At 71.2% G+C, this 54,975-nt stretch carries 58 protein-coding genes and 1 pseudogene (1 of these 59 cut by a window edge); 21 read left to right on the plus strand and 38 right to left on the minus strand.

What is annotated here, in order from left to right; translation table 11 throughout:
* A pseudogene (locus ACZ5XS_RS23400) lies at positions 1–722 on the minus strand (hypothetical protein); the annotation flags it as partial.
* Positions 723–731: 9 nt separating this feature from the next.
* Positions 732–1,274, minus strand: coding sequence for a hypothetical protein (locus tag ACZ5XS_RS23405; protein ID WP_468654225.1), 543 nt, complete (start codon positions 1,272–1,274; stop codon positions 732–734).
* 235 nt (positions 1,275–1,509) lie between these two features.
* Between ACZ5XS_RS23405 and ACZ5XS_RS23410 the strand changes: the two genes are divergently transcribed.
* Positions 1,510–1,716: a hypothetical protein gene (locus ACZ5XS_RS23410; RefSeq protein ID WP_468654226.1), complete on the plus strand. Its 207-nt coding sequence runs from the start codon at positions 1,510–1,512 to the stop codon at positions 1,714–1,716.
* 6 nt (positions 1,717–1,722) lie between these two features.
* Here the strand turns inward: ACZ5XS_RS23410 and ACZ5XS_RS23415 are convergent, their stop codons facing one another.
* The 3 genes from ACZ5XS_RS23415 to ACZ5XS_RS23425 form a co-directional block, all read right to left on the minus strand.
* Complete coding sequence (locus tag ACZ5XS_RS23415) at positions 1,723–2,154, minus strand: VOC family protein (protein WP_468654228.1); 432 nt, start codon at positions 2,152–2,154, stop codon at positions 1,723–1,725.
* A 68-nt stretch (positions 2,155–2,222) separates the two neighbouring features.
* Positions 2,223–2,813 (minus strand): TetR/AcrR family transcriptional regulator, encoded by a 591-nt coding sequence (locus tag ACZ5XS_RS23420; RefSeq protein WP_468654230.1) that lies wholly within the window; start codon positions 2,811–2,813, stop codon positions 2,223–2,225.
* 25 nt (positions 2,814–2,838) lie between these two features.
* Complete coding sequence (locus ACZ5XS_RS23425) at positions 2,839–3,855, minus strand: aldo/keto reductase (protein ID WP_468654232.1); 1,017 nt, start codon at positions 3,853–3,855, stop codon at positions 2,839–2,841.
* Positions 3,856–4,024: 169 nt separating this feature from the next.
* Between ACZ5XS_RS23425 and ACZ5XS_RS23430 the strand changes: the two genes are divergently transcribed.
* Positions 4,025–5,137, plus strand: coding sequence for an endonuclease/exonuclease/phosphatase family protein (locus ACZ5XS_RS23430; protein WP_468654234.1), 1,113 nt, complete (start codon positions 4,025–4,027; stop codon positions 5,135–5,137).
* Between the two features lie 69 nt (positions 5,138–5,206).
* On the opposite strand, the gene ACZ5XS_RS23435 is transcribed toward ACZ5XS_RS23430, so the two are convergent.
* Complete coding sequence (locus tag ACZ5XS_RS23435) at positions 5,207–6,589, minus strand: glycine--tRNA ligase (RefSeq protein WP_468654236.1); 1,383 nt, start codon at positions 6,587–6,589, stop codon at positions 5,207–5,209.
* A gap of 162 nt (positions 6,590–6,751) precedes the next feature.
* Here ACZ5XS_RS23435 and ACZ5XS_RS23440 point away from each other — a divergent pair, with 162 nt between their 5' ends.
* The 4 genes from ACZ5XS_RS23440 to ACZ5XS_RS23455 are packed head-to-tail and all read left to right on the plus strand — an operon-like array spanning position 6,752 to position 9,872.
* Positions 6,752–7,708, plus strand: coding sequence for a metal ABC transporter solute-binding protein, Zn/Mn family (locus ACZ5XS_RS23440; protein ID WP_468654238.1), 957 nt, complete (start codon positions 6,752–6,754; stop codon positions 7,706–7,708).
* Positions 7,709–7,725: 17 nt separating this feature from the next.
* On the plus strand, positions 7,726–8,493 hold the full coding sequence (locus ACZ5XS_RS23445) for a metal ABC transporter ATP-binding protein (protein ID WP_468654240.1): 768 nt from the start codon (positions 7,726–7,728) through the stop codon (positions 8,491–8,493).
* On the plus strand, positions 8,493–9,395 hold the full coding sequence (locus ACZ5XS_RS23450) for a metal ABC transporter permease (protein WP_468654242.1): 903 nt from the start codon (positions 8,493–8,495) through the stop codon (positions 9,393–9,395). The genes ACZ5XS_RS23445 and ACZ5XS_RS23450 overlap by 1 nt, the downstream gene beginning before the upstream one ends.
* Positions 9,396–9,455: 60 nt before the next feature.
* Positions 9,456–9,872, plus strand: coding sequence for a Fur family transcriptional regulator (locus tag ACZ5XS_RS23455; RefSeq protein WP_217239868.1), 417 nt, complete (start codon positions 9,456–9,458; stop codon positions 9,870–9,872).
* Positions 9,873–10,017: 145 nt separating this feature from the next.
* Here ACZ5XS_RS23455 and ACZ5XS_RS23460 read toward each other — a convergent pair whose 3' ends face one another.
* From ACZ5XS_RS23460 to ACZ5XS_RS23475, 4 genes are read right to left on the minus strand one after another with little or no spacing between them, the layout of a single operon-like run.
* Entirely contained in the window at positions 10,018–10,851 is an 834-nt protein-coding gene (locus ACZ5XS_RS23460; protein WP_468654244.1) for an isoprenyl transferase, read from the minus strand.
* 49 nt (positions 10,852–10,900) lie between these two features.
* Complete coding sequence (recO, locus tag ACZ5XS_RS23465; RefSeq protein ID WP_468654246.1) at positions 10,901–11,650, minus strand: DNA repair protein RecO; 750 nt, start codon at positions 11,648–11,650, stop codon at positions 10,901–10,903.
* A 47-nt stretch (positions 11,651–11,697) separates the two neighbouring features.
* A complete protein-coding gene (locus ACZ5XS_RS23470) occupies positions 11,698–11,913 on the minus strand; it encodes a hypothetical protein (RefSeq protein WP_383867910.1) in 216 nt (71 codons plus the stop codon).
* The gene (locus ACZ5XS_RS23475) at positions 11,910–12,116 is read right to left on the minus strand and encodes a hypothetical protein (RefSeq protein ID WP_468654248.1); all 207 of its coding nucleotides are present in this window, start codon (positions 12,114–12,116) and stop codon (positions 11,910–11,912) included. The genes ACZ5XS_RS23470 and ACZ5XS_RS23475 overlap by 4 nt, the downstream gene beginning before the upstream one ends.
* A gap of 115 nt (positions 12,117–12,231) precedes the next feature.
* On the opposite strand from ACZ5XS_RS23475, the gene ACZ5XS_RS23480 reads away from it, so the two are divergent.
* From ACZ5XS_RS23480 to ACZ5XS_RS23490, 3 genes are all read left to right on the plus strand, one after another.
* Positions 12,232–13,065: a helix-turn-helix domain-containing protein gene (locus ACZ5XS_RS23480; protein WP_468654250.1), complete on the plus strand. Its 834-nt coding sequence runs from the start codon at positions 12,232–12,234 to the stop codon at positions 13,063–13,065.
* Positions 13,047–13,334: a DUF397 domain-containing protein gene (locus tag ACZ5XS_RS23485; protein ID WP_468654252.1), complete on the plus strand. Its 288-nt coding sequence runs from the start codon at positions 13,047–13,049 to the stop codon at positions 13,332–13,334. Before ACZ5XS_RS23480 ends, ACZ5XS_RS23485 begins: the two co-directional genes overlap by 19 nt.
* Before the next feature lie 139 nt (positions 13,335–13,473).
* Positions 13,474–14,958, plus strand: coding sequence for an alpha/beta hydrolase (locus ACZ5XS_RS23490; protein ID WP_468654253.1), 1,485 nt, complete (start codon positions 13,474–13,476; stop codon positions 14,956–14,958).
* Between the two features lie 19 nt (positions 14,959–14,977).
* Here the strand turns inward: ACZ5XS_RS23490 and ACZ5XS_RS23495 are convergent, their stop codons facing one another.
* Positions 14,978–16,108: an abortive phage infection protein gene (locus ACZ5XS_RS23495; protein ID WP_468654255.1), complete on the minus strand. Its 1,131-nt coding sequence runs from the start codon at positions 16,106–16,108 to the stop codon at positions 14,978–14,980.
* Positions 16,109–16,261: 153 nt separating this feature from the next.
* On the opposite strand from ACZ5XS_RS23495, the gene bla reads away from it, so the two are divergent.
* Positions 16,262–17,137: a class A beta-lactamase gene (gene bla / locus ACZ5XS_RS23500; protein WP_468654257.1), complete on the plus strand. Its 876-nt coding sequence runs from the start codon at positions 16,262–16,264 to the stop codon at positions 17,135–17,137.
* Positions 17,138–17,223: 86 nt separating this feature from the next.
* On the opposite strand, the gene ACZ5XS_RS23505 is transcribed toward bla, so the two are convergent.
* Positions 17,224–17,700: a phosphatase domain-containing protein gene (locus ACZ5XS_RS23505; protein ID WP_468654259.1), complete on the minus strand. Its 477-nt coding sequence runs from the start codon at positions 17,698–17,700 to the stop codon at positions 17,224–17,226.
* 81 nt (positions 17,701–17,781) lie between these two features.
* On the opposite strand from ACZ5XS_RS23505, the gene ACZ5XS_RS23510 reads away from it, so the two are divergent.
* The gene (locus ACZ5XS_RS23510) at positions 17,782–18,348 is read left to right on the plus strand and encodes a SigE family RNA polymerase sigma factor (RefSeq protein WP_468654261.1); all 567 of its coding nucleotides are present in this window, start codon (positions 17,782–17,784) and stop codon (positions 18,346–18,348) included.
* Complete coding sequence (locus tag ACZ5XS_RS23515) at positions 18,345–19,292, plus strand: hypothetical protein (RefSeq protein WP_468654263.1); 948 nt, start codon at positions 18,345–18,347, stop codon at positions 19,290–19,292. Before ACZ5XS_RS23510 ends, ACZ5XS_RS23515 begins: the two co-directional genes overlap by 4 nt.
* A 264-nt stretch (positions 19,293–19,556) precedes the next feature.
* Here ACZ5XS_RS23515 and ACZ5XS_RS23520 read toward each other — a convergent pair whose 3' ends face one another.
* The 5 genes from ACZ5XS_RS23520 to leuA all read right to left on the minus strand — a co-directional run bounded on the left by ACZ5XS_RS23520 (position 19,557) and on the right by leuA (position 26,374).
* The gene (locus ACZ5XS_RS23520) at positions 19,557–20,228 is read right to left on the minus strand and encodes a response regulator transcription factor (protein ID WP_468654265.1); all 672 of its coding nucleotides are present in this window, start codon (positions 20,226–20,228) and stop codon (positions 19,557–19,559) included.
* Complete coding sequence (locus ACZ5XS_RS23525; protein WP_468654266.1) at positions 20,225–21,439, minus strand: sensor histidine kinase; 1,215 nt, start codon at positions 21,437–21,439, stop codon at positions 20,225–20,227. Before ACZ5XS_RS23525 ends, ACZ5XS_RS23520 begins: the two co-directional genes overlap by 4 nt.
* Before the next feature lie 68 nt (positions 21,440–21,507).
* Positions 21,508–23,589: an MMPL family transporter gene (locus ACZ5XS_RS23530; RefSeq protein WP_468654268.1), complete on the minus strand. Its 2,082-nt coding sequence runs from the start codon at positions 23,587–23,589 to the stop codon at positions 21,508–21,510.
* Positions 23,590–23,727: 138 nt separating this feature from the next.
* Positions 23,728–24,423: a TerB family tellurite resistance protein gene (locus ACZ5XS_RS23535; protein ID WP_468654270.1), complete on the minus strand. Its 696-nt coding sequence runs from the start codon at positions 24,421–24,423 to the stop codon at positions 23,728–23,730.
* Positions 24,424–24,652: 229 nt separating this feature from the next.
* A complete protein-coding gene (gene leuA, locus ACZ5XS_RS23540; protein WP_468654272.1) occupies positions 24,653–26,374 on the minus strand; it encodes a 2-isopropylmalate synthase in 1,722 nt (573 codons plus the stop codon).
* Positions 26,375–26,697: 323 nt separating this feature from the next.
* On the opposite strand from leuA, the gene ACZ5XS_RS23545 reads away from it, so the two are divergent.
* The 3 genes from ACZ5XS_RS23545 to ACZ5XS_RS23555 are packed head-to-tail and all read left to right on the plus strand — an operon-like array spanning position 26,698 to position 29,443.
* The gene (locus ACZ5XS_RS23545; protein WP_468654274.1) at positions 26,698–27,771 is read left to right on the plus strand and encodes a M4 family metallopeptidase; all 1,074 of its coding nucleotides are present in this window, start codon (positions 26,698–26,700) and stop codon (positions 27,769–27,771) included.
* Between the two features lie 21 nt (positions 27,772–27,792).
* On the plus strand, positions 27,793–28,059 hold the full coding sequence (locus ACZ5XS_RS23550; protein WP_217239886.1) for a protealysin inhibitor emfourin: 267 nt from the start codon (positions 27,793–27,795) through the stop codon (positions 28,057–28,059).
* 58 nt (positions 28,060–28,117) lie between these two features.
* Positions 28,118–29,443, plus strand: a complete 1,326-nt coding sequence (locus ACZ5XS_RS23555) for a GH1 family beta-glucosidase (RefSeq protein WP_468654276.1) — start codon at positions 28,118–28,120, stop codon at positions 29,441–29,443.
* A 121-nt stretch (positions 29,444–29,564) separates the two neighbouring features.
* Here ACZ5XS_RS23555 and era read toward each other — a convergent pair whose 3' ends face one another.
* Entirely contained in the window at positions 29,565–30,533 is a 969-nt protein-coding gene (gene era / locus ACZ5XS_RS23560; protein ID WP_468654278.1) for a GTPase Era, read from the minus strand.
* 179 nt (positions 30,534–30,712) lie between these two features.
* Here era and ACZ5XS_RS23565 point away from each other — a divergent pair, with 179 nt between their 5' ends.
* A complete protein-coding gene (locus tag ACZ5XS_RS23565) occupies positions 30,713–31,051 on the plus strand; it encodes a P-II family nitrogen regulator (RefSeq protein WP_468654280.1) in 339 nt (112 codons plus the stop codon).
* A 23-nt stretch (positions 31,052–31,074) separates the two neighbouring features.
* Here ACZ5XS_RS23565 and ACZ5XS_RS23570 read toward each other — a convergent pair whose 3' ends face one another.
* The 9 genes from ACZ5XS_RS23570 to ACZ5XS_RS23610 all read right to left on the minus strand — a co-directional run bounded on the left by ACZ5XS_RS23570 (position 31,075) and on the right by ACZ5XS_RS23610 (position 39,105).
* The gene (locus ACZ5XS_RS23570) at positions 31,075–31,551 is read right to left on the minus strand and encodes a hypothetical protein (RefSeq protein ID WP_468654282.1); all 477 of its coding nucleotides are present in this window, start codon (positions 31,549–31,551) and stop codon (positions 31,075–31,077) included.
* Positions 31,552–31,745: 194 nt separating this feature from the next.
* Positions 31,746–32,099 (minus strand): cytidine deaminase, encoded by a 354-nt coding sequence (locus ACZ5XS_RS23575; RefSeq protein WP_468654284.1) that lies wholly within the window; start codon positions 32,097–32,099, stop codon positions 31,746–31,748.
* Between the two features lie 73 nt (positions 32,100–32,172).
* On the minus strand, positions 32,173–32,532 hold the full coding sequence (locus ACZ5XS_RS23580) for an MmcQ/YjbR family DNA-binding protein (RefSeq protein ID WP_468654286.1): 360 nt from the start codon (positions 32,530–32,532) through the stop codon (positions 32,173–32,175).
* A complete protein-coding gene (locus tag ACZ5XS_RS23585; protein WP_468654288.1) occupies positions 32,529–33,845 on the minus strand; it encodes a hemolysin family protein in 1,317 nt (438 codons plus the stop codon). The genes ACZ5XS_RS23580 and ACZ5XS_RS23585 overlap by 4 nt, the downstream gene beginning before the upstream one ends.
* Positions 33,842–34,339: an rRNA maturation RNase YbeY gene (gene ybeY / locus ACZ5XS_RS23590; RefSeq protein WP_217239894.1), complete on the minus strand. Its 498-nt coding sequence runs from the start codon at positions 34,337–34,339 to the stop codon at positions 33,842–33,844. The genes ACZ5XS_RS23585 and ybeY overlap by 4 nt, the downstream gene beginning before the upstream one ends.
* A gap of 12 nt (positions 34,340–34,351) precedes the next feature.
* Positions 34,352–35,410, minus strand: coding sequence for a PhoH family protein (locus ACZ5XS_RS23595; protein WP_468654291.1), 1,059 nt, complete (start codon positions 35,408–35,410; stop codon positions 34,352–34,354).
* A 164-nt stretch (positions 35,411–35,574) separates the two neighbouring features.
* Positions 35,575–36,732, minus strand: coding sequence for a PfkB family carbohydrate kinase (locus tag ACZ5XS_RS23600; protein ID WP_468654293.1), 1,158 nt, complete (start codon positions 36,730–36,732; stop codon positions 35,575–35,577).
* Between the two features lie 139 nt (positions 36,733–36,871).
* Positions 36,872–38,161, minus strand: a complete 1,290-nt coding sequence (locus ACZ5XS_RS23605; RefSeq protein ID WP_468654295.1) for a glucarate dehydratase family protein — start codon at positions 38,159–38,161, stop codon at positions 36,872–36,874.
* On the minus strand, positions 38,158–39,105 hold the full coding sequence (locus ACZ5XS_RS23610; RefSeq protein ID WP_468654297.1) for a 5-dehydro-4-deoxyglucarate dehydratase: 948 nt from the start codon (positions 39,103–39,105) through the stop codon (positions 38,158–38,160). The genes ACZ5XS_RS23605 and ACZ5XS_RS23610 overlap by 4 nt, the downstream gene beginning before the upstream one ends.
* A 99-nt stretch (positions 39,106–39,204) precedes the next feature.
* Between ACZ5XS_RS23610 and ACZ5XS_RS23615 the strand changes: the two genes are divergently transcribed.
* Together ACZ5XS_RS23615 and ACZ5XS_RS23620 are read left to right on the plus strand one after the other, a co-directional pair.
* Positions 39,205–39,987 carry an IclR family transcriptional regulator gene (locus ACZ5XS_RS23615; RefSeq protein WP_468654299.1) on the plus strand — a complete coding sequence of 261 codons (783 nt, stop codon included), beginning with the start codon at positions 39,205–39,207 and terminating at the stop codon, positions 39,985–39,987.
* Between the two features lie 196 nt (positions 39,988–40,183).
* Positions 40,184–41,341, plus strand: a complete 1,158-nt coding sequence (locus tag ACZ5XS_RS23620; RefSeq protein ID WP_468654301.1) for an RNA-guided endonuclease InsQ/TnpB family protein — start codon at positions 40,184–40,186, stop codon at positions 41,339–41,341.
* Between the two features lie 196 nt (positions 41,342–41,537).
* Here the strand turns inward: ACZ5XS_RS23620 and ACZ5XS_RS23625 are convergent, their stop codons facing one another.
* The 5 genes from ACZ5XS_RS23625 to ACZ5XS_RS23645 form a co-directional block, all read right to left on the minus strand.
* The gene (locus ACZ5XS_RS23625; protein WP_468654303.1) at positions 41,538–42,530 is read right to left on the minus strand and encodes an adenosine deaminase; all 993 of its coding nucleotides are present in this window, start codon (positions 42,528–42,530) and stop codon (positions 41,538–41,540) included.
* 20 nt (positions 42,531–42,550) lie between these two features.
* Positions 42,551–43,456 (minus strand): ribonuclease Z, encoded by a 906-nt coding sequence (locus tag ACZ5XS_RS23630; RefSeq protein ID WP_468654305.1) that lies wholly within the window; start codon positions 43,454–43,456, stop codon positions 42,551–42,553.
* A gap of 20 nt (positions 43,457–43,476) precedes the next feature.
* The gene (locus tag ACZ5XS_RS23635) at positions 43,477–43,830 is read right to left on the minus strand and encodes an HIT domain-containing protein (protein ID WP_468654307.1); all 354 of its coding nucleotides are present in this window, start codon (positions 43,828–43,830) and stop codon (positions 43,477–43,479) included.
* Between the two features lie 124 nt (positions 43,831–43,954).
* The gene (locus ACZ5XS_RS23640; RefSeq protein WP_468654309.1) at positions 43,955–47,182 is read right to left on the minus strand and encodes a S41 family peptidase; all 3,228 of its coding nucleotides are present in this window, start codon (positions 47,180–47,182) and stop codon (positions 43,955–43,957) included.
* Between the two features lie 85 nt (positions 47,183–47,267).
* The gene (locus ACZ5XS_RS23645) at positions 47,268–47,798 is read right to left on the minus strand and encodes a hypothetical protein (protein WP_468654311.1); all 531 of its coding nucleotides are present in this window, start codon (positions 47,796–47,798) and stop codon (positions 47,268–47,270) included.
* An 80-nt stretch (positions 47,799–47,878) separates the two neighbouring features.
* Here ACZ5XS_RS23645 and ACZ5XS_RS23650 point away from each other — a divergent pair, with 80 nt between their 5' ends.
* Positions 47,879–48,277, plus strand: a complete 399-nt coding sequence (locus tag ACZ5XS_RS23650; protein WP_468654312.1) for a hypothetical protein — start codon at positions 47,879–47,881, stop codon at positions 48,275–48,277.
* Here ACZ5XS_RS23650 and ACZ5XS_RS23655 read toward each other — a convergent pair.
* From ACZ5XS_RS23655 to hrcA, 5 genes are all read right to left on the minus strand, one after another.
* Positions 48,219–48,614, minus strand: coding sequence for a VOC family protein (locus ACZ5XS_RS23655; RefSeq protein WP_468654314.1), 396 nt, complete (start codon positions 48,612–48,614; stop codon positions 48,219–48,221). The genes ACZ5XS_RS23650 and ACZ5XS_RS23655 overlap by 59 nt on opposite strands.
* Positions 48,615–48,638: 24 nt before the next feature.
* Entirely contained in the window at positions 48,639–49,379 is a 741-nt protein-coding gene (locus tag ACZ5XS_RS23660; RefSeq protein ID WP_468654316.1) for a 16S rRNA (uracil(1498)-N(3))-methyltransferase, read from the minus strand.
* Complete coding sequence (locus ACZ5XS_RS23665) at positions 49,376–50,449, minus strand: nitronate monooxygenase (protein WP_468654318.1); 1,074 nt, start codon at positions 50,447–50,449, stop codon at positions 49,376–49,378. Before ACZ5XS_RS23665 ends, ACZ5XS_RS23660 begins: the two co-directional genes overlap by 4 nt.
* Positions 50,450–50,610: 161 nt before the next feature.
* Positions 50,611–51,747, minus strand: a complete 1,137-nt coding sequence (gene dnaJ / locus ACZ5XS_RS23670; protein WP_217239908.1) for a molecular chaperone DnaJ — start codon at positions 51,745–51,747, stop codon at positions 50,611–50,613.
* On the minus strand, positions 51,748–52,764 hold the full coding sequence (gene hrcA / locus ACZ5XS_RS23675) for a heat-inducible transcriptional repressor HrcA (protein WP_468654320.1): 1,017 nt from the start codon (positions 52,762–52,764) through the stop codon (positions 51,748–51,750). It lies immediately after the preceding gene.
* A gap of 161 nt (positions 52,765–52,925) precedes the next feature.
* On the opposite strand from hrcA, the gene ACZ5XS_RS23680 reads away from it, so the two are divergent.
* Together ACZ5XS_RS23680 and ACZ5XS_RS23685 are read left to right on the plus strand one after the other, a co-directional pair.
* The gene (locus tag ACZ5XS_RS23680) at positions 52,926–53,654 is read left to right on the plus strand and encodes an MBL fold metallo-hydrolase (protein WP_468654322.1); all 729 of its coding nucleotides are present in this window, start codon (positions 52,926–52,928) and stop codon (positions 53,652–53,654) included.
* Between the two features lie 45 nt (positions 53,655–53,699).
* Positions 53,700–54,506, plus strand: coding sequence for a DUF3097 domain-containing protein (locus ACZ5XS_RS23685; RefSeq protein WP_468654324.1), 807 nt, complete (start codon positions 53,700–53,702; stop codon positions 54,504–54,506).
* 179 nt (positions 54,507–54,685) lie between these two features.
* Here ACZ5XS_RS23685 and hemW read toward each other — a convergent pair whose 3' ends face one another.
* On the minus strand, positions 54,686–54,975 hold the 3' end of the coding sequence (hemW, locus tag ACZ5XS_RS23690; protein WP_468654326.1) for a radical SAM family heme chaperone HemW. Its footprint extends 943 nt past the window's final position; 290 of the gene's 1,233 nt are visible here — the last part of the coding sequence; its start codon lies beyond the right edge, outside the window; the stop codon is at positions 54,686–54,688.

Below are 54,975 nucleotides of genomic sequence, written 5' to 3' on the forward strand. Positions count from 1 at the left end.
CCCGAGCGGCCCGCGCCACCCGGCCCCGCCGCCGGGTACAGCCCCTCGCCGGCCCGCCCGGCCACGCCCGCCTCACCGACGCCCGAGCGGCCCGCGCCACCCGGCCCCGCCGCCGGGTACAGCCCCTCGCCGGCCCGCCCGGCCACGCCCGCCTCACCGACGCCCGGGTGGTCGGCGTCGCCCGGCCCCGCCGCCGGGTACAGCCCCTCGCCGTCCCGCCCGGCCACGCCCGCCTCACCGACGCCCGGGTGGCCCGCAGCGTCCGGCTCGCCCGCCGGGTACAGCCCCTCGCCGTCCCGCCCGGCCACGCCCGCCTCACCGACGCCCGAGTGGCCCGCGCCACCCGGCCCCGCCGCCGGGTACAGCCCGTCGTCGGGCCTGTCGGTGCTCCGGGCCGCGTCGCCTGCGTTCTCCGCGCGCTCCGCCGCCTCTTCCGCCTGGTGGGCTGCCTGGCGGAGTTCCTCCCAGGTGGCCTGTCGGAGGGCCAGGTGGGTTCGGGTGCCGGTGTGCCAGTGGCGGGGGGCGCCCGGGAGGGCCGCGCGGGTGACGCGGGCCGCGCGCAGCGCGAAGTCGGCGCTGCGCACGCCCGCCCGGGCCGTGCCTGCCACCGCGCCGGCGGCGACGCCCACGGCGGGTGCCGTACCCCGGGCGAGCAGGCGCGGGCCGGCCAGGACGAGCCCGGCGGCGGCTGCTGTGGGACGGGAGAGAAGTCCTCCGCTCATCGCTCGCCCTCAGCCATCCGTGCGGGCGCGTCGCGCCGTCGTCGAGCCACTCGGCCCGCTGCTCCCGCCGCTTCCCCCGCTCCCGGAGGAGGACGCTGTGGGCAACTTGTCGGAGGGCGTGGCGGGTACCGCCGTATCCGCCGCGGACGACCTGCCGGAGGTCGAGGCCTGCACTTGTGGTGTCGGCGGCGTACCGGACGCCGCGCCCGCACGTGCCGTACTTCCGACCGCCTCCGTCTGCTCCTGGCCCTCCGTCCGCTCCTGCTCCTCGGCCTGCTCCTTCTCCCGCGTCTCCTCCCGCCGCGGCTGCGTCAGCCACGCCACCGCCGCTCCGGTGATCGCGACGGGCCACTCCACGACCCCCGCGACGCCGAGTACCCCGGCGCCCGTGTACACGGCGATCCGCCGCCCGCGCGGCGACACCGCTCCGATCTTGTCCAGCGCGCCCTCGGCCGCGTGGCCCACCATTCCGGCACCGGGTACCACGCGCAGTACCGAGGCGGCCGCCCGCAGCGGCTGCGGGAGATTCTGCGTCGACTTCTGCTCGGCCATGACTCTCCTCGGGTCGGTGCCTCACCTTTCGGGGACCGAGTTCCCGCACTTCGGAGAGTCATCCAAGGTCCGGGGGATCACCTCAGACCCGTGGGAACTCCTGCGCCGAGCCCAGAACACGGGTTGGCCAACTCAATGTGAAGGATCCCCTGTTGATGTTGGTCTTGCTGCACACTCCTTGCTGCGTCAACAGACTCTGTCGACCGACTCACAGGGCACGGCCTCTGGAGGCAGCATGCTGGAGATCAACACGAGCAAGGTGAGCCGGTGGGACCAGCACGGACGTGAGCACGTCGTGCGGGTGGAGCGTGCGGGAATGCAGCGCACGATCAGATGCGAAACGTGCGGCTGGCGCAAGGGAGCGCAGTTCCTGCCGTGGCTGAAGGCGGAGGAGCACCTGGCGGAGGCGCACCAGGCGACGGTGGATCCGGCCGGGGCGTAGCGCCCTCTACTCGCCCTGCTCGCCGAGCTCCGTGAAGAGTGTCAGCTGCAGCGCGCCCGGTGCCTCCAGCCGGGAGTTCAGCGAGTTCCAGGGGGTGCGGGTCGGCTCGGCGACCACCTCGGCTCCCGCGGCGGCCAGCTTCTCGGTCGTGGCGGCCGAGTCGTCGACCTGGAAGGCGACCCGGATGTGGCCGGCCACGCGCCGCCCGACCTCGACCTCGTCGATGAAGGCGGCGTGGTTCGGATCGGTCAGCTCCAGGGTGGCCCGGCCGGCGTCGAGGATGGTCACCCGTCCGTCGGCGGAGGCGAACGCACCGCGTTCGGGCAGTCCGAGGACGTCGCGGTAGAAGTGCAGCGCCGCGTCGTAGTCCGCCGCCGTGACCACCAGTCGGAGTTCACGGACAGCGGGCTCGTCGGACTTGTCTGCGATGTCTGCCATGTCGGCTCCTCCAAGATCGCGGGCTCTGACTCCTCAACCCTGCGGCCGACCGGACGATTCCCGCGAGTTCAGGCCGCGAGACCCCGCAGCAACAACTCCACCAGCGCCTCGAAGTCGCCCTCCACGCCCGGCAGTTCCCAATCCCGCGCGTAGCGCGGGTCGTGGAAGCGGACCGTCGCCTGGAAGACGGCGCGGGCGGTGGCGGCCGGATCGGGGGCCGTGAAGGCACCGTCCTCCACGCCGGCCCGGACGATGCGGCTCAGCTGGGCGGTGAGCTCGGTGATGTGCTCGCCGACCGCTCCGCCGTTCTCGTCGACCAGGACCATGTATGTGGCGAACAGCTCGGGGTCGTCGCCCGCCTTGCGGCGCTTGGCCTCGAGGAGGGCCGCGAGCCAGTCGCGGATGCGCTGCGCGGGGTCCCGCCCGGCGTCGGCGGCGATTCCGGCCAGGGAAGCGGACGTGCGGTCCAGCCATCGCTTGGTGACCGCCTCCCGCAGCACCGCCTTCGTGCGGAAGTGGCGGTAGACGCTGCCGTGGCTGACGCCGAGCGCGCGGGCCACGTCCACCACGGTCGCCTTGGCCGGGCCGTGGCGGCGCAGCACCTCCTCGGTGGCTTCGAGGATGCGCTCGGCGGTCAGGATCTCGCTGGTCGGTGGCATGAGCAGACCGTACCCGGCGGCCGGGTCAGCGCTCGAGGTGTGCCATCTGGGCGGCCGGGTAGCGTTCGCCGGCGGCGGCTCCGGCCGGTACGGCGTCCTCGATCGCGGCGAGGTCGGCCGCCTCCAGGGTGACGTCCAGCGCGCCGAGCGACTCCGCCAGCCGCTCCCGGGTGCGCGCGCCGACGAGCGGCACGATGTCGTTGCCGTGCTGCGCGCCCCGCGAGAGCACCCAGGCGATGGCGATCTGGGCGACGCCGGCGCCCTTCTGCTCGGCGATCTTCCGCAGGGCCTCGACGAGGTTCAGGTTGTGCTGGAGGTTCTCGCCCTGGAAGCGCGGGGACATCGCCCGGAAGTCGTTCGCCGCGAGCTTGCGGTCGCCGGTGAAGTGGCCGGAGATCAGTCCGCGGGAGAGGACGCCGTACGCCGTGACGCCGATGCCGAGTTCCCGGGTGGTCGGCAGGATCTCGTCCTCGATGCCGCGGGAGATGAGCGAGTACTCGATCTGGAGGTCGCTGACGGGGGCGGTGGCGGCGGCCCGGCGGATGGTGTCGGCACCGACCTCGCTCAGGCCGACGTGACGGACGTACCCCTTCTCGATCAGTTCGGAGATCGCGCCGACCGTCTCCTCGATCGGTACGGCGGGGTCGAGCCGGGCGATCCGGTAGACGTCGATGTGGTCGACGCCGAGGCGCTGGAGCGAGTAGGCGGCGAAGGTCTTCACGGCGGCCGGGCGGCCGTCGTATCCGGACCAGCCGCCGTCCGGGTCGCGCAGCGCGCCGAACTTCACGCTGACCAGGGCCTGTTCGCGGCGGGCGGCGGGCGCGGTGCGCAGGGCCTCGCCGATCAGCAGTTCGTTGTGGCCCATGCCGTAGAAGTCGCCGGTGTCGAGCAGGGTCACGCCCGCCTCCAGGGCGGCGTGGATCGTGGCGATCGACTCGGTGCGGTCGGCGTCGCCGTACAGCGCGGACATGCCCATGCAGCCGAGACCGAGGGCGGAGACCTGCGGGCCGGTGGTTCCGAGAGTGCGCGTGCGCATCGTCATGACATCCACCCTGACATGACAGATGACAGATTTCAATATCTGTCATCTGTCATCTGTCCGGTCGACGGGACGAGTACCCCGAGGACAATGGGAGATGTCGGCGTGCAGTCACCTCGGCGGCGCCTGCCGTCGGTCGAGCGGCCCTCTCGCGCCGCCCCAGGAGGCCCGTATGAGCATCCGCATCGCCACGTTCAACATGGAGAACGTCTTCCGCCGGCCCACGGCCTTCCGCCTGGAGGACCCGGCGAAGCGCAAGGAGATCCTCGACGACTTCGCCGCGCTGGTCGCCCGCCTCGACCTGCCGGTGTACCAGGACGCCGACAAGAAGGAGATCGCCCGGCTCGTCGAGAAGCACCGGGCGTACGCCATCGACCCGGAGAACCCGCCGCCGATCTACGTCAACCAGTCCCGCCCGGGCAAGGACTCGGGGCTGTTCCGGACGAAGGGGTCGGGGAAGAACACCACCGTCGAGGTCACCGCCAAGGGCCGTGCCGCCTGGGCCGGCTGGGCCGAACTGGGTCGGGACGACCTCGACCTGGACGTGGTGCGGAACACCGGCCGGGTGGTCTCGGAGGTCGACGCCGACATCCTGCTCACCGTGGAGGTCGAGGACCGGCTCACCCTGGAGCGCTTCAACACACAGGTCCTGGCCGGAGCGCTCGGCAGGCGGCCGTACCCCCACTGTCTGCTGGTCGACGGCAACGACAGCCGGGGCATCGACATCGGGATCATGAGCCGGCACCCGATCACGTCCGTGCGGCCCCATCTCTTCGACCCCAACCCGGAACGTCCCGGCAAGCGCCTCTTCAGCCGCGACTGCCCCGAGTTCGAGATCCAGCTCAACGGCACGCCCCTCGTACTCCTGGGCAACCACCTGAAGAGCAAGTCCCACGACGACCCGGAACTGCGGCTGGCCCAGGCGAAGCGGGTCGCGGAGATCTACCGGGCGGCGCTGGAGCGCACGCCGCACGTCGTCGTCGCCGGGGATGTCAACGACCACCCGGAGAGTGACGCGGCCGCCGCGCTGCTGGGCACCGGGCTGCGGGACGTGATGTCACACCGCTCCTACGGCGGACTGCCCGGCACGTTCGGGGAGTGCAAGAGCGAGCAGAACAAGCTCGACTACCTGCTGCTGGCGCCGGACGTGTGGCAGGAGGTGCAACACGTCGGCCTGGAGACGCGCGGCATCTTCGCGGACGACATCAAGTCCTTCGACACCGTGACCTCGAAGGGCAACGCGGCCTCCGACCACGCGGCGCTCTACGTGGACGTGGACCTGTAAAACGAACGGTTCCCCGCACCCACCGAGGGATGCGGGGAACCACGCGAACACCTAGCAGCCGATGAACACCTAGCAGCCGATGAGACGCGCCGCCAGGTATCCCTCGATCTGGTCCAGCGACACGCGCTCCTGCTTCATCGAGTCACGCTCGCGCACGGTCACCGCGTTGTCGTCCAGGGTGTCGAAGTCGACCGTCACGCAGAACGGCGTACCGATCTCGTCCTGGCGGCGGTAGCGGCGGCCGATGGCGCCGGCGTCGTCGAACTCGATGTTCCAGTTCTGCCGCAGGGTCTGGGCGAGTCCCTTGGCCTTCGGGGACAGCTCGGGGTTCCTGGACAGGGGAAGCACGGCGACCTTCACCGGGGACAGCCGCGGGTCGAGGCGCAGCACCGTGCGCTTCTCCAGCTTGCCCTTGGCGTTGGGCGCCTCGTCCTCGACGTAGGCGTCGAGGAGGAAGGCCAGCATCGCGCGGCCGACACCGGCGGCCGGCTCGATGACGTACGGGGTCCAGCGCTCGCCGGCCTCCTGGTCGTAGTAGGCGAGGTCCTGGCCGGAGGCCTTGGAGTGGGCGCCGAGGTCGTAGTCGGTGCGGTTGGCGACGCCCTCCAGCTCGCCCCACTCGTTGCCGCCGAACTGGAAGCGGTACTCGATGTCGGCGGTGCGCTTGGAGTAGTGGGAGAGCTTCTCCTTCGGGTGCTCGAACCACCGCATGTTCTCTTCACGCAGGCCCAGGCCGGTGTACCAGTTCCAGCGCTGCTCCATCCAGTACTCCTGCCACGTCTCGTCCTCGCCCGGCTTGACGAAGAACTCCATCTCCATCTGCTCGAACTCGCGGGTGCGGAAGATGAAGTTGCCGGGCGTGATCTCGTTGCGGAAGGACTTGCCCATCTGCGCGATGCCGAACGGGGGCTTCTTGCGCGAAGTGGTCTGCACCTGGGCGAAGTTGGTGAAGATGCCCTGGGCGGTCTCGGGGCGCAGGTAGGCGACGGAGCCGCTGTCCTGGGTGGGGCCGAGGTGGGTGGAGAGCAGACCCGAGAACTGCTTGGGCTCGGTGAACTGGCCCTTGTTGCCGCAGTTGGGGCAGTTCACGTCCGCCAGGCCGTTCTCCGGCAGGCGGTTGTGCTTGGCCTCGTACGCCTCTTCAAGGTGGTCGGCACGGAACCGCTTGTGACACGAGGTGCACTCGGTGAGCGGGTCCGTGAAGGTGGCGACGTGGCCCGAGGCCTGCCAGACCTCGGGGGCCAGGATCACGGACGAGTCGAGGCCGACCACGTCCTCGCGCGACGTCACCATGTAGCGCCACCACTGGCGCTTGAGGTTCTCCTTGAGCTCGACACCCAGCGGCCCGTAGTCCCAGGCGGCGCGCTGTCCGCCGTAGATCTCACTGCAGGGATATACGAAGCCACGGCGCTTGCTCAGGCTGACGATGGTGTCGATCTTGTCGGCGGCCACGGTGCTCTCTTCATTACGACGACGGGCGACGAAGCGAGGATGCTTCAGAGCGAATGCTTCAGGTTACCGGCGGGGCCTCCCCTCCGATCAAATCGGTGCCTGTACATGGCTTCTCACCACGTTTGTTGACAACGGTTTCCATATTTGTTGAAAATGAGTGTCATGAACGTACGACGACACCACATATCCGGCATCGCGGTCGCCGCTGCCACCGCCCTCGGTCTCGGCACCCTCTCCGCCTGCTCGAGCGACAGCGCGGCGGCGGGCAACACGGACAAGTTCGACGTCGTCGCCTCGTTCTACCCGATGGCCTTCCTCGCCGAGCAGATCGGCGGGGACCATGTGAACGTCACCAGTCTCACCGAGCCCGGCCAGGAGCCGCACGACCTGGAGATCAGCGCCAAGCAGACCGCGCAGCTCCAGGAGTCCGACGCGGTGCTCTACCTCAAGAACCTCCAGCCCGCCGTCGACGAGGCGGTCGGGCAGGCCGACGTCAAGAACAAGATCGACGCGGCCACGCTGACCGAGCTGGAGGACCACGGCGACGTCGAGCACGAGCACGAGGGCGAGGAGGCGCACTCCGAGGAGGAGGAGCACGCCCTCGACCCGCACATCTGGCTCGACCCGGTGAAGTACGCCGAGGTCGCCGAGGGCGTCGCCAAGTCCTTCGAGAAGGCCGACCCGGACAACGCGGCGGACTACCGGAAGAACGCCGACGCGCTGACCAAGAAGCTCGGCGACCTGAACACCGCGTTCGCCGACGGCCTGAAGAACACCGACAGCAAGGTCTTCTTCACCAACCACGCCGCCTTCACCTACCTCGCCGAGCGCTACGGCCTGACCCAGGAGGCCATCTCCGGCCTCGACCCGGAGAGCGAGCCCAGCCCCGCCCGGATCAGGGAACTCCAGACCGAGGCCAAGGCCGACGGCGTCACCACCGTCTTCTACGAGACACTGGTGTCCGACAAGACCGCGAAGACCCTCGCCCAGGACGCGGGCCTCAAGACGGACGTGCTCGACCCGGTCGAGGGCATCACGTCCAAGTCCGAGGGCGACGACTACTTCCAGGTCATGGAGTCCAACCTCAAGGCGCTGCAGTCCGCTCTAGGCGCCAAGTGACCCCCACGGAGGACCTCGTGAGCGAACCCGTCATCTCCCTGCGCGGCGTCCGTGCCGAGCTGGGTTCGCGCCCGGTCCTGCGCGGAATCGACCTCACCGTGTCCCGCGGTGAGGTCGTCGCGCTGCTCGGGGCCAACGGCTCCGGCAAGTCCACGGCGATCCGCACCATCATCGGCCAGGTGCCCGTCAGCGACGGCGAGATCGAGCTGTTCGGCACCCCGCGGCGCCGCTTCCGCGACTGGGCCCGCCTGGGCTACGTCCCGCAGCGCACCACGGCCGCCGGCGGCGTCCCGGCGACGGTCACCGAGATCGTCTCCTCCGGCCGCCTCTCCCGCGCCCGCTTCGGCATGCTGCGCAAGGCCGACCACGCGGCCGTACGCCGTGCGCTGGACCTGGTCGGCATGACCGACCGCGCGAAGGACTCCGTCGACGCCCTCTCCGGCGGCCAGCACCAGCGCGTGCTGATCGCCCGCGCCCTCGCCGCCGAACCCGACCTCCTGATCATGGACGAGCCGATGGCGGGCGTGGACCTGGCGAGCCAGGAGGTGCTGGCGTCGACCCTGCGCGAACAGGTCGGCCAGGGCACGTCCGTCCTGCTCGTCCTGCACGAACTGGGCCCGCTGGAGCCCTTGATCGACCGGGCCGTCGTCCTGCGCGACGGCTGTGTCATGCACGACGGCCCGCCCCCGCAGGCCCTCGGCCAGCACGCGCTGCCCGGCCACGACCACGTACACCCGCACGCGGCCCACGACGCCGAACCGATCCGCACAGGACTGCTGAGCTGATGGACCTCCTGAACTACGCCTTCATGCAGCGGGCGCTCCTGGCCGCCGTCCTGGTCGGCATCACGGCCCCGGCGGTCGGCATCTACCTCGTCCAGCGCCGCCAGGCCCTGATGGGCGACGGCATCGGCCACGTGGCGATGACCGGTGTCGGCCTGGGCTTCCTGCTGTCCTGGTCACCGGTGTGGACGGCCACGCTCGTGGCCGTGCTCGGCGCGGTCACCATGGAACTGATCCGCTGGTACGGCAGGACGCGCGGCGACATCGCCCTGGCGATGCTCTTCTACGGCGGCATGGCCGGCGGCGTGATGCTCATCAACCTCACGCCGAGGGGCTCGAACGCGAACCTGACGTCGTTCCTCTTCGGCTCGCTGTCGACGGTGAGCGAGTCGGACATCACGGCGATCTGCGTGCTGGCCGCCTTCGTGTTGTTGGTCACCCTCGGTCTGCGCCGCCAGCTGTTCGCGGTGAGCCAGGACGAGGAGTTCGCGCGGGTCACGGGCCTGCCGGTGCGTGCCCTGAATCTGCTGACGGCGATCACCGCGGCGGTCACGGTCACCGTCGCGATGCGCGTGGTCGGCCTGCTGCTGGTGTCGGCGCTGATGGTGGTGCCGGTCGCCGCGGCGCAGCAACTGAGCCGCAGCTTCGCGGCAACGTTCGCGATCGCGGTGGGCATCGGGGTCTCCGTGGCGGTCGGCGGCACCGCGACGTCGTACTACCAGGACGTGCCGCCCGGTGCGACGATCGTCCTGCTGGCCATCGCGGCGTTCATCCTGCTGACCGCGCTGGCGACCCCGCTGGCCCGGCGGCGCGCGCGGGCACAGGCGGCGACGCAGCCCGCCGGAGATCCCGCGGAATGTGCGATTCCGGCCAGCCGGGGATCCGGCGGAGAGGTCGGCGTCTGACCACTGACAGGCCGGACTGGCACAATGGCCCGGCAGGTGCAGACGTTGAGGAGGCAACCGGTGACGACCGCAGGACCGTCCGTGAAGGGCCGCGCAACCCGGCAGCGGGCCGCCGTGGCGGCGGCCCTCGACGAGGTCGACGAGTTCCGCAGTGCCCAGGATCTCCACGACATGCTCAAGCACAAGGGCGACTCGGTCGGGCTGACCACGGTCTACCGCACGCTCCAGTCCCTCGCCGACGCCGGCGAGGTCGACGTCCTGCGCACCTCCGACGGCGAGTCCGTCTACCGCCGCTGCTCCACCGGGGACCACCACCACCACCTCGTCTGCCGCGTCTGCGGCAAGGCCGTGGAGGTGGAGGGCCCGGCGGTGGAGACCTGGGCCGAGGCCATCGCATCGGAACACGGTTTCGTGAACGTGGCCCACACGGTGGAGATCTTCGGCACGTGCGAGGACTGCGCGGCAAAGACGGCATAGCTGCTCAGCTGCGGGCAGTCGCAGCCGCCGTAGCTGCGGGCAATCGTGCCGCTGGGCGGCACGGGTGGGCGCAGCGGCACCCCGCAGCGCCGGGCTGCGCACCCACCCCCAGGCCCGCAGCAACGCCGGGCGCCTGCCAGGCCGACTACTCCTGCTTGCCCTCCATGGCGAGCAGCTCCTCGTTGGGGATGGCCCCACCGAAGCGCCGGTCCCGCTGGGCGAACTCCAGGCAGGCCCGCCACAGGTCCCGCCGGTCGAAGTCCGGCCACAGCACGTTCTGGAAGACCATCTCGGCGTAGGCGCTCTGCCAGAGCAGGTAGTTGGAGGTGCGCTGCTCGCCGCTCGGCCGCAGGAACAGGTCCACGTCCGGCATGTCCGGGTAGTACAGGTACTTCTGGATGGTCTTCTCGGTGACCTTGGACGGGTCGAGCCGGCCGGCCTTCACGTCCTCCGCCATGGCCTGCATCGCGTCCGCGAGCTCGGCCCGGCCGCCGTAGTTCATGCAGAAGTACAGCGTCAGTTTGTCGTTGTCCTTCGTCTGCTCCTGGGCGACCTGGAGCTCCTTGGCGACGGACTTCCACAGCCTGGGCATACGGCCCACCCAGCGCACCCGGATCCCGAGCTCGTCGAGCTGGTCGCGGGTCTTGCGGATGAAGTCGCGGTTGAAGTTCATCAGGAAGCGCACCTCGTCCGGCGACCGCTTCCAGTTCTCGGTGGAGAAGGCGTACAGGGAGATGTTCTTCACACCCTGCTCGATCGCGCCCTGGAGCACGTCCAGCACCCGCTCGGCACCGACCTTGTGCCCCTCCGTGCGCGGCAGGCCGCGCTCCTTGGCCCAGCGGCCGTTCCCGTCCATGACGATCGCCACATGGGTGGGCACCAGCTCACCGGGGAGCTTCGGCGGGCGGGCCCCGGACGGGTGCGGCTCCGGCGTCTTGTACTCACGGCGCTGACGCCCCAGGATCCCGCGTACGGCCATGGTGCTTCTCGTCTCCTCGTGCTTGTCGGTGCTCGTCGGTGCTCGTTGTCTAGGACTTTTCCACGTAGCGAAGGGAGCGCAGCCCGCGCTCCAGATGCCAGTGCAGGTACGCGGACACCAGCCCGCTGCCCTCCCGGACATACCGCGGCTCGCTCGCGTCCGCGGTGTCCCAGTCTCCCGTAAGCAGCGCCCCGAGGAGTTCCAGGGTCTGCGGCGACGGTACGACACTCCCCGGCACCCGGCAGTCGACGCAGACCGAGCCCCCGGCCGCCACCGAGAAGAACCGGTTCGGCCCGGGCATCCCGCACTTCGCGCAGTCGGTGAAGGTGGGCGCGTAGCCGTTGACGGCGAGGGAGCGGAGCAGGAACGCGTCGAGGATCAGATGCGGCGCGTGCTCACCGCGGGCAAGCGTCCGCAGCGCGCCGACGAGCAGCAGATACTGCTGCACCGCCGGCTCGCCCTCGTGATCGGTGAACCGCTCGGCGGTCTCCAGCATGGCCGTCCCGGCGGTGTAGCGCGCGTAGTCCGCGACGATCCCGCCCCCGTACGGCGCGATGGTCTCGCTCTGCGTGCACAGCGGCAGCCCGCGCCCGATCAGCTCACTCCCCCGCGCGAAGAACTGCACGTCGACGTGGGAGAACGGCTCCAGCCGGGCTCCGAACTTCGACTTGGTCCTGCGTACCCCGCGGGCCACGGCCCGTACCCGCCCGTGACCGCGCGTGAGCAGGGTGATGATCCGGTCCGCCTCACCCAGCTTCTGGGTGCGCAGCACGACGCCGTCGTCACGGAACAGACTCATGGGGCCCATTCTCGCCTACGCCGGCCGTCCCCCGTCGTCCCTGTGTTTCAAGGCACCTCACCGCGGCTGCGCGCGTTGGCATACGCCGTCATCGCACTCAGCCGCTCGGCCGGGGTGGCATGCCGTACGGCACCCGGGTCGGCGTCCCACTCCCGGCCTCCGCCGTACGGTCTCAGTTGCACGTACGGCCCCTCGTGCCCCATGACGATCCCCACCCTCCCGCTCCGGGTGTCCACGACGTACGCCCCCACCGGCGGCTTCACCGCAGCACCGCCGCGAGTCGCTGCGCGGTCTCCACGGAACACCGCCCCAATTCGACGAGCGGACAGGGCGCCTCCCGCGCAAGACTCACCGGATCGAGCCCTAGTGACGGAAGTGTAATTCCCGCCATAAGGAGTGCCTCGCGCAATTCTTTCACCGTTTCCTCCGCCTCTTCGACGCAGTGCGCCGAGTGCCGTGCCTCCACCGTGCTCCCCTTCCTTTTTGAGTTTCACTCTTCTCATCTCCAGGGTGCCCTGCGGGGCCTACACTCGGCAGGAGTCTGTGCACTACAAGTGCGGCTCAGGGGAAGAGGGTTGGCTATGGCCAATGGTTCGCGGCAGGCGGTGTGGGAGTTCTTCGGTACGGAGCTGAAGCGACGGCGCGAAGACGCGGGTATCACGCAGGCGGAACTGGGATTGAGGGTTTTCGTGTCCGGTGGGTACATCGGACAGTTCGAACAGGCGATTCGCAAACCTCAATTGGATGTGGCTCAGCGCATTGACGGAGTACTACAAACCGATGGCTTTTTCGAACGGCTCTGGAGAAAGCTCATCAAGGAGCAGCCATACACGGAGTACTTCGCGCACGTGGTGGAACTGGAGCGGCTGGCGACGGAGATCTGCGAGTACGCACCGACGGTGATTCCGGGCCTGCTCCAGACGCGGGAGTACGCGCGAGCAGTGTTCCTTGCGGGCAATCCGCTGGCCACCGACGAGCACATCGAAGAGTTGGTCAGAGGACGCATGGACCGGACGCAGCTCCTCAAGGACGCTACACGGCCGGTGTATTGGGCGGTCCTGCACGAGACGGCTCTGCGCATCCCGGTCGGCGACGCCGGGATCATGGCGCACCAACTGGACTACGTCGCGGCACTGGCCCGAGGGCGCACAGGACTGTTGCAGGTGCTGCCATTCGCGGCGGGGGCGCACCCGGAGATGGGCAAGTTGATGAAGCTCATGGAGTTCGAGGACGCCCCGCCAACCATCTATACAGAAGGGGTGCGTTCGGGGAGTCTGCTGGACGAACCGGCGGTGGTGAAGCAGGTCCGGGCGTCCTACGATCACATCAGGGCCGCCGCGTTGTCGCCGGAGGCGACCCTTGCCCTGATCGAGTCGGTGGCGGAGGACTACAGACGATGCGCGAGTACGACCTGAGCAACGCCCGCTGGCGCAAGAGCAGCCACAGCGGCGGCAGCGGCGGGGAGGACTGCGTCGAAGTCGCGTACGAATTCCCAGGCGCCGCCAGCTGGCGTAAGAGCACCTACAGCGACGGCAACGGAGGCAACTGCGTCGAGGTCGCCGACGGAGTCCCCGGTGCCGTCGTCCCGGTCCGTGACAGCAAGGTGCCCGGTGGGCCCGTGCTGCTCGTCGGGCCGGTCGCCTGGACGGAGTTCATCCGTACCGTCGGGGTCGCCTCAAGCTGAGCCCGGCCGGGGTGATGGTGTCCCGGGCGACTCCCGGGCTCCGGGGCAACCCTGAGCACTGCGGTGGGGGTAACCCCTCCCAAGAACACGGGAGTTACCCGGATGTGGCGAACCGTCAGGTTCCGCGAGGCTCGTTCGCATGACGCAGATCAAGAGAAACGCCGCCCTCGTCGCCACCTCCGCCGTACTCCTCGGTCTCACCGCCCCGCTCACCACGTCCGCGTCCGCCTCCGCCGCCACCCCCTCGCTCCCGTGGGCGAAGTGCGCGGGCACCGGCCTCGACCCCCGGCAGCAGTGCGCGACCGTCGAAGTCCCGATGGACTATGCCGACCCGCGCGGCCGGAAGATCGATGTCGTCGTCTCCCGGATCCCCGCCGAGGACCCTGACGCCCGCCGTGGGGCGCTGGTGCTGATCCCGGGCGGGCCCGGCGGCTCCAGCCTCAACAACCCTTCCGGCAAGGGCCAGAAGCTCCCGCAGGACGTGCGCGACGCCTACGACCTCATCGGCTTCGCCCCGCGCGGACTCGCGCCCTCGACCCCCGTCAGCTGCGGCCTGGAGCACGCCGACCTCGCCCTCTCGAAGCTGCGGCCCTGGCCCGCCCCGGACGGTTCCGTCGCCGAGAACATGGTCACCGCCCGTCGCATGGCGGACGCCTGCGTGCGCAACGGCGGTGACCTGATGAGGCACCTCAGCACCGCCAACGAGGCCCGCGACCTCGACCGCATCCGGGTGGCACTCGGCGAGCGGAAACTCTCGGCATGGGGAGTGTCGTACGGGACGTACGTCGGCTCGGTCTACGGCCAGTTGTTCCCGCACCGCACCGACCGGATCGTCCTCGACAGCAACGACGACCCCGACCCCGCCCGCGTCTCCCGTGCCTGGCTCGCCGGACACGAGCAGGGCGTCGAGGACACGTTCCCCGAGTTCGCGAAGTGGGCGTCGGCGCCGGGCAACCCGGACCGGCTGGCGGACACGGCGGCAGAGGTACGGCCGCTGTTCCTGGCCCTGGCCGCCCGGCTCGACCGTGAGCCGATCCCCTGGCCGGGCGCCAATCCGGAGGAGCTGAACGGCAACGTCCTGCGCCAGACCCTGCTGGACAGCCTCTACGACCCGGACGACTTCCCGGCCCTGGCGAAGCTGATCCTGGCCGCCCGGGAGGGCACCGTGCCGCCCGCGCCCGCCGTCCCCCCGGAGTCCGTGCTGCAGAACGTCGCCGGCGTCGGCGCGGGGACCCTGTGCAACGACGTCGCCTGGCCCACGTCGGCCGCCCACTACCAGAAGGGCACCGATCAGAGCCGGGCCGCGTATCCGCTGACCGCCGGCATGCCCCGCAACGCGATGCTCTGCGCCGCCTGGCCGTACCCGCCGAAGGAGCCGGCGGTGCGGATCACCGACCGCGGGCCGTCCAACATCCTGCTCGTGCAGAACGAACGGGACGTCGCCACCCCGCTCGCCGGCGCCCTGAAGCTCCGCCGCGCCCTCGGCGACCGTGCCGTCATGGTCACCGTGAACTCCACCGGCCACGACGCCTACCTCGACAACGGCAACGCGTGCGGGGACGAGACGGTGTCCCGCTTCCTGGCCACGGGCGAGCGGCCCGACGCGGACGTCTACTGCGACTGACGACTACCGCGACTGACCTCTACCGCGGCCGACGGGGCGACCGGCACGCCCCGGCATAGCGTCGGGCCAGCGCGTGGAAGGCCTCCTTCGGCTCCCAGCGCCACCCCGAATCCGGGTCGTCCGGGCGGTCCTTGAGCGTCTTGGTGATGCTGTAGCTCGCCAGGTCGAGGTCGTGACGCGGGTCGTCGGGGCGGTGCGGGGCGTCCGGGGTGACGAACTCGAAGGCCATCGCCGCGTACAGGCCCATGGACTCGAAGACGTCGAGCAGGTCCGTCAGGTAGGCGGCCTGGACGCGTTCGCTGCGGACCGGGTCGCCCTTGATCTCCGGCGGGTCCTTCTCGTAGTCGACGATGCCCCAGCCCATGCCGCCCGCCTCGGGGGCACCGACGTACGTGCAGGTGCCGAACTCGGTGATCGCCAGGGGCTTGCCCCAGCGGAGGAACTTCCTCAGCTCCCGCACGTACGCATCCCGGTCGCGGAAGGACGAGTAGTAGTCGATGCCGACGACGTCGAAGAGGTCCCAGTCGACCGTGTCGTCCTGGGCGGCGGCATAGCTCAGCCGGCCGCGGAAGACCGAACGGCCCACCTTCGCCGCCTTCGTCGTGAAGCGGTCCAGGCGGCGCTGCATGAGCTCCCAGTCGACCGTGCCGTTCCGCAGGTTCTCGATCCGCTCCAGGACGTTCTCCCCCGGCACGATCCCGGGCACGAACAGCCAGAACTCGCAGCCCACACTGAGGTCCACGCTCGCGCCCTGCCGCCGCAGCCGCTCCGCGAACCGCCCGGTCTCCGCGAGGTGTTCGAGGATGTCCCGCTCCGGAACGTCCCCGAGGGTCGGCTGGAGCCACACGTGCAGTCCGCGCTCGGCGGCCTCGGCGGCGGTCGCGGTCAGGCGCTCGACGCCGTCGCCGGTGACATCGAGGGTGTCGGCGTGCAGGTCCTCGCGGATCGCGCGGACGTCGGCGCGCATCCGGGCGGTGCTGAAGGCCGTGCCGGGGGTCTCGCCGGCGCCGACGGTGTAGACGACGCCGTGGTGCCTCAGCCCGCGTCCGGTCGCCTCGGCCGGGCGGGCGGGCAGTGTCGCCGCCGCGACTCCCAGGGCCGCCGCCCCGGCCAGGAACTGTGCTCGGTTGATCCCCTTCGTCTTCTCCATGCCGTCACTGTGCCGAGCGGGGGCGCGCACCGCTGTCCTCCGATGGTCTACGGCCCCGCAACCAAGGGATGAGATCCGGCGTCGGTCACTGGAGAGATCGTCGACGCACATCAAGCGAAGGAGAGCAAGATCTTAGGCTCCGCCCAGTCCCCGATGACCCGACGCACCCTCCTCGCGGCCGGCACCGCCACCGCGGCCACCCTGCTCACCGGCGTGCCCGCGCACGCCACCGGCGACCCGGGCGTCACCGCCCGCCTCCGCCGCCTGGAGGAACAACACGGCGCCCGTCTGGGCGTCTTCGCCCACAACCTCGCCACGAGGCGGACCGTCCGGCACCGCGCCGACGAGCTGTTCCCGATGTGCTCCCTGTTCAAGACGCTCGCGTCCGCGGCCGTCCTGCGCGACCTGGATCGCAACGGCGAGTTCCTGGCCCGCCGTATTCACTACACGGAGGCCGACCTGCCGGCGACGGGTTCCGACAAGACCAGGGAGCACCTGGCCGAGGGCATGACCGTCGCCGAACTCGCCGAGGTGGCCATCACCTTCAGCGACAACGGCGCGGGCAACCTCCTCCTGCGCGAGCTCGGCGGCCCCACGGCGATCACCCGTTTCGCCCGCTCCCTGGGTGACCCGGTGACGCGCCTCGACCGCTGGGAGACGGACCTCAACTCGGCCGAGCCGTGGCGGATCACGGACACGACGAGCCCGTACGCCATCGGCCGCACGTACGGCCGGCTGGTCCTCGGCGACGCGCTGAACCGCAAGGACCGCGCCCTCCTCACCCACTGGCTGCTGAACAACACGACCAGCGGCACACGCTTCCGTGCGGGCCTCCCGGCGACCTGGACGGTCGCCGACAAGACGGGCTCCGGCTCCTATGGCACCGCCAACAACGTGGGCATCGCCTGGACCGGCACCGGCGCCCCCGTCGTCCTGTCCGTCCTGTCGACGAAGCCCGACAAGGACGCGGAATGGGACAACGAGTTGGTCGCCCGGACGGCGGCGCTGCTGGCCGAGGCCCTGAGCTGACCCTCGACCCGGCGGGTCTGCCGGCCCGCCGGGAGGAGGCCGGCTTCACGGACGTGTCCGTCGACACGCACCCGCAAAGCGGCGGCCTACGCTTCCGCGGCCGCCGCCCCTGAAGGTGCCGCCGCCGCCCCGAACCGCCGTACGTACCGCCCCTGCCACCACGTCTCCACCGCGTGCCGGTCGTAGTGGCGGCGGACGTACGCGACGGCTTCCCCGGCCGGCACGCCGTCCAGCACCGCGAGGCAGGCGAGCGCCGTGCCCGTACGGCCGCGTCCGCCGCCGCAGGCGAGCTCCACGCGTTCACCGGCGGCCCGCTCCCAGGCCTCGGTGAGGACCGCGCGGGCGGTCGTACGGTCGGCGGGCAGCCGGAAGTCCGGCCAGCACAGCCAGCGGGACTCCCAGTCCACCGCGGGCGGCTGCCGGCCGAGCAGATAGACGCCGTACGACGGGCTCGGCGCCCCCGGTGCGAGGGGGTGCCGCAGTCCCCTGCCCCGCACCAGCCGGCCGGAAGGCAGCCGCAGCACCCCGGCGTCCCGTTCGTCCCACAGCTCCATACTCCCCATGGGCCCATTCGAACCCGGTGCCGGACGCCGGGCAACCGAATCCGGGAGAACGGTGGTCTGGAGGGCGAGGGAGGGTGCTTGATGCAGGCCGAACAAGAGGCCCAGTTCCAGGAGTTCGTCAGAGCCCGGTGGTCCCGGCTCGTACGGACCGCGTATCTGCTCACCGGCGACGTGCACCACGCCGAGGACCTGACACAGACGGCGCTGGCGAAGGCGTACCGCTCCTGGCGGCGCGTGTCGCGCAGCGACAGCCCGGAGGCGTACGTCCGCCGGATGCTGGTCAGCTGCAACAGCGACCGGTTCCGCAAGCGGCGCGTCACGGAGTCACTGACCGCGGCGCCGCCGGAGGTGGCGGGACGCGACGAGGCCGTGGCACGGGTCGACGAGCGAGGTGCCCTGATCGGCGCGCTGGCCGGGCTGCCGCCGAAACAACGGGCGGTGATCGTCATGCGGTACTGGGAGGACCTGTCCGAGGCGGAGGTCGCCGAGATGCTCGGCTGCTCCCCCGGCACGGTGAAGAGCCAGGCGTCCAAGGGGCTGGCGAAGTTGCGTACGTATCCGGGGCTCGCGCGGGTCATGGACGGGGCCGAGCGCGGTCACACGTCGTCCGCGGGCACGTCGTCCGCGGGACAGGGAGGAACCAGGTGAGCGAGGAACAGGGGCAGGGGCAGGGTCCGGAGGCCGCGGGAGGCTTCGAGGAGCAGCTGCGTGGGCTGCTCGCCGAGGACGCCTACACGATCCGGCCCTCGCCCGCGCCGTACCCCGCGATCCGGCGTCGGGGCGTGGTGGAGCGGCGGCGCCGGGTGGCGGCGGCCGGGGCGGTCCTGGTGACGCTGGCGGCGGTGCCCGTGGGGGCGTACGCGGTGGGCGGTTCGGGCGGGGGGTCGGTCACGGCGTCGCCGCAGTCGTCGGTCAGCGCCTCGCGGGCCGCGTCACCGACGCCCACGCCCACGCCTTCGGCGACTCCGTCGGGACCGGCCGGGCCGGCCACGCCGGGGCAACTGCTCGACGGGATCACGTTCGCGCAGGCCGCGGACGGGCTGGAGAAGTGCCTGGCCGACCAGCGCGAGCAGGAGAAGAAGGGCGGGCTCAAACTGAACCTGGGTAAGGCCGACAGCTACCGGATCATCCTGGCGCTGAACAGCACCGGTGATACCAACGCGCCCGGTGACGGCATCTACGTCGTCGCCGTGAAGGAGAAGCCACGGGAAACCCGGCTGATCTGCAACGTCAAGGACGGCGAGGCCTCCGGGCTCAACACCAGCGGCGGCGACCGGCTGCCGGACTCGCCGCCCGTGCTGGCCGACATCAACGGCGGCAAGCTGTACCAGCAGTCGTTCCTGGACAAGGGCAACTGGAAGCTGCCGTTCCGCTGGGGGTTCATCGGCACGGTGGAACCGTCGGTGGCCAAGGTGACCGTCTCCTACGGCGACGACACCAGCGAGGCCGCCCTCGACCACGGCTGGTTCGCCGCCTCCGGCGTCCTGAACCAGCAGGTCACCCTCGCGCCCCACATCAAGGGCTACGACGCCGGCGGCAAGCTCGTCTACGACTCCGACGAGGACACGACCTACCAGAAGACCCTCTGGTAAAGGGCCCGTCCAAGGGGGCGCCGCACAGGGGTCGGCGCCCCCTTGGCCCGCCACGAGGGTCACCTGACCCCACCAGGGGGCTCCGCCCACCCACCACCCGTCTCGGTCGGTTGAAAGGGTCACCTCTCGACCCACCGAGTCGGGTGGTGGGTGGGCATAGGCCGGGGGTCTGGGGGCGGAGCCCCCAGGGACGCGCGCCCCCACCGGGTGGATGAGGACTCGGGAGGGCGGAGCCCTCAAAGAGGCGCGCCCCCGGCGGAGTCGTCATCCGCCGCCACCCGGCGTCACCATCCCCGACTCGTACGCCACGATCACCAGTTGGGCCCGGTCCCGCGCCCCCAGCTTCCCCATGATCCGGCTGACGTGCGTCTTCGCGGTCAGCGGACTCAGCCCCAACGCCCCCGCGATCTCCGTGTTGTTGAGGCCCCGCGCGACCAACGCCAGCACCTCGCGCTCACGCTCCGACAGGCACTCCGGCCCGCCGCCGCCCACCACCGGCGCCGAAGGACTCCGCAGGAACCGCTCGATCAGCCGGGCCGTCGGCCCCGGCGACAGCAACGCCTCCCCCGCCGCCACGGTACGGATCGCGTCGAGGAGTTCGGCCGGCCGCGTGTCCTTCACCAGGAACCCTGCCGCCCCGGCCCGCAGCGCTTCGACGATGTTCTCGTCCGTGTCGTAGGTCGTGAGGACCAGCACCTTCACAGCCGCCAGGTCCTCGTCCGCCGCGATCAGCCGGGTCGCCTCGATGCCGTCCAGGTCGGGCATGCGGACGTCCATCACGACGAGATCGGCACGGGCGCCGCGCGCCAGCTCGACCGCCTCCCGCCCCGTACCGGCCTGCCCGACCACCTCCATGTCCCGCGCCGACTCGACAAGCATCGCGAACGCCTCCCGCACCAGGGTCTGGTCGTCGGCGAGCAGTACGCGGATGGTCATCCGGTCCCCCCTCCCAGCGGCAGCACCGCGGCCACCTCGAACCCGCCCCGCCCTCGCGGCCGCGGTCCGGCGTCGAGTGTGCCACCGACGCTGCGGGCCCGTTCCCGCATCCCGACCAGCCCGTAACCGGGGGTGCCGCCGGGCGTGGGCCCGATGCCGTCGTCGGTCACCGACAGGTGCAGGGCGCCCTCGTCCTCGTACATCCGGACGGATACGGAGGGTTCGGGCCCGGCGTGCCGTACCGCGTTGGTCAGCGCCTCCTGCACGATCCGGTACGCGGCCGCGCCCACCGCGGGCGGCGCCTGCCGGACCCGTACGTCGGGCTCGACGCGCGCGCCCGCGAGCCGCGCCGCCGCCATCAGGTCGGGTACGCCGTCGAGGCCGGGCAGCGGGCCGCGCGCGTCGCCGTGTTCGCAGGCCCGCAGCACCTCCAGCGTCGTACGGAGTTCCCCGCGCGCGCTCCGGCAGGTCTCGGAGATGTCGTCGAGGGCCTTGGCGACCGTCTCCCGGTCGAGGCGCTCCGGGTCGGCGGCCAGGACGTGGGCGGCGACGGAGGTCTGGACGCCGATGAGGGTGATGCTGTGGGCGAGCAGGTCGTGCAGGTCACGGGCGATGCGCAGCCGCTCCTCCGCGACCCGGCGGCGGGCCTCCTCCTCGCGGGTGCGTTCGGCGCGGTCGGCGCGGTCCACGATCGAGGCGACGTACTGGCGGTAGTAGCGGACGTCCACGCCGCAGAAGAGCACGGCGATGATCCAGCCGGAGATCCGCAACAGTTCGACGGCCTGCTTGGTGTCGACGGTGAGCATCACGCTCAGGGAGATGACGAGGACGACGGCCCCCGTCAGGATCGTGCGCAGGGGCCGGCCGGTGACCGCGACCGTGTACAGCGCGGTGAAGGCCGCCGGGGTCGGGGCGCTGTGGTTGTTGTCGAGGGCGTGATACGGCACGACCAGCGCCACCACCACGGCGAGGACGAGCAGCGGGCGGCGCCGCCGCCACACGATCGGCACGTGCAGGGCGAGCAGCAGCGTCCAGCCGAGCGCGTCCGGGCGGCGGCCGTCGTCGGTGAAGAGACCGATGCACACGGCGGCCACGACGAGCACGAGCACGAGGAACGCGTCGTTGCGGGTGCCGTGCGGGGCGCTGCGGGGGTCGCGGTGGAACGCCGCGATGATCCGGTCGCTGAGGCTGGGGCGGCTGGTCTCCTGCACGGGCTCATCCTCCGCCCGGAGGGCGTCCCTCCGGGAGAGGAGGGACGCCCCGACGGTGTGCGAGCGGCTCACACCGGCTCCGGCTGACGTGCCGGCCGTTCCGGCTGCGGGGTCCGCGACAGCTTCCCGGGCCACCACACCGTCCGGCCGAGCAGCACGCTGGCGGTGGTCACCAGGTAGGTCCGGACGAGGAAGGTGTCGAGGAGGACGCCGACCGCGATGACGAAGCCGAGTTCGACGAGCCCCACCAGCGGCAAGGTGGTGAGCACGGCGAAGGTCGCGGCGAGCACGACGCCCGCGGAGGCGATGACCCCGCCGGTGGTGCGCAGGGCGGTGAGTGCGGCGGCCTCCGGTTCGGCGCCCGCGAGGGACTCCTCGCGCATCCGGTGCATCAGGAAGATGCCGTAGTCGACGCCCAGCGCCACCAGGAAGACGAAGGACAGCAGTCCGAGCCCGGGATCGGTGCCCCCGAAGCCGAGCACCGGCCCGAAGACCAGCGCCCCGATGCCGAGCGCGGCGCCCCACACGGCGACCACCGCGGCCAGCAGCAGCAGCGGCGCGACGAGGCTGCGCAGCAGGAACACGAGGATCACGAACACCGCGGCGAGCACCAGCGGCACGATCACCGTGCGGTCCCGGGACTCGCTGTCGGCCAGGTCGATCTGCTGGGCGCTGGGTCCGCCGACGTAGGCGCCGTAGGAGTCGTCGAGGCCGTCGCGCAGGGCCTCGATGGTCTTCGTCTCGGCCGCCGACTCGGGGGCGGCGGTGGTGAAGACGGCGATCTCGGTCCAGCCGTCGCCACTGCGTCCGGCGGTCACATCGGCGACGCCGTCGGTCGTACGGGCCTTGTCCAGGACCGCCCCCGCCTTGTCCGCCGGGGCGATGACGGTGACCGGACGGCTGCTGCGCTCGGGATACGCGCGGGCCAGGGTCTGCATCGCGGCGATCGACTCGGGCCTCTCGGTGAAGGAGTCCTCCTGCTTGAGGCCGCCCGGCAGGTTGAGGGCGCCGAGGGCGAGCGCTCCGAGAAGGACGGCACCGCCCGCGAGGACGGCGGCCGGCCTGCGGGTGGCCGAGGTGCCCATCGCGGCGAACAGGGAGCGGCGGGTCTTGGGAGCGCTGCCGAAGGCCGGGATCAGCGGCCAGAAGATCCGGCGTCCGAGCAGCACGAGGACCGCGGGCAGGAGGGTGGTCATGGCCACCAGCGCGGCGAGCACGCCGACCATGCCGACCGGCCCCATGCCGCTGCTGCTGTTCAGGTCGGCGGCGAGCAGGCACAGCAGCCCGGCCGCGACGGTCCCGGAGGAGGCGAGGATCGCCGGCCCGCAGCCGCGCAGGGCGGTGCGCATGGCGTCGTAGGGCCGCTCGTGGCGGCGTAGCTCCTCGCGGTAGCGGGAGATGAGCAGGAGGGCGTAGTCGGTGCCGGCACCGAGGACGAGGATGGTCATCACGCCGCCGCTCTGGCCGGTGATGGTCACGTCGAACAGTTCGTGCAGGCCGTATCCGGCGGCCATCGCGACCGCGGCGGCGACTCCCGCGACGGCGAGCGGGACCAGCCACAGGAACGGGCTGCGGTAGATGAGGATCAGCAGCACGGTGACCACCCCGAGGGTGGCCAGCAGCAGGGTGCCGTCGATGGTTTCGAACACCTTGCTCATGTCGGTGTTGAGCGCGCCGGGCCCGCCGACCTCGACGCTGAGCCCGCCCGTGCCCTCGGCGATGTCGCGCACGCCGTCCACGAAGGCGTTCCGGGCCTCCTCGTCCTGGCCGGGCTGGGTACTGGAGACCGGGTACATGAGGGTGGAGCCGTCCTCGGACGGGATGCCCCGCGCCGTGCCGGAGAGCTCGTAGGCGCCGCCGACCTCGGCGACCTGGTCCGCCGCCGTCTTCCGGTCGGCGGAGGTGAGCCCGCCGTCCCGGTGGTACACGAGCACCAGGTCGGTGGACTCGCCGCCCGGCAACTCGTCCTGGATCCTCGCCACCTGGGTGGAGTCCGCGCTGTCGGGCAGGTAGTCGACCGCCCGGTTCTGCTGTACGTCGCTGAACTTCCCGGCGAGCGGTCCGACGAGCACGAGCGCGGCCAGCCACAGGCCGAGCACCGCCCAGGGCACCGCGCGCCGTCGCCGTGTACGTGTCCTTGCGGCCCCCATGAACGGGCCCCCCTCCGGTCGGGTGTCTGGGTCGCTTCCAGACTCCCGGCGGGGAGGGGCCGATTCGTCGGGCGGGAGGGCGAGTTGCGGGGTACTGCCCGGGGTGACGGGCGGGCGGGGATTACTCCCCGGGGAGTATCAGGACGGCGTCCGCGCCGACACCAGCAGCCGGGCCACGTCGTCCGCGCAGATGGTCAGGGCGGCGCCCACCGTCGTCAGGACGTCGCGCTCGGCCGGGGTGTACGGGCCGTCGGCGAGGGCGATCCGGGCGCCCTGCAGCAGGATCGATTCGCGGCCGGCGGCGGCGAGGTGCGGGGCCAGCGGGTCCAGCGCCTCGTGCAGCTCTATGGCCAGCCCGGTCCCGCACGGGCGGCCGTAGACCCGCCCGGTGTCCAGGGCCAGCGCCTCGACCAGGGCGTTCAGCTGCTCCTCCGTGCAGTCGTCGAAGCCGGCGGCGCGCACGGTGGCCGCGGCGGCCTCCAGGGACGTACGGGAGCAGGTGCCGCCCGCGGACAGCACCGCGAGGGCGACCGTGTGGACGGCGTCGCGGAGCATCGCGGAGAAGCGGGTGGTCGTGGGGTGGTCGAGGACGTCGGTGCCGAAGTGGTGGCGGCAGGCCGCGCACTCCACGACGGGGCCGGTCTCGCCGCGCGGCAGCACGGGCACGCCGAGAAGAGTGAAGCGGCGGTGCCCGGTCAGCCGCTGGAAGTTGCGGTCGCCACCACAGCCGGGGCAGAAGAACTCCCCGTCCCCGACGGGCGTCCACGCGGTACGGATGCCCAGGAGGCGCACAGGTCTGGCGGCACGGCCGTCTCGTCCCCGTCCTGGCAGCACGTCAGCACCTCCGTAACTCCCCCGCAGCCTTCAGGGCGCGGGCGGTGCCCCCACCGGCAACATCGCCGCGCTTGCGTGATGTTAGCCACATCCGCGACCTGGCGTCAGTACCCGTGACGAGACCTTCCCGTGACCTGCACACGGATTGGCCTGTATACGACGGGACAGGACGGGACCCCGCCCGCCGGACAAAATGGCGAACGGGGCCCCAAACCGCCGGTGAGGCTGGTCAGCGAGCCGCGCGGTTGACGGCCGACACGACCGCCTTCAGCGAGGCGCGTGTCGTGTTCGCATCGATGCCGATGCCCCACAGAACCTTGTCGTCGATCGCGCACTCGATGTAGGAGGCGGCCTGCGCGGACGCGCCCTCGCTCATCGTGTGCTCCTGGTAGTCGAGCAGCCGGGCGTCGATGCCGACGGACTGCAGGGCGTCGAAGAAGGCCGAGATCGGGCCGTTGCCGGTACCGGTCAGGACCGTGTCGACGCCGTCGACCGTCGCCTCGACGCGCAGGGTGTCCACGCCGTCGGTGTCGGTCGTCGACTGGCCGTTCTTGACCTGAATCCGGCCCCACGGGTTGTCGGGGTTGGGCAGGTACTCGTCCTGGAAGGTCGACCAGATGGCGCTGCCGGTGACCTCGCCGCCCTCGGCGTCCGTCTTGGCCTGGATGAGCTTGGAGAACTCGATCTGCATCCGGCGCGGCAGGTCCAGCTTGTGGTCGTTCTTCAGGACGTACGCGATCCCGCCCTTGCCGGACTGCGAGTTGACCCGGATGACCGCCTCGTAGGAGCGGCCGACGTCCTTCGGGTCGATCGGCAGGTACGGCACGGCCCACTCGATGTCGTCGACGGTGACGCCCTTGGCGGCCGCGTCGGCCTCCATCGCGTCGAAGCCCTTCTTGATGGCGTCCTGGTGGGAGCCGGAGAAGGACGTGTAGACCAGGTCGCCCACGTACGGGTGGCGCGGGTGGACCTCCATCTGGTTGCAGTACTCCCACGTACGACGGATCTCGTCGATGTCGGAGAAGTCGATCTGCGGGTCGACGCCCTGGGAGAAGAGGTTCATGCCCAGGGTGACCAGGTCGACGTTGCCGGTGCGCTCGCCCTGACCGAACAGGCAGCCCTCGACGCGGTCGGCGCCGGCCATCAGCGCCAGCTCGGCGGCGGCGACGGCGGTTCCGCGGTCGTTGTGCGGGTGGACGGAGATGACGACGTGCTCGCGGCGGGAGATGTTGCGGCTCATCCACTCGAAGCGGTCCGCGTGCGTGGACGGCGTCGAACGCTCCACGGTGGCGGGCAGGTTGAGGATGATCTCGCGGCCCGGACCGGGCTGGTAGACGTCCATCACCGCCTCGCAGACCTCCAGCGCGAAGTCCAGCTCGGTGTCGGTGAAGATCTCCGGGCTGTACTGGTAGCCGAACTCGGTCTCGGGGCCCAGCAGTTTCTCGGCGTACTCCATCACCAGGCGGGTGCCGTCGACGGCGATCTGCTTGATGTCGTCCTTGGAGCCGCGGAAGACCACCCGGCGGAAGACCGGCGCGGTCGCGTTGTACAGGTGCACGGTGGCGCGCTTGGCACCCTTCAGCGACTCCACGGTCCGCTCGATCAGGTCCTCGCGGGCCTGGGTCAGTACCGAGATGGTGACGTCGTCGGGGATGGCGCCGGGCTCCTCGACGATGGAGCGCACGAAGTCGAAGTCGGTCTGGCCGGAGGCCGGGAAGCCGACCTCGATCTCCTTGTAGCCCATCTTGACCAGCTGGTCGAACATCCGGCGCTTGCGCTCGGGCGACATCGGGTCGATCAGGGCCTGGTTGCCGTCGCGCAGGTCGGTGGAGAGCCAGCGGGGGGCGGCGGTGATCCGGTTGTCCGGCCAGGTGCGGTCCGGGATGTCGACCTGGTCGTACTGGCCGTACTTGTGGATCGGCATGGAACTGGGCTGCTGGCGGTTGGCCATGATGCGGGGGCTCCTCGAGGGCGGGTCCGGAAGGACGGCCGACGGCGCAACGCCAGAACTCCGCGGGGAGGGGGTCGGCCTCGGTTACAGGCCCTCGCCGCGGCAGCTAAGGAGGAGCAGCCCGAATCGCATGATGCTCCGCAGCCTAGCCGAGCCACGCCGGTCACGTGGGCCCGTATCAGTATGCGGGACCCCAGGGATCAATGGGACAAAAAGTGCGCTATACCACTTCGCTACGGAGAGTGAGACTCCTTATCCCTACATTTCACCAATCATGGTTGCCTCTAGTGACAGCGGCATGACGCAGTGCAAGGGTGCCGGGCATGACCACCCACGGGGGCTTCGAGCCCGTCTTCTGCACGATCGTCCCACCCCACGTCCTCGACAAGCTCGCCCGCAACGAGGACCCCGCCCTGTCCGGGCCCGCCCGCCGCACCCTGATGCGCGACGCCCAGGAACGCGGCCGCCGCCGGGTGACCACCGAGTACGGCCTGGCCGCCGCCGCTCCGACGGCGAAGGCACCGTCGCAGCGGCCTCTGCGCACCGTCTACGACGCCGGCCGGCAGACCGTCCTGCCCGGCACCAAGGTGCGTGAGGAGGGCCAGGACCCCGGCCAGGACGCCACGGTCAACCGCGCCTACTCCGGCCTCGGCGCCACCTTCGACCTCTTCCTGAAGGCCTACGGCCGCCACTCGATCGACGGCGACGGCCTGCCCCTGGACGCCACCGTCCACTACGACGAGAAGTACGGCAACGCCTTCTGGAACGGCGAACAGATGGTGTTCGGCGACGGCGACGGCGAGATCTTCCTCGACTTCACCATCCCGATCGACGTCATCGGCCACGAGCTGGCCCACGGCGTCACGCAGTACACCGCGAACCTCACCTACTTCGGCCAGCCGGGCGCCCTCAACGAGTCGATGTCCGACGTCTTCGGCTCGCTCATCAAGCAGTACACGCTCGGCCAGACCGCCGCCGAGGCCGACTGGCTGATCGGCGCGGGCCTGCTCGCCCCGAGCGTCACCGGAAAGGCCCTGCGCTCCATGAAGGAACCGGGCAGCGCCTACGACGACGACGTCCTCGGCAAGGACCCGCAGCCCGCGACCATGGACGACTACGTCCGCACCGGCCGCGACAACGGCGGCGTCCACATCAACTCCGGCATCCCCAACCACGCCTTCTACCTGGCCGCCACCGCCCTCGGCGGCCACGCCTGGGAGAAGGCGGGACAGATCTGGTACGACGCCCTGTCCGGCGGCGAGCTGACCGAGCGCGCCTTCTTCGGCGACTTCGCCAAACTGACCGTCAAGGCGGCACGCGAGCGCTTCGGCGACGGCGGCGAGGAACTCCAGGCCGTGGAGAAGGCCTGGGAGCAGGTCGGGGTGCGCATTCTCTGACTCCGTACTAGACAGGGACCCATGCGTATTCAGGTGAGGCGCACGGGCGGGTTCGCGGGCATCGAGCGGTACGCCGAGGTGGACACCTCGGGCCGGGCCGATGCCCACGAATGGCACGCCCTGGCCGAGAAGGCACTGGCCGCCGGCCGGGGCACACCGCCCATCGGGGTGCCGGACGGCTTCAGCTACCAGATCACCGTGGACGGGAGGACGGTGTACGCGTCCGATCCCCGGCTGACGGAGGAGCAGCGGACGCTGATCTCGCGGGTCCTCAAGGAAGGCGCGTAACTCGTTGTTCACGCCTGTCCGTTGACTTCCGTACCCGCCAGTACGGATGATCCGGCGCATGGCGACGAACCCGATACCCCGGCTTCCTGCGTTCCCCGACGGCTTCCTGTGGGGTGTCTCGACCTCGGCCCACCAGATCGAGGGAGCGGCCGACCTGCGCGAGCCGTCCGTCTGGGACGCCTTCGCGGCCGAGCCCGGGCGGGTGAAGGACGGCTCCACGGCGGCGGTGGCCTGCGACCACTACCACCGCTACCGCGAGGACGTGGCCCTGCTGGCCGGCCTGGGTGTGGACGCGTACCGCTTCTCGGTCTCCTGGCCGCGGGTGCGGGCCGAGGGTGGCCTGGACTTCTACGACCGCCTGGTCGACGAGCTGTGCGCGGCGGGGATACGTCCGGTCCCGACCCTCTTCCACTGGGATCTGCCGGTGGCCCTCCAGGAGGCGGGCGGCTGGCTGGACCGGGACACCGCGTCGCACTTCGCGGAGTACGTGTCGCTCGTGGCCGGCCGTCTCGGCGACCGCGTGCAGAAGTGGATCACGATCAACGAGCCCGCCGAACACACGCTGTTCGGCCACGCACTGGGTGCGCACGCGCCGGGCAAGCAGCTGATGTTCGACGCGCTCCCGGCCGCCCACCACCAGCTCCTCGGTCACGGCCTCGCCGTACGGGCCCTGCGCGCGTCCGGCGCCACGGACATCGGCATCGCCAACTCGCACGGCCCGACATGGCCGGCGTCGCAGGAGCCCGCGGACGTGGAAGCGGCCGGCTTCTACGACCTCCTCCTCAACCGCCTGTTCGCGGACCCGGTCCTGCTGGGCGAATACCCGGACGGACTGGGCGAGTTGATGCCGGGGGACGTGGCGGCGGACCTGAAGGTCATCGGGGAGCCGCTGGACTGGTACGGCATCAACTACTACGCCCCGACCCGCGTGGGCGCCCCGCAGGGCGAGGACATCGAGTTCGGCGGACTGACGATCCCCGCCGAACTCCCCTTCTCGGTCCGCGAGATCGAGGGCGTCCCGACGACGGACTTCGGCTGGCCGGTGGTCCCCGAGGCCCTGACGGACCTCCTCACCACCTTCCGCACCCGCTACGCCGACCGCCTCCCCCCGATCGTCATCACCGAGAACGGCTGCTCGTACGACGGCATCGACGACCAGGCCCGCATCACCTACCTGGACGCCCACATCCGCGCCCTCCACCGGGCGGCGGAGGCGGGCGTGGACGTCCGCGGCTACTTCGTCTGGTCCCTCCTCGACAACTTCGAGTGGGCCGAGGGCTACGCACGGCGGTTCGGCCTGGTGCACGTGGACTACGACACGCTGGCACGCACCCCGAAGGCGTCGTACACCTGGTACCAGAACCTGCTGACGCCCCCCGGCTGACGCCACTTGGGTGCGTTTCGACCCACCGAGTCGGGTGGTGGGTGGGCACAGGCCGGGGGGTCTGGGGGCGGAGCCCCCAGGGACGGTCACCCGGACGGCGCCCCCTGGGGACCCGCCTCCGTCAGAAGCCGAGCTTGCGCAGCTGGCGGGGGTCCCGCTGCCAGTCCTTCGCCACCTTCACATGCAGGTCGAGGTACACCGGCGTACCGAGCAGCGCCTCGATCTGCTTGCGGGACTTGATGCCGACATCCTTGAGCCGCTTGCCCTTGGGCCCGATGATGATGCCCTTCTGGCTGGGCCGCTCGATGTAGACGAACGCGTGGATGTCCAGGAGCGGCTTGTCCGCGGGCCGGTCCTCGCGCGGCAGCATCTCCTCCACCACGACCGCGATGGAGTGCGGCAGCTCGTCACGCACACCCTCCAGCGCGGCCTCCCGGATCAGCTCCGCGATCATGACCTGCTCGGGCTCGTCGGTGAGGTCGCCCTCGGGGTAGAGGGCGGGGCCCTCCGGCAGGAGCGGGACGAGCAGGTCGGCCAGCAGGCTCACCTGCGTGTCGGCGACCGCCGACACCGGCACGATCTCCGCCCACTCGAACCCCAGCTCCTTGCCGAGCTGGTCGATCGCGATGAGCTGCTCGGCGAGTGTCTTGGAGTCGACGAGGTCCGTCTTCGTGACGATCGCGATCTTCGGCGTCTTCTTGATGGACGCCAGTTCCTTCGCGATGAAGCGGTCACCGGGGCCGAGCTTCTCGTTCGCGGGCAGACAGAAGCCGATCACGTCGACCTCGGCCCACGTCGTACGGACGATGTCGTTGAGGCGCTCGCCCAGCAGGGTGCGCGGCTTGTGCAGCCCGGGGGTGTCCACCAGGATCAGCTGAGCGTCGGGCCGGTGCACGATCCCTCGAACCGTGTGCCGCGTCGTCTGCGGCTGGTTCGCGGTGATGGCCACCTTCGTGCCGACCAGAGCATTCGTGAGGGTGGACTTGCCCGCGTTGGGGCGGCCCACGAAACAGGCGAAGCCCGCCCGGTGGGCGGCCTCCGACGATTCCGACGGCTCGGATGACTGGCTGCGAACGCTCATGGGCCCCATTCTCCCTGATCCACGGAGCCCCGTCGTACAACCACCCGCACAACCGTCCGTACAAGCAGCGGCTGGACCGGTCCGGACCTTACGGCGCACGCCTGGACGGCATACGATCACGGCGTCCTGGGCCACGGCGGCCCGGTCACCGCGTCCGTCTCCTCCGCGCAGAAGGTCAAGCCTCAGGCATGAAGCTCATCACCGCGATCATCAAGCCGTACCGCCTCGACGAGGTCAAGAACGCCCTGCAGGAAACCGGCGTGCACGGTCTGACCGTGACCGAGGCCAGCGGCTACGGCCGTCAGCGCGGCCACACCGAGGTGTACCGCGGCGCCGAGTACCAGATCGACCTGGTCCCCAAGGTGCGGATCGAGGTCGTCGTCGAGGACGCGGAATGCGACGTCGTGATCGACGCGATCGTCAAGGCCGCGCAGACGGGGAAGATCGGGGACGGCAAGGTGTGGGCGCTGCCGGTGGAGACCGTCGTCCGGGTGCGGACGGGCGAACGCGGCCCCGACGCGCTGTAGGCACGGGGCCGCGTTCACGCGGCTCAGTCGAACACGAACGGGCCCGGCGACTGCGGCCCGGTCGCCGTGCAGGTGATGGTGATCCCGAAAACGGTCATCTGCAGCGAACCGCCGAAGGCCTCCAGGGTGTCGCCGGAGGCCACGGTGCCGGTGAGCGGGCCGACGTTGACGGGGTCGCCGGCCGCCATGGCCGCGTTCTTCGTGCCGGTGAAGGCGGTGGTGCCGCCGGCGGCGTCCACCAGGGTGAGGGTGGAGCTGATCGAGTCCTGCGCCAGGGCGATCGGCGCGGTGATCGCGGCGGAGTCGACGGTGACGGTGGCGGCGGTGCCGTCCTGCGTCGCCGTCAGGGTGGCCTCACCGCTGCCGAAGGTTCCGCAGTCGGCGGTGATGGTGGCGGTGTCCGGGGTGACGGCCACGGCCGTGGGTGCGAGTGCGAGTCCGGTGAGCGCGAGGGCTCCGACCGCGACTGTCACACCTGTTCCTGCTCGCTTGCCTCTCATGGGATCTCCGACTCCCTTCCCGAGTGGGGAAGTGCCATGTGGGGATGGACGGGAGAAATGCTGACGGTCCGTCAGAACTGCTGGGTCCCATTGATGCGCATGAGGCGGACGACGACAAGGGCGATATTCGGCCGGTCACCGCCCGCCCGGCCCTCGGGCGGTGTCCGCGCCCGCCCTGGGGCCGGATGGCCTGATCAGCCCGCGGAAACCGTCACCCGCACGGCCCCGTCCGGCCCTGCCACCAGCACCGGCGTCTCGGGCCCGCCCAGGTCCCGGACGGCCGCCCGGTCCTCCGGCGCCGCGGACTCCGCGTCCGTCACCACCGCGGCCGCCTCCAGGGACTTGGCACCCGAGGCCACCGCCATCGCCACCGCCGTCCGCAGGGCGCTCAGCTTCAGCGAGTCGAGGTCGACGGTCCCGGCGACATACGTCCGCCCGGTCTCGTCGCGTACGGCCGCCCCCTCGGGCACACCGTTGCGGGCCCGCGCCGAACGGGCCAGGGTGACGATCTTGCGGTCCTCGGGGTCGAGCGCGCTGCTGTCGGTCATGAGGTGAGCATACGGAGCCGCACGGCGGGGGAGCCCACTCGCCCCCGCCACCTTCCGGGTCCGCCGGGGCGGCTCAGGGGCGGTCGAGGCGGAGCCGGTCGGCGCGCGGCAGACCGGCCACCACCAGGTCGTACGAGTCCTCGACGAGCTCTCGGACCAGCCGGTCCGGAAGGTCGCCGTCGACCGTGACCGTGTTCCAGTGCCGCTTGTTCATGTGGTAGCCCGGGACGACGAGCCCGGGGTGCTTCTCACGGAGCCGCACCGCGTCGTCCGGGTCGCACTTGAGGTTCACCTTCAGAGGCCGCGCGTCGAGGTTCGTCAGGGCGAACAGCTTGCCCCGCACCTTGAAGACGGACGTCTCCGGGTTGAACGGGAAGTCCTCGACGGCCGCGTTGAAGGAGAGGCAGAACGCGCGCAGCTCCTGCGGGGTCACTCCGCCTTCGTCTCCTCGTCGGGGACCGTGACCGGGTCCACCGGGACCACCGGCTCCACCAGCACCGTCACGATCTTGTTCCGGCGGCCCGCGGCGGCCTCCGCCGTCAGCCGCAGCTCACGCCCATCGGGAAGCTTGACGACGGCCGACGCCCCGGCGATCGGCACCCGGCCCAGCGCCTTCGCCAGCAGCCCGCCGACGGTCTCCACGTCCTCGTCGTCGTACTCCTCCAGGCCGTACAGCTCGCCGAGGTCGGTGATGTCGAGGCGGGCGGTGACACGGTGGCGGTCGTCGCCCAGTTCCTCCACCGGCGGGAGTTCGCGGTCGTACTCGTCGGTGATCTCGCCGACGATCTCCTCGAGGATGTCCTCGATGGTGACGATTCCGGCCGTGCCGCCGTACTCGTCGATGACCACGGCCACGTGGTTGCGGTCCTGCTGCATCTCCCGCAGCAGGTCACCGGCGTTCTTGGTGTCGGGCACGAAGGCGGCCGGCCGCATCGCCGTCGACACCAGCTCGCTCTCCGCGTCCCGGCTGATGTGCGTCTTGCGGACCAGGTCCTTCAGATACACGATCCCGACGACGTCGTCCTCGCTCTCCCCGGTGACGGGGATGCGCGAGAACCCGGACCTGAGCGCCAGCGTCAGCGCCTGCCGGATCGTCTTGTAGCGCTCGATCACGACGAGGTCGGTCCTCGGGACCATGACCTCCCGGACGAGCGTGTCGCCCAGCTCGAAGACGGAGTGCACCATGCGGCGCTCCTCGTCCTCGATCAGCGACTCCTTCTCGGCGAGGTCGACCAGCGCCCGCAGCTCCGCCTCGGAGGCGAAGGGGCCACGGCGGAAGCCCTTGCCGGGAGTGAGGGCATTGCCGATGAGGATCAGCAGGGACGGGATGGGTCCCATGATCCGCGCGAGCGGAAGCAGGATGTACGCCGCCGCCGTCGCCGTGTTGAGCGGGTGCTGGCGGCCGATGGTGCGCGGGGAGACCCCGACGGCCACGTACGACACCAGGACCATCACCCCGATCGCGACGAGAAGCGCCTCGGTGGTTCCGGCGAACTCCTGCAGGCAGGCGTAGGTGATGAGGGCGGCGGCCGCCATCTCGCAGGCCACGCGCACCAGCAGCGCCACGTTCAGATAGCGGGTCGGGTCGGCGGCGATCTGGGCCAGCTTCTCGCTGCCGCGGCGGCCGGTCCGTACGGCCTCCTCGGCCCGGAAGCTGGAGACCCGCGCGAGGCCCGCCTCCGCGCAGGCGGCGAGCCAGGCGACGACGACCAGGGCGATCGCACCGGAGACGAGGGTGGGGCTCATGAGACGGTCGGGGCCGGCGACGGACCGGTCAGGCCCTTCTCCGCACGCCAGCCGTCCACGATGGCGGCCTGCAGCCCGAACATCTCGGCCTTCTCGTCGGGCTCCTCGTGGTCGTACCCGAGAAGGTGCAGCACTCCATGGACGGTGAGGAGCTGAAGCTCCTCGTCCATGGAGTGCTGCGTGTCCGCGTCCTTGCCCTGCTGCTCGGCGACCTCGGGGCACAGCACGATGTCGCCGAGCAGCCCCTGCGGAGGCTCCTCGTCGTCCTTCGACGGCGGACGCAGCTCGTCCATGGGGAACGACATGACATCGGTCGGGCCCGGCAGGTCCATCCACTGGATGTGCAGCTGCTCCATGGCGGGGGCGTCCACGACGATCACCGAGAGCTCGGAGAGCGGGTGGATGCGCATCCGCGCGAGCGCGTAGCGGGCGATGTCGAGGATCGCCTGCTCGTCGACCTCGGTTCCGGACTCGTTGTTCACGTCGATCGACATGGTCGTGCTGGTCTACTTCCGCTTGTCACGGGCGCCCTTGTGGGTGCCGTTCTCCGTACCGTTCTCGCTGTCGTACTTCTCGTACGCGTCGACGATACGGCCGACCAGCTTGTGCCGTACGACATCGTGGGACGTGAGCCGGGAGAAGTGGACGTCGTCCAGGCCCTCCAGGATCTCCTGCACCTGCCGCAGCCCGGACTTCGTGCCGCTCGGCAGGTCCACCTGGGTCACGTCACCCGTGATCACGATCTTCGATTCGAAGCCGAGACGGGTGAGGAACATCTTCATCTGTTCGGGGCTCGTGTTCTGGGCCTCGTCGAGAATGATGAAGGCGTCGTTGAGCGTGCGACCACGCATGTACGCCAGTGGCGCGACCTCGATCGTCCCCGCCGCCATCAGCCGCGGGATCGAGTCGGGGTCCAGCATGTCGTGCAGCGCGTCGTACAGCGGGCGCAGGTACGGGTCGATCTTCTCGTAGAGGGTGCCCGGGAGGAATCCCAGACGCTCTCCCGCCTCCACCGCCGGGCGGGTCAGAATGATGCGGTTGACCTGCTTGGCCTGCAGAGCCTGCACCGCCTTGGCCATGGCGAGGTAGGTCTTGCCGGTGCCGGCGGGGCCGATGCCGAACACGACCGTGTGCTTGTCGATCGCGTCGACGTACCGCTTCTGGTTGAGGGTCTTGGGGCGGATGGTGCGGCCGCGCGAGGAGAGGATGTTCTGCGTGAGCACTTCGGCGGGGGTCTCCTCGCCGTCGTTCTCGCCGCTCTCTGTTGCTCTCAGCATGGCGATCGAGCGTTCCACTGCGTCCTCCGTCATCGGCTGTCCGGTGCGGAGCACCAGCATCATCTCGTCGAACATGCGCTGGATGAGTGCGACTTCGGCGGCGTCGCCGACCGCGCTGATCTCGTTTCCGCGGACGTGGATGTCGGCCGCCGGGAACGCCTTCTCGATCACGCGCAGTAGGGAGTCGCCGGAACCCAGCACGGTCACCATGGGGTGCTGGGCGGGGACGGTGAACTGTGCTCTCGCCTGCCCCTGCGCGGGTGTGTGAGCTGTGGGTGTCTGAGTCATGGGCCGGCGCTGTAGGCCTGCGGTTCCTCCTCATCAGGGCCGCGTAGCTGAGAGCGGCCTCGCGGTACCAAGGGTACGACGGTGCACTGACAACGCCGTAGGGCTTTTCGCCGGCCGTTCACGAGGCGGGTCCCCGGGGGACGGTCACCGCGGCGCCGGGCGGCTCACGCCGACCGCCCGAACCCGATCGTCGGCACCGCCCGCCGCAACGGCCACGGCCGGGCCGCCTCCCCGGGTACCAGCCCCGCCAGGAATCCGTACCGCCGCAGCGCGGCCGGGTCCTGGCCGTCCACCGACTGCACCTTCCGCCACCAGGCCCCGATCTCGGACCACCCGGGCGCCGACAGCGACCCGCCGAACTCCTGCACGGACAACGCGGCCGTCAGCCCGCCGAACGCCAGCCGGTCGGCCAGCGGCCACCCCGCCAGGGTGCCGGTGACGAAGCCCGCCACGAACACGTCCCCCGCCCCGGTCGGATCCAGCGCCTCCACGGCGATCGCCGGCACCTCCGCCGTCTCGCCCGTCCGGCGGTCCACCGCGTACGCCCCGTCCGCACCGAGGGTGACGACGGCCACCGGGACGTGGTCGGTCAGGGCGTGCGCGGCCGCACGCGGACACGCCGCGCCCGTGTACCGCATCGCCTCCTGCGCGTTCGGCAGGAACGCCTCGCAGTGCTCCAGGTCGGGCAGGCCCGCCAGGTCCCAGGCCCCCGTGTCGTCCCACCCGACGTCACCGAAGATCCGGGCTCCCTTGCGCGCGGCCTGGGCGATCCAGGGCGCCCGTCTGCCGGGCGTGAGCGAGGCGATGGCGGCACGCGCGCGTGGCGGGCACTCGGGCGCGCCGTCCCCGATGAGGTCGGCGTCGGGGGGCGGCTCGTGGCCGTGGGAGATCATCGTGCGCTCCCCCTCGTACGCCATGGAGACCGTGACCGGCGAGTGCCAGCCGGGGACCGTGCGGGAGGGCGTGAGGTCGATGCCCTCGCCCGTCTCCAGCGCGTCCCAGCAGTACTCGCCGTAGTGGTCGTCGCCGAACGCGGCCGCGAGGGAGGTCCGCAGGCCGAGGCGCGCCAGCGCGGTCGCCATGTTCGCCACGCCGCCCGGGCTGGACCCCATCCCGCGCGCCCAGGACTCGGTCCCGCGCACCGGGGCGGAGTCGAGCCCGGTGAAGATGATGTCGAGGAAGACGGTGCCCGTGAGGTACACGTCCCAGGGCGGCTCGCCCGGTGTGCGCAGGGCGGCGAGCGGGTCGACCTGGACCCGAGGGTGCCCGGCCTCTCCGATGTGCGACGGTCCCTTTCCGGTGGACGCGGTGGACGCGATCACGGTGCGCTCCCTGACGTGGTGCCGATCAGGCCAGTCTGCACCACACCGCTGACAAAGCGCCGTCGTCACACCGTCGCCGCAGGTCGGCCGGGCAGCGCCGGGGCGCGTCGGGTCGCGTCGGCTGTGTTGAGGCCGCCGTCTACCAGCGGGGGACGGCCGGCGTGACCCACCCGGGCTCGGCGACCCGCATCGCCGCCGCGTCGTCCCGCTCGCGCAGCGCACCGTCGTCGTCGAGCCAGCGCCGGTGGAGGAACCGGAGCCGGTCCCGGTCGAGTTCGACGCCCAGGCCGGGCGCGTCCGAGACGGTGACCCTGCCGCCCTCGAAGGTCAGGCGTTCGGTGAGGACGTCCTCCGACTGCCAGGGGTAGTGGGAGTCGCAGGCGTGGTGGAGGTTCGGGACGGTGGACGCGACATGGGTCATCGCGGCCAGCGAGATGCCCAGGTGGGTGTTGGAGTGCATGGACACCCCGACGCCGAAGGTGCGGCAGATCGCGGCGAGTTGCTGGGTGTTGCGCAGTCCGCCCCAGTAGTGGTGGTCGGAGAGCACCACCTGGACGGCGCCGCGGGTGAAGGCCTCCTCGATCTCGGCGAAGGTCGTCACGCACATGTTGGTGGCGAGGGGAACGTCCGTCCCGGCGGCGACCTCGGCCATGGCCGGCGTGCCGAGCGCGGGGTCCTCCAGGTACTCGAGGACGTTCCCGAGCTCCTTGGCCACCTTCAGCGAGGTCTCGACGCTCCAGGCCCCGTTGGGGTCGAGCCGCAGCGGGTGTCCGGGGAACGCCTCGGCCAGTGCCCGTACGGCCGCCACCTCCTCGTCCGGCGGGAAGACACCGCCCTTGAGCTTGAAGGAGGTGAAGCCGTAGCGCTCGGTGAACTTCCGGGCCTGCTCGACGATCCCGGCCGGGTCGACGGCGACGCCCCAGTCGTCCTTCTCGGCCGCCACGCCCTCCGGATGGTCCGCCCACTTGTAGAAGAGATACGCGCTGTACTCCACCGCGTCCCGCAGCTTGCCGCCCAGCAGTGCGTGCACGGGCAGGCCGAGTGCCTTGCCCAGGGCGTCGAGGCAGGCCACCTCGAAGGCGGACACGACGGACAGGCGCAGCTTGTCGGCGGTCTGGACGCCGCGCAGTCCGCCGACGTCGACCTGACCGGAGACCCGGGAGCTGTCGACGGCGACCTCGTCGGCGAGGACGAACAGCCCGTTCAGGTCGCTCACCGGGCGTCCGACCAGCTTCTGCGCGAACGGCCGCGCCAGTTCGAGGTACTTGGTGTCGCCGTACGTCTCGCCGATGCCGGTGATCCCGTCGGCCGTCACCACCTCCACGATCAGGCGGGGTGTGTACGGCTGGTGCACGCCCTGCGTGTTCAGCAGCGGCGGGTCGGCGACCAGGATCGGCGTCAGCCGTATGTCCGCGATGGAGAGGTTCACAGGGCGGCTCCTACGAGGTCGAGTCCGGTGGTCAGCAGCTGTTCGAGCTCGGCCAGGTCGGCGGCCGAGGGGTCGGTGAGCGGGGCGCGCACGGGTCCCACCGGGCGGCCGCGCAGCCGGGCCGCCGCCTTCACCAGGGACACCGCGTATCCGGGTACCCGGTCGCGGAGTTCGACGAGCGGGACGTAGAAGTCGCGCAGCAGCTTGTCGACGGTGCCGTCGTCGCCGCCCTGGAAGGCCGTGAAGAAGGCGTTCGCGATCTCGGGGGCGAAGGCGTGGACGGCGGAGGAGTAGGCGGGGACGCCGACGGTGGCGTAGGCGCGGGCCTGGATCTCGGCGGTGGCGGCGCCGTTGAAGAAGAGGAAGTCCTCGGGGGCGGCGAGGGTGAGGCGCTGGAGCCGGTCGAGGTCGCTGTGGCCGTCCTTGAGGCCGATGACGGTCGGGATGCCGGCGATGCGCTTCACGGAGGCGGCCGTGAAGGCGACCTGCCCGCGCTGGTAGGCGATGAGCGGCAGCCGGGTGCGGGCCGCGATCTGCTCCAGCTGGGCGACGAGTCCGTCCTGCGGGGCGGCGACCAGGTAGTGCGGCAGGACGAGGAGCGCGTCGGCCCCGGCCTCCTCGGCGATGCGCGCGAACCGGGCGGCCTGCGCCCAGCCGTAGCCGGTCCCGGCGACGACGGGCACGCGCCCGCCGGCCTCCTCGACGGTGATGGTGACGACCTGCCGGTACTCGTCCTCGTCCAGTGAGAAGAACTCCCCGGTGCCGCAGGCGGGGAAGACGGCGCCGGGGCCGGTGGCGATCCGGTCCGCGACGTAGGCGCGGAAGCCGTCCGGGTCGAGGGAGCCGTCGTCGTGGAAGCTGGTCAGCGGGAACGACAGCACGCCGTTCACCATGCCCTTCCTCAGCCTCCGCGCCACGGCGTCCGTATCAGGATTCACCCTCACTCATCTCCCCATGTAGACACCATCCACGTATGAAGATGGAGATTAGATACGCGAACGATTCTCGTCAATGGGGCGGGCACCCGCGCTTACGATCGACGCATGTCGGAGACAGGAGGCGTCCGCGAGGTGAAGTCGGCCGCGCGCACGGTCGAGCTGCTGGAACTGCTCGCCGCGCGGGGCGACCGTCCGGCGCGACTGCAGGAGCTCGCCGACGAACTGGGCGTGCCGCGCAGCTCGATGTACGCGCTGCTGCAGACCCTGATCTCGCGCGGCTGGGTCCGCACGGACGTCACCGGCTCCCTGTACGGCATCGGCATCCACGCCCTGCTCACCGGCACCAGCTACCTCGACTCCGACCCGCGCGTACGCGTCGTACGGCCGTATCTCGACGAGGCCTCCCAGGCGCTGGGCGAGACGATCCACATGGGGCGGCTCGACGGCCGGGGCGTGGCGTATCTGGCGACGCGCGAGTCGCACGAGTACCTGCGGACCATCAGCCGGGTGGGACGCCGGCTGCCGGCCCACGTGGGCGCGCTGGGCAAGGCGCTGCTCGCCGAACGGGACGACGCCGAGCTGCCCGACGGGCCGTACGAGGCACTCACCCCGAACTCGCACACCAGCCGGGAGTCGCTGGCGGCGGACCTGGCACGGGTCCGTACCCGCGGCTACTCGATCGACCACGAGGAGGGCGTCCTCGGCATCGCCGGCTTCGGCTTCGCCCTGCGCTACGACTCCCCCGCCCAGGACGCCGTCAGCTGCTCGGTACCGGTGGCCCGGCTGACGCCGGCACACGAGGAGCGGATCGTCGCGGTGATGCGGGAGATCAGGGGCAAGATCGAGGCGACGGCGCCGGGCGCGGGCGGCGCACCGCACTGGCGGTAACTCGGTGCACGGCGCTGCGGACTACAGACCACCACGGCCTGGGGCTCCTACTTCCGCATGCGCCCGGGGCCCGGCGTCGCACTCGATGAGATATGAACCAGCCCGCGCGCGCACGCATACGTGAGGAATTCACTTGTTCGAGTGAGAGTGTGCGAACAAGGTCCTGACGTGCGAGCAGGTCCCTACGGTTACGGTCATGCGATTGATGGTGCGCGTCAAGCTGCTACCTACGCCCGAGCAAAATCAGGCGTTGGAGGCGACGTTGCGCGCCTGCAATCGGGCCGCCGATTACGTCTCCGTCATCGCGTTCGAGTCGGGGGCACGGGACCGCAATGGGCTTCAGAAGGTCGTGTACTCGGACGTGAAAGCCACCTTCGGCCTTTCCGCGCAACCCGCGGTGCGGGTGGTGAGGAAGGTAGTGGACGCCTACGCGACACTGGCCACGCAGCTAAAGGCGGGATTGCTGGGCGGGAAGGGATCGAAGCGGTACCGCAAGGCCACCGGTTCACCGATCAGCTTCCGGCCGGAGGCGGCGCAACCGTTCGACGACCGGTGCCTGTCTTGGCAGACCGATGCCCGCACGGTGTCGATCTGGACTGTGGGCGGTCGGCTACGCGGCATGCGCTACACCGGCGAGCCGGGGCAGTTGAAACTCCTTTCGGAGCACCGGAAGGGCGAGAGCGATCTGATTCAGCAGAAGGGCAAATGGTACCTACTGGCAACCTGTGAGGTTCCCGACCCGGAGATCGCCGAGCCGAGCGACTGGATCGGGGTGGATCGCGGCATCGTCAACCTCGCCACCACCAGCGACAACGTCAACTACCAAGGACGCCGTCTGAGCCGGTATCGGCGCTGGCAAGCCCACAAACGCTCCGAGCTGGAGCGGAAGAACACCCGCTCGCCCATCCGCCGTCCGGCCCGCCGAGCCCACAAGGAACAGCGCCATGCCACACATGTGAACCACAAGATCAGCAAGGAGATCGTGTCCGTCGCGCAACGCACCGGAAGGGGAGTCGCCGTCGAGCAGTTGGACGGGATCCGGGACCGGGTACGGCTTCGACGCGACCAGCGGGGCACCCTCTCCTCGTGGCCGTTCCACCAACTGGGACAGCACCTTTCCTACAAGGCCCGTCGGGCAGGAGTTGCTTTTCTGGAGGTGGACGCGAGCTACACCTCGCAGCGCTGCCCGCGCTGTGGGCACACCGAAAAGGCCAACAGGCCCACTCTGGATTGCTTTCGCTGCCGTCGGTGTGGCCTCGCTGGGCCAGCCGACGTCGTCGCCGGGGTCAACGTGCGCAATCGGGCACGCTCGGCGTGGGTGCTTGTCACCGCACCCGTCCCTGCTCTCGCGTGACATCGTGAGAGCAGGGAGATGCGACCCGTAACCGTCCCGTCGTAGGGGGCAGTCGGGAGCGCGACTCGGCGTGAACGGCCAAGCTGCACAAGCTCAACCGTTGACGGCCGAGAAGGTGACGGCCGGGTATCTCGCTGGCGCTTACCCGCCTTCCGTTGGCTCGAACGAGCACGACATGCGGCACCCAAACCCTGGCCTACCGGAAGTCGTACGCCTCCACCTCGGCCAGATACCGCGCCCGCCGCTCCTCGTCGTGCTCCAGGAAGGACGCGACGAAGGAGTTGCGGGCCAGCTCGCGCAGCCGGTCCTCGCCCAGGCCCAGCGCCTGGCGTACGGCGTCGAAGTTGTCGCCCGCGTAACCGCCGAAGTAGGCCGGGTCGTCGGAGTTGACCGTGCACAGCAGCCCGGCCTCCAGCATCGCGGGCAGCGGGTGCTCGGCGAGGACGTCGACGGTCCGCAGCCGGACGTTGGAGAGGGGGCAGAGGGTCAGCGGGACGCGGTCCCGGACGAGCCGTTCGACCAGGTCGGGGGACTCCATGCAGCGCAGTCCGTGGTCGATCCGCTCGACGCCGAGCACGTCCAGGGCCTCGGTGATGTACTCCGGCGGCCCCTCCTCACCGGCATGCGCCACCAGCCTCAGACCCAAGGCCGCTGCCGAGTAGTACACCTCGCGGAACTTCGCCGGCGGATGCCCGACCTCGGCCGAGTCGAGTCCGATGCCTGTGATCCGGCCGAGGTACGGCTTCGCCGCCTCCAGGGTCTGAAGCGCCGACTCGGCGGACTCGTCGCGCAGGAAGCACATGATCAGCTGGGTGGAGACGCCGTGTGCGGCCTCGCTGTCCCCCAGCGCCCGCCACAGCCCCTCCACGACCGTCCCCATGCCGACGCCCCGCGCGATGTGGGCCTGCGGGTCGAAGAAGATCTCCGCGTGCCGGACGCCCTGTGCGGCGGCGCGGGCCAGATAGGCGTTCGCGAGGTCCGCGAAGTCCTGCTCGGTGCGGAGCACGGCCATGAGCTCGTAGTACAGGTTCAGGAAGGACTGCAGATCCTCGAACCGGTACGCCTTGCGCAGCTCGTCCGTGTCGGCGTACGGCAGCTCGACGCCGTTGCGGGCGGCCAGCTCGAAGGCCAGCTCCGGCTCCAGAGTGCCTTCGATATGGAGGTGCAGTTCAGCTTTGGGGAGGGACATCGAAGCATGGTACGGCGGTTTCACCGACGCTTCGGAACCGGGACCCTCAGCAGATCGTGCGCGACCGTCAGCTCGCCCTCGAATCCGGCGGCCCGCGCCTGCCGCTCGAACTCCTCCGGCTCGGAGTAACGCTGACTGAAGTGGGTGAGCACGAGGTGCCGCACACCGGCGTCCCGCGCGACCCGCGCGGCCTGACCGGCGGTCAGGTGCCCGTGTTCGACGGCCAGTTGCTCGTCCTCGTCGAGGAACGTCGACTCGATGACCAGCAGGTCGCAGCCCTCGGCGAGCGCGTACACGCCGTCGCACAGCCGGGTGTCCATGACGAACGCGAACCGCTGCCCGCGGCGGGTCTCGCTGACGTCGTCGAGCGAGACACCACCGAGGACCCCCTCGCGCTGGAGGCGGCCGACGTCCGGGCCCTTGATGCCGTGCGCGGCGAGCCGGTCGGGCAGCATACGGCGGCCGTCCGGCTCGGTGAGGCGATAGCCGTAGGACTCGACGGGGTGCGAGAGCTTGCGGGCGTCCAGGGTGTAGCCGGGGGTTTCCGCGAGCACCCCGTCCGCCGCCACCGGCGCCTCGACCAGCTCGACCGTCTCGCGGTAGGCGGTGGCGTACCGCAGCCGGTTGAAGAAGCGCTGCCCGGAGCGCGGGTAGTGGGCGGTGACCCCGTGCGGGACCCGGTCGAGGTTGATGCGCTGGATGACTCCGGCGAGGCCCAGCGAGTGGTCGCCGTGGAAGTGCGTGACGCAGATCCGGTTCAGGTCGTGCGCGGCGACCCCGGCGCGCAGCATCTGCCGCTGTGTGCCCTCGCCGGGGTCGAACAGGATGCCCTCGCCGTCCCACCGCAGCAGGTAACCGTTGTGGTTGCGATGCCGGGTCGGGACCTGGCTGGCGGTGCCGAGGACGACCAGTTCACGTACGGACACGGTGACTTACGTCCTTCTGGTCAGCCGGGGGGCCACTGCAGGCCACGGCCGCCGAGGACGTGCGCGTGGGCGTGCCAGACGGTCTGCCCGGCGCCGCTGCCGGTGTTGAAGACGATGCGGTAGCTCTCCAGCTTCTCGCCGTCGGCGACGGCCTGGGTCTCGCGCAGGACGTCGGCGGCGAGCTCCGGGGCGTCGGCGGCGAGCGCGGCGGCGTCCTTGTGGTGGGCCTTCGGGATCACCAGGACGTGGGTGGGCGCCTGGGGGTTGATGTCCCGGAACGCGACGGTGGTGGCGGTCTCACGGACGATCGTCGCCGGGATGCCCCCCGCGACGATCTTGCAGAACAGACAGTCGTCCTGCGGTTCCCCTGCCATGCGGTTCCCTCCGGGGGTGAGCGGGTTGATCGCGTGTGGGCATCGTATCGCCGCCGAGTGCGGGCGCTCTGTGGCTGGTCGCGCCCACGCGGCGGAGCCGCATATCGATACAGCCCCGCGCCCCTTAGGTCGGCAAGCCGGGCGGTGTTTTCGCCGGGCTGGTCTCCAACGCCTCCAGCGCCAGCCGGACCGCCTCGTCCAGCTGCACGTCCCGCCCCGCCGCATGATCCTGCGGCCGCTGCACGACCTCCACGTCGGGGTCGACGCCGTGGTTCTCCACGCCCCACTCGTAACCCTCCAGCCAGAACGCGTACTTCGGCTGCGTGATCAGCGTCCCGTCGACCAGCCGGTACCGGCTGTCGATCCCGATCACCCCGCCCCACGTCCGCGTCCCGACCACCGGCCCGATCCCCAGCGCCTTGATCGCCGCGTTGACGATGTCCCCGTCCGAGCCGGAGAACTCGTTGGCGACGGCGACCACGGGCCCCCGGGGCGCGTCGTGTGGGTAGCTGTAGGGCCGCATCCCGCGCGGCACGGCCCAGCCGACGATCCGCCGGGCCAGCTTCTCGACGACCAGCTGGGACGTGTGCCCGCCGCGGTTCTCGCGGACGTCCACGACCAGCCCCTCCCGGGCCACCTCCACCCGCAGGTCACGGTGGATCTGGGCCCAGCCGGGCGCCTGCATGTCCGGCACGTGCAGATACCCCAGCCGGCCGCCGGACTTCTCGTGGACGTACGCCCGCCGGTCCGCGACCCACGCGTGGTAGCGCAGCGGTTCCTCGTCGGCCGTGGGGACGACCACCGCGTGCCGCACCTCGCCCCCGCCGGACGGCGAGATCGTCAGCTCGATGGGCTTGCCCGCCGTACCGACGAGAAGCGGCCCGGGCCCGGTCACCGGGTCGACCGGCATCCCGGCCACGGCGACGATCGCGTCCCCGGCGCGCACGGCGACACCGGGCGCGGCGAGCGGGGAGCGGGCGTCCGGGTCGGAGGTCTCGGTCGGCAGGATGCGGTCGATGACCCAGGTGCCGTCCGCGTGACGGGAGATGTCCGCGCCGAGCAGCCCCTGCCGGGGCCCGCCGCCGTGACCGCCGCGCGGGACGACGTAGGCGTGCGAGGTGCCGAGTTCGCCCTGGACCTCCCACAGCAGGTCGACGAGATCGTCGTGGGTGGCGACGCGGTCCAGCACGGGACGGTAGCGGTCGAGGACGCCGGGCCAGTCGACCCCGTTCATGTCCGGGCGCCAGAAGTGGTCCCGCATGACGCGGCCGGTCTCCTCGTACATCTGCCGCCACTCGGCCGCCGGGTCGACTCTCTGCCGTACGCGGGTGAGGTCGACGGTGATGTTCGTGTCGCTGTCGTCGTCGTTCGAGGCGCGCCGGTCGCTGGGGACGACCTTGAGGCGGCCGTCGGTCCACAGCAGGACCCGCTTGCCGTCGCCGCTGACGGCGAAGTGGTCGGCGTCCACGGCGAGGTGTTCGATGCGCTGCTGGGCGAGGTCGTAGCGCTCCAGCTCGGTGTGCGGGTCCGGGTCGTCCGGGGTGGCCCGGGAGGAGCCGAGGACACCGCGCACCGGGTGCCGCAGCCACAGCACGCCGTCCTTCGCCGCCCTCAGGTTGGAGTAGCGGGCCGCCTCCACCGGGAAGGGCACGATCCGGTCGGCGAGGCCTTCGAGGTCGATGCGGGTGGCCGGGGTGCCCTCGCTGTCGGGCGTCTCGTCCTTGTCGGGGGCCTCGAAGGGCCGGCCGTGCCGCTGCGGGCCGAACGGGGAGGGCGTGGTCGCGGCCAGCGTGATCAGGTGCGGGCGGTCGCCGACCACGAAGGCCAGGTCGAAGACGTGCTCGTCGTAGACCGGGTCGAAGGACCGGTTGGAGAGGAAGGCGAGGTGCTTGCCGTCGAGGGTGAACGCCGGGGCGTAGTCCCGGAACCGCAGCGGGGTCGCCTCGGTGACCGACAGGTCGGTGGTGTTGGCGAGCCGGAGCTGGCGCAGCGGGCCGGGGCCGGGGTGCGACCAGGCGAGCCAGGCCGAGTCGGGCGAGAAGACCAGCCCGGTGACGTCGCCCTCCTCGCTGCGGTCGACCTCGCGGACCTCGCCGGTCTCGCGTTCGACGAGCAGGACGCGTCCGTCGTGCGCGGCGACCGCGGCCCGGCTGCCGTCGGGTGCCATGGCGAGCCCGAGGACGCGGCCCAGCTGTCCGGCGGCGAGGCGGCGCGGGGTGGCGCCGGGCGCGTGGCCGGTGGCGGGCGCGAACTCCAGGGCGTCGTCGCCCTCGGCGTCCGTCACCCACACCACCCACTCCTCGCCCTCGGCGCGGAAGGTGCGGGGCAGCCGGGCCCGTACGCCGGGTTCGGCGGAGAGCGCGCGGGCCGGTCCGGCGCGGTGGGTGACCCAGTGCACGGCTCCGCGCACGGCGACCGCGCTGCCGCGCGCGGTGTGGTCGGGGGCGGCCGACCCGAACCAGCGGGTGGCGTTCACCGTGAACGGCTGCCGGTCGGTGTGCTGCCCGCCGAGCCGTACGTCGAGGCGGCGGGGCTCGGCGCCGTCGAGGTCGTCGAGGATCCACAGTTCACCGGCGGAGGAGTACACGACGCGGGTGCCGTCCCCGGCCGCGTGCCGGGCGTAGTAGCCGTCGAGGGGCGTGTGCCGCCGCAGGTCGGAGCCGTCGGCGAGGGAGGAGTACAGGGCGCCGACGCCCTCGTGGTCGGACAGGAAGGCGATCCGGTCCCCCGCCCACACGGGGTACTCGATGTTCCCGTCGAGCTCTTCGTGCAGCCGTACGAACTCGCCCGCACCCTGCCCGTCGCGGACGTCCCTGTCGATCCACAGCTTGCCCGCCGTACCGCCCCGGTACCGCTTCCACCAGGCCGCCTCGCGCCCCATCGGCGCGGACAGCAGGACCGTGCCGGGGCCGCCGTGGGCGACGTCGCCTACGGGTCCGTACGGCAGGGTCGTGGCCGGGCCGCCGTCGAGCGGGATCGCGCGGGCCCAGCTGCGGCGCAGGCTCGCCTGGCCGTAGGTGCTGAGCGCGAGGACCTCGCCGTCCGCGGTCCAGCCGCGCACCTGGGTGCGGGAACTGCCCCAGTGGGTCAGGCGTTTGGCGGGGCCGCCGTCGACGTCGGCGATGTGCACCTCGGGGGCGCCGTCGCGGGTGGAGGTCCAGGCGACGGTGGTGCCGTCGGGCGAGATGCGGGGGTGGGTGACCGGCACGTTGTCGGCGCTGACCCGCCAGGCCCGGCCGCCGTCGAGCGGGGCCAGCCACACGTCGTCCTCGGCGGTGAAGGCCACCAACTCGCCGTGCAGGTGGGGGAACCGGAGATACGCTGAGGTCGCGGCGGTCGCAGGCTGTGTCACCCGATCACCCTATGCACGCGCGGCGACCGGTGACAGGGGTTTGAACCAGGTTTGGATCACGTGACCGACCGCCCCGGACGGCGGCTCACTTGCCGTCGGGCCAGCACTGGGGTGCCTTCTGGCAGTACACGGTCTTGGTGACCGTCACCGTGACCGTCGGCCCGGGCTGATCGGGGTCGTTGACGGGCGGGGTGGTCCGCGCGTCGCAGTTTCCGAGCCCTTCCACGTGGAACCACTGCTTGCCGTCGATCTTCGCGGTGAGGTCCCCGCGCACACACGCGCCGCTGACCGCGCGAGTGACCTTGCCGGTGACGGTGATGTCCTTGCCGTCGTCGGTCTCGCCCTCGCAGTCGACGTCCGCGACGGCGTTCTCGGTGGCCGTGGGCGTCGAGCCGCTGTCGCCGTACGAGGCCGTGCAGTTGAGCCAGCGCACGTCGGCCTTCTGCCGCTCCAGTTCGTCGGTCACGGTCTGGTCGGTCGTGTACGCCACGGTCGCGGAGTTCAGCCCGCTCGGATCGCAGGCGACCGTCCCGCCCACGGCGAGCACGCCCAGAGTCGCCACAGCCGCCACTCGCCGCCCGCGCGGCCGACGCCGAAACCTCGTCAACGCCCCCATGCAGGGCAGCCTGCCACCGTCCCGGCCGTCGCGGTAGAGCGCATACGGCCACTTGCGCGCCCCGCGTCTACCGTGGACGGATGCGCAACGACCGCAGTCTCAGAAGGCTCGTCCTGGACGAGCGGACCGTCTACCTGTGGAACGTGCGTCACCGGCACGGCGGCGGTGAGCCCTGCCGCGAAACCCTCACCCTGCTCCGTGACGGCATCCGCACCCGGATCGTCTTCCGGTCCGGCGAGGGGCGCGACGCCGGCGGCGGCTACCCCGGCCACTCGGGCGGCGTGAGCGACGCCCACGGCCACTACGTCAACCTGCACGAACCCGGCGTCGTACGCGCCCTGGTCGACGAGGCCGCGAAGCGCGGACTGCTGTCCGGTGGCGGCGAGTTGGACGGCTGGGAACTGCTGCCCGCCGTGGCCGTCAGCCGCGCAGCAGCAGCCACTCCTGAAGCTCCACGAGATTGCCCTCCGGGTCCTTGAGGTGCGCGACCCTCATCCGGTCGGTCATCGGGGCCGGGCCGTGCAGCAGGGTCGCTCCGCGTGCGGTGATCTGCTCGCAGTAGGCGCCCAGGGCGTCGACGCGCAGCACCACCAGGGAGCGGTGGCCGGTGGCCGCGTCACCCAGCTCGTCGCCGAGAATCCGGGACATCATGGCCCGGTCCTGGAGGGCGATGCCCGCGGAGCCGGTGGCCGGGCTGAACTTCTCGTACGGCCCCTCGGCGGTCCCCGACTGCGGCTTCAGGCCGAGGACGTCGGCGTAGAAGCGGTAACAGGCGGCGAAGTCGCTGACGAGCAGGCGTACCTGGGCGAGTTCCACGAGCCGTTCTCCCGGTGGCAGAGGTCAGGACCAGCGGCCGGAGCGGCCGAGGAGCAGGGCGGTCGCCGCGGTCCCGGCGGTCGACGTCCGCAGGACGGTGGGTCCGAGCCGGTACGCCTTCGCGCCCGCCTCCTCGAAGAGCGCCAACTCCTCGGGGGAGACGCCGCCTTCGGGTCCGACGACGAGCACGATCTCACCCTCGGTGGGCAGTTCGGCGGTGGCCAGGGTCGCTTCGCCGCTCTCGTGCAGTACGGCGGCGAAGTCTGCTCGGGCGAGAAGTGCCGCGACCTGCTTGCTCGTTGCCGCTTCCGCGATCTCGGGGAAGCGCACCCGGCGGGACTGCTTGCCGGCCTCGCGAGCGGTGGCCCGCCACTTGCCGAGCGCCTTCACACCGCGGTCGCCCCTCCACTGCGTGATGCAGCGGGAGGCGGCCCAGGGCACGATCGCGTCCACGCCGGTCTCGGTCATCGTCTCGACGGCCAGCTCGCCGCGGTCGCCCTTGGGGAGGGCCTGGACGACGGTGATGCGGGGGGACTGCGGGGGTTCCTCGGAGATCTCGGTCACGTGGACGACCAGCCGGTCCTTGCCTTCGGTGCCGACCACCTCGCACGCGGCCCAGCGCCCGGCACCGTCGGTGAGCACGACGCTCTCCCCGGGCTTCAGCCGCTTCACGGAGACGGCGTGGCGCCCCTCGGGTCCGTCGAGGACGTACTGCCCGCCGCCGCCCGCGTCGAGGTGTTCGACGACGAAGACGGGCGCCGTCATCGCGCCCCGCCCTGCGACAACGCTGTCCAGGCGGCGGTGAGTTCGGCCACCAGCACCTCCACCAGCTGTCCGGCGGGCAGTTCGCGGGCCATCCGGTGCCCCTGGCCCGCCCACAGCGCCATGCCCTGCGCGTCGCCCGCCTTGGCGGCCGCCTTGCGCAGCGGTGCGGTCAGGTGGTGGATCTCCGGGTAGGCGGCGGGCGCGTACGGGCCGTGCTCGCGCAGGAAGCGGTTGACCAGCCCGCGGGCCGGGCGGCCGGAGAAGGCGCGGGTCAGTTCGGTACGCACGTACAGGGGGTTGGTCAGCGCCTGCTTGTGCACGGCGGACGCGCCGGACTCGGGAGTGGCGAGGAACGCCGTGCCGAGCTGGGCCGCGCTCGCGCCCGCGGCGAGCACGCCGGCGATCTGGCCGCCGCGCATGATGCCGCCCGCGGCGACGATCGGAATGCCCACGGTCTCGCGGACCTGCGCTATCAGCGAGAGCAGGCCGATGCCCGAGCCGTCGGTCTCCGGGAGGTCGCGATGGGTGCCCTGGTGGCCGCCCGCCTCCACGCCCTGGGCGATCACCGCGTCGGCGCCCGCCTGCTCGACCGCGAACGCCTCCTCGGCGGTGGTCGCGGTGACCAGGGTGAAGGTGCCGGCCCGGCGCAGCGAGTCCAGGAGGTCCGGGCTCGGCACGCCGAAGTGGAACGAGACCACCGGCACCGGGTTGTCGAGCAGCACCGCGAGCTTGGCCTCGTAGCCGTCGTCGCGGCCGCATTCGGGGTCGCCCAGCTCGGTCTCGTACCACGCGGCCTCGCCGGCCAGCTGATGGGCGTACACGTCGACGGCGGCCGGGTCCGCGTACTCCGGCTGCGGCATGAAGAGGTTCACGCCGAACGGGCGGGCCGTGAGGCTCCGCAGCTGCTTGATCTCCTGGTACAGGCCGTCGGCCGTCTTGTACCCGGCAGCGAGGAACCCCAGCCCGCCGGCCTCGGACACGGCGGCGGCGAGCGTCGGTACGGAGACGCCGCCCGCCATGGGGGCCTGCACGATCGGATGTGGGAAGAGATCGGTCAGTGCGGAGGACATGACGGCATGTTGTCACGTCCTTTGAACAAGTCCGTACTCAGCCCGTCCGGCGTTCGAGGACGAGGCCCTTCGGGCCGACAGCGGGGTCTGGGGGCGCAGCCCCCGGGGACGGGAACGGGAAGGGGCGGCGGGGGCGAGAAACAGCCTTCCGCCGCCACCCGTCAACGACCGTTGAACGCGTCCTTCAGCCGCGAGAACAGCCCCTGCTGCCCCGGCTGGAACTGCCCCGTGGGCCGCTCCTCGCCCCGCAGCTTGGCCAGCTCACGCAGCAGGCGTTCCTGCTCGGGGTCGAGCTTGTTCGGGGTCTGCACCTCGACATGGACGATGAGGTCGCCGCGTCCGCCGCCACGCAGGTGCGTGACGCCCCGGCTGTGCAGCGGGATCGACTGGCCGGACTGGGTGCCGGGCCGGATGTCGACCTCCTCCAGACCGTCCAGCGTCTCCAGCGGCACCTTGGTGCCGAGCGAGGCCGCCGTCATCGGCAGCGTGACCGTGCAGTGCAGGTCGTCGCCGCGCCGCTGGAACTGCGAGTGAGGCAGCTCGTGGATCTCGACGTACAGGTCACCGGCGGGACCGCCGCCGGGCCCGACCTCGCCCTCGCCGGCGAGCTGGATGCGGGTGCCGTTGTCGACACCGGCGGGGATCTTGACGGTCAGGGTCCGACGGGACCGGACGCGGCCGTCGCCGGCGCACTCCGGGCACGGCGTCGGGACGACCGTGCCGAAGCCCTGGCACTGCGGGCAGGGGCGCGAGGTCATGACCTGGCCCAGGAAGGACCGCGTCACCTGCGACACCTCACCGCGGCCGCGGCACATGTCACACGTCTGCGCGGAGGTCCCCGGCGCCGCACCCTCACCGCTGCAGGTGGTGCAGACGATCGCGGTGTCGACCTGGATGTCCTTCGTCGTGCCGAAGGCCGCCTCGTCGAGCTCGATCTCCAGGCGGATCATCGCGTCCTGGCCGCGCCGGGTGCGCGAGCGCGGACCCCGCTGGGACGCCGTACCGAAGAAGGCGTCCATGATGTCCGAGAAGTTCCCGAAGCCGCCCGCGCCGAAGCCGCCCGCGCCCGCGCCGCCCGCCTGGGACAGGGGGTCGCCGCCGAGGTCGTAGACCTGCTTCTTCTGCGGGTCCGACAACACCTCGTAAGCGGCGTTGATCTCCTTGAACCGCTCCTGGGTCTTCGGATCGGGGTTGACGTCCGGGTGCAGCTCGCGTGCGAGCCGCCGGAAGGCCTTCTTGATCTCTTCCTGCGACGCGTCGCGGCGCACGCCGAGAACGGCGTAGTAGTCCGTGGCCACTTACGACTCCGCCAGGATCTGTCCGACGTACCGTGCCACTGCGCGTACCGCTCCCATCGTTCCCGGGTAATCCATGCGGGTCGGTCCGACCACGCCGAGCTTGGCGACTGCCTCGCCGCCCGAACCGTAGCCGACCGACACCACTGAAGTGGAGTTGAGTCCCTCATAGGCGTTCTCGTGACCGATCCGTACGGTCATGCCCGAATCCCCCGCCTCGCCAAGGAGCTTGAGGAGCACGACCTGCTCCTCGAGGGCTTCCAGGACGGGCCGGATGGTGAGGGGAAAGTCATGTCCGAAGCGGGTGAGATTGGCGGTGCCGCCGATCATCAACCGCTCCTCGTTCTCCTCGACGAGCGTCTCCAGCAGGGTGGAGAGCACCATCGAGACGGTGCCGCGATCCTCGGCGTCGAAACCCTCGGGCAGGTCCTCCACCAGATGCGGCACGTCGGCGAAGCGACGTCCGGCGATCCGGCTGTTGAGCCGTGCCCGCAGATCGGCCAGCGACGCCTCGCCGAACGGCGCCGGGCAGTCGACCATCCGCTGCTCGACCCGTCCCGTGTCCGTGATCAGGACGAGCATCACGCGCGCGGGGGCGAGGGAGAGCAGCTCGACGTGCCGCACCGTCGACCGGGTCAGCGACGGGTACTGCACGACGGCGACCTGCCGCGTCAGCTGCGCGAGCAGCCGTACGGTCCGCGCCACCACGTCGTCCAGATCGACGGCGCCGTCCAGGAAGTTCTGGATCGCGCGCCGCTCGGGCCCGGTCATCGGCTTGACCCCGGCCAGCTTGTCGACGAACAGCCGATAGCCCTTGTCGGTGGGGATCCGCCCCGCGCTGGTGTGCGGCTGGGCGATGTACCCCTCGTCCTCCAGGGCCGACATGTCGTTGCGCACGGTCGCCGGGGAGACACCGAGGTTGTGCCGCTCGGTGAGCGCCTTGGAGCCGACCGGCTCCTCGGTGCCGACGTAGTCCTGGACGATGGCGCGCAGCACCTGGAGCCTGCGTTCACTCAGCATCGCGCACACCTCCAGAAAGTCGGCCCCTCGGCTCTTCGCCTGGCACTCGTCACATCCGAGTGCCAACGCACCCCGGCCAGTGTACGGCCGTGGGGTACGCCCGGGGCAAGGCCGGGCCTGCGAAGCCGTGCCCGAGGAGGCTTCCCCGCTAGCGTCGCGGTATGACGGTGACTTGGGAAGAGCTGGGGTGGGAGCGGCTGGCGGCCGGGGTCGGCCGGTGCCGCCTGCCGGTGTGGGACTGCACGGCGGGGCTGGTCGTCGGGGCGGGCGCGGCCCTGGTGATCGACGCCGGGTCGAGCCTGGCGGAGGGGTCGTGGGTGCGGGCGCGGGCGCAGGAAATCGCCGGTCACCGTGTGACCCATCTCGCGCTGACGCATCCGCACTTCGACCACGTCTTCGGGGCGGCGGCGTTCGCGGGGGCCGAGGTGTTCGGCGCGGTCGGCGTCGAGACGGTGCTCGCCGCCCGGCACGGGCGTGCGGACCTGCGGGCCGACGCGGTGGGCAACGGGCTCGACGCGCGTCTGGCCGACGAGGCGGTCGACGCCCTGACGGTCCCCCGCCACCGCGTCTCCGGCGAGTGGACGCTCGACCTGGGCGGCGGCCGCCAGGTCCTGCTGGCGAACGTGGGGCCCGCGCACACCGCCCACGACCTCGTGGTCCTCGTCCCCGGCTCGCCGGGGGTGGTCTTCTGCGGCGACCTGGTCGAGGAGTCCGGCGAACCCCAGGCCGGCCCCGACGCCGTACCGTCCCACTGGCCGGCCGCCCTCGACCGCCTGCTGGACCTGGGCGGCGAGGACGCGCTGTACGTGCCCGGTCACGGAGCGGTGGTCGACGCGGCGTTCGTCCGGGCACAGCGGGACGCCCTGGCCGGGCGTTTCGGCGTGTCGTGACGGCCCCGCGTCATCTCCTCGGCGTTTTCTCCTATCGTCATCCGAATGCGCCAGTACTCTGCGGACCTGACTCCGCCGTGGAAGAAGCCCAAGCCCGCACCCGAGGTCGCTGCGGAGCCCGGCCTGGTGGTGGAGGAGGCGGGGACGGGATTCTGCGGTGCGGTGATCCGCTGCGAGGCGGGCACGGTCACCCTGGAGGACCGCTTCGGCAAGCACCGCGTGTTCCCGCTGGAGCCGCGCGGCTTCCTCCTGGAGGGCCGGGTGGTGACCCTCGTACGCTCCGCCGGCCGCGCTCCGGTACGCCCGTCCCGTACGGCCTCCGGTTCGGTCGCCGTCCCCGGTGCACGCGCGCGTGTGGCCCGGGCCGGGCGCATCTACGTCGAGGGCCGGCACGACGCCGAACTCGTCGAGAAGGTGTGGGGCGACGACCTGCGCATCGAGGGCGTGGTCGTGGAGTACCTGGAGGGCGTCGACGACCTCCCGGCCATCGTCGCGGAGTTCGCGCCGGGGCCGGATGCCCGGCTGGGGGTCCTGGTGGACCACCTGGTGCCGGGCAGCAAGGAGTCCCGGATCGCGGCGTCGGTGACCAGCGAACACGCCCTGGTCGTCGGCCACCCGTACATCGACATCTGGGAGGCGGTGAAGCCCTCGGCCGTGGGAATCGAGTCCTGGCCCCGCATCCCGCGCGGCCAGGACTGGAAGGCGGGCGTGTGCCGGGCCCTGGGCTGGCCGGAGAACACGGGCGCGGTGTGGCAGGCGATCCTGAAGCGGGTGGGCTCCTACAAGGACCTGGAGCCCGAGCTCCTGGGCCGCGTGGAGGAACTGATCGACTTCGTCACGGCCCCGGAGTGAGCCCGGGCGGCAATCCGGTTTCTCGCCCCCACCGCCCCTTCCCGTTCCCGTCCCTGGGGGCTGCGCCCCCAGACCCCGCTCTCGGCCTGAACGGCCTCGTCCTCAAACGCCGGACAGGCTGACATCAGCCCCTCCGGCGTTTGAGGAGCGGGGTCCGGGGCGGAGCCCCGGAAAACCTCTCAGTCCACCAGGTCCCGCACCACCGCGTCCGCCAGCAGCCGCCCCCGCAGGGTGAGCACCGCACGCCCCGCCTCGTACGGCCCCTCCTGGAGCAGCCCGTCCGACAGGGCCCGGCCGGCCGCCTTGAGGCCGGCCGACTTCAGCAGATCCAGCGGCACGCCCTCCCGCAGCCGCAGCTCCAGCAGAATCCGCTCCACCCGCCGGTCCTCCTCCGACAGAAGCTCCCGGCCCGCACCCGGCGACCGCCCGCCCGCCAGGGCCGCCGCGTACGCGCCCGGGTGCTTCACGT

The sequence above is a fragment of the Streptomyces sp. NPDC033131 genome (assembly GCF_055578365.1).

Coding starts and splice junctions, on each gene's coding strand:
- ACZ5XS_RS23405 (WP_468654225.1), bottom strand. CDS start 1,274: ATGGCCGAGCAGAAGTCGACGCAGAATCTCCCGCAGCCGCTGCGGGCG.
- ACZ5XS_RS23410 (WP_468654226.1), top strand. CDS start 1,510: ATGCTGGAGATCAACACGAGCAAGGTGAGCCGGTGGGACCAGCACGGA.
- ACZ5XS_RS23415 (WP_468654228.1), bottom strand. CDS start 2,154: ATGGCAGACATCGCAGACAAGTCCGACGAGCCCGCTGTCCGTGAACTC.
- ACZ5XS_RS23420 (WP_468654230.1), bottom strand. CDS start 2,813: ATGCCACCGACCAGCGAGATCCTGACCGCCGAGCGCATCCTCGAAGCC.
- ACZ5XS_RS23425 (WP_468654232.1), bottom strand. CDS start 3,855: ATGACGATGCGCACGCGCACTCTCGGAACCACCGGCCCGCAGGTCTCC.
- ACZ5XS_RS23430 (WP_468654234.1), top strand. CDS start 4,025: ATGAGCATCCGCATCGCCACGTTCAACATGGAGAACGTCTTCCGCCGG.
- ACZ5XS_RS23440 (WP_468654238.1), top strand. CDS start 6,752: ATGAACGTACGACGACACCACATATCCGGCATCGCGGTCGCCGCTGCC.
- ACZ5XS_RS23450 (WP_468654242.1), top strand. CDS start 8,493: ATGGACCTCCTGAACTACGCCTTCATGCAGCGGGCGCTCCTGGCCGCC.
- ACZ5XS_RS23460 (WP_468654244.1), bottom strand. CDS start 10,851: ATGGCCGTACGCGGGATCCTGGGGCGTCAGCGCCGTGAGTACAAGACG.
- recO (WP_468654246.1), bottom strand. CDS start 11,650: ATGAGTCTGTTCCGTGACGACGGCGTCGTGCTGCGCACCCAGAAGCTG.
- ACZ5XS_RS23480 (WP_468654250.1), top strand. CDS start 12,232: ATGGCCAATGGTTCGCGGCAGGCGGTGTGGGAGTTCTTCGGTACGGAG.
- ACZ5XS_RS23485 (WP_468654252.1), top strand. CDS start 13,047: ATGCGCGAGTACGACCTGAGCAACGCCCGCTGGCGCAAGAGCAGCCAC.
- ACZ5XS_RS23490 (WP_468654253.1), top strand. CDS start 13,474: ATGACGCAGATCAAGAGAAACGCCGCCCTCGTCGCCACCTCCGCCGTA.
- ACZ5XS_RS23495 (WP_468654255.1), bottom strand. CDS start 16,108: ATGGAGAAGACGAAGGGGATCAACCGAGCACAGTTCCTGGCCGGGGCG.
- bla (WP_468654257.1), top strand. CDS start 16,262: ATGACCCGACGCACCCTCCTCGCGGCCGGCACCGCCACCGCGGCCACC.
- ACZ5XS_RS23505 (WP_468654259.1), bottom strand. CDS start 17,700: ATGGGGAGTATGGAGCTGTGGGACGAACGGGACGCCGGGGTGCTGCGG.
- ACZ5XS_RS23510 (WP_468654261.1), top strand. CDS start 17,782: ATGCAGGCCGAACAAGAGGCCCAGTTCCAGGAGTTCGTCAGAGCCCGG.
- ACZ5XS_RS23520 (WP_468654265.1), bottom strand. CDS start 20,228: ATGACCATCCGCGTACTGCTCGCCGACGACCAGACCCTGGTGCGGGAG.
- ACZ5XS_RS23530 (WP_468654268.1), bottom strand. CDS start 23,589: ATGGGGGCCGCAAGGACACGTACACGGCGACGGCGCGCGGTGCCCTGG.
- leuA (WP_468654272.1), bottom strand. CDS start 26,374: ATGGCCAACCGCCAGCAGCCCAGTTCCATGCCGATCCACAAGTACGGC.
- ACZ5XS_RS23545 (WP_468654274.1), top strand. CDS start 26,698: ATGACCACCCACGGGGGCTTCGAGCCCGTCTTCTGCACGATCGTCCCA.
- ACZ5XS_RS23550 (WP_217239886.1), top strand. CDS start 27,793: ATGCGTATTCAGGTGAGGCGCACGGGCGGGTTCGCGGGCATCGAGCGG.
- ACZ5XS_RS23555 (WP_468654276.1), top strand. CDS start 28,118: ATGGCGACGAACCCGATACCCCGGCTTCCTGCGTTCCCCGACGGCTTC.
- era (WP_468654278.1), bottom strand. CDS start 30,533: ATGGGGCCCATGAGCGTTCGCAGCCAGTCATCCGAGCCGTCGGAATCG.
- ACZ5XS_RS23565 (WP_468654280.1), top strand. CDS start 30,713: ATGAAGCTCATCACCGCGATCATCAAGCCGTACCGCCTCGACGAGGTC.
- ACZ5XS_RS23570 (WP_468654282.1), bottom strand. CDS start 31,551: ATGAGAGGCAAGCGAGCAGGAACAGGTGTGACAGTCGCGGTCGGAGCC.
- ACZ5XS_RS23575 (WP_468654284.1), bottom strand. CDS start 32,099: ATGACCGACAGCAGCGCGCTCGACCCCGAGGACCGCAAGATCGTCACC.
- ACZ5XS_RS23585 (WP_468654288.1), bottom strand. CDS start 33,845: ATGAGCCCCACCCTCGTCTCCGGTGCGATCGCCCTGGTCGTCGTCGCC.
- ybeY (WP_217239894.1), bottom strand. CDS start 34,339: ATGTCGATCGACGTGAACAACGAGTCCGGAACCGAGGTCGACGAGCAG.
- ACZ5XS_RS23595 (WP_468654291.1), bottom strand. CDS start 35,410: ATGACTCAGACACCCACAGCTCACACACCCGCGCAGGGGCAGGCGAGA.
- ACZ5XS_RS23615 (WP_468654299.1), top strand. CDS start 39,205: ATGTCGGAGACAGGAGGCGTCCGCGAGGTGAAGTCGGCCGCGCGCACG.
- ACZ5XS_RS23620 (WP_468654301.1), top strand. CDS start 40,184: ATGCGATTGATGGTGCGCGTCAAGCTGCTACCTACGCCCGAGCAAAAT.
- ACZ5XS_RS23625 (WP_468654303.1), bottom strand. CDS start 42,530: ATGTCCCTCCCCAAAGCTGAACTGCACCTCCATATCGAAGGCACTCTG.
- ACZ5XS_RS23635 (WP_468654307.1), bottom strand. CDS start 43,830: ATGGCAGGGGAACCGCAGGACGACTGTCTGTTCTGCAAGATCGTCGCG.
- ACZ5XS_RS23645 (WP_468654311.1), bottom strand. CDS start 47,798: ATGGGGGCGTTGACGAGGTTTCGGCGTCGGCCGCGCGGGCGGCGAGTG.
- ACZ5XS_RS23650 (WP_468654312.1), top strand. CDS start 47,879: ATGCGCAACGACCGCAGTCTCAGAAGGCTCGTCCTGGACGAGCGGACC.
- ACZ5XS_RS23660 (WP_468654316.1), bottom strand. CDS start 49,379: ATGACGGCGCCCGTCTTCGTCGTCGAACACCTCGACGCGGGCGGCGGC.
- ACZ5XS_RS23665 (WP_468654318.1), bottom strand. CDS start 50,449: ATGTCCTCCGCACTGACCGATCTCTTCCCACATCCGATCGTGCAGGCC.
- hrcA (WP_468654320.1), bottom strand. CDS start 52,764: ATGCTGAGTGAACGCAGGCTCCAGGTGCTGCGCGCCATCGTCCAGGAC.
- ACZ5XS_RS23680 (WP_468654322.1), top strand. CDS start 52,926: ATGACGGTGACTTGGGAAGAGCTGGGGTGGGAGCGGCTGGCGGCCGGG.
- ACZ5XS_RS23685 (WP_468654324.1), top strand. CDS start 53,700: ATGCGCCAGTACTCTGCGGACCTGACTCCGCCGTGGAAGAAGCCCAAG.